This window comes from Mycobacterium sp. E183, from assembly GCF_001667735.1.
GTDB lineage: Bacteria > Actinomycetota > Actinomycetes > Mycobacteriales > Mycobacteriaceae > Mycobacterium.
This window is the reverse complement of record NZ_LZJN01000142.1, coordinates 57,672-114,522: the sequence shown is the minus strand read 5'-3', so window position 1 is coordinate 114,522 and position 56,851 is coordinate 57,672. Positions and strand designations below refer to the sequence as shown.

Here is a 56,851-nt window from a genome sequence, read left to right as displayed (position 1 = left end):
AGGTCGTGCGCATCTGGCAACAGGTCGGCCTGGCCGACCGGCTCAACGCCGACATGCAGCCCGGCAACGGCGCCAACTTCGTCGACGCCGACGGCGTCCCGTTCGTGCGGCTCCTGCCGGTGTCGCGGGGCAACGGCCACCCGCCGCAACAGTTCATCTACCAGCCGGCACTGGAGAAGGTGCTGCGCGAAGGGGTGGACCGCTTCCCCAACGTCACGGTCCTCCTCGAGCACGAGTGCCTGCGGGTGGTCCAGCGTGACGATCACGTCGAACTCATGCTGGCCGATCTTCGCGCCGACGAGTTCCGCCGGATTTGGGCGTCGTACGTGATCGCCGCGGACGGTGGGTCGAGCTTCATCCGCGGCCAGCTGGGCATCGGTTTCAGCGGGCGCACCTACGGGGAGCGCTGGATCGTCATCGACACCAAGGTGCTCAAGGAATGGCCGGGCCACGACCGGCTGCGCTTTCACTGCAACCCGGAGCGGCCGACCGTCGACTGCCCCACCCCGCTGGGTCACCACCGGTGGGAGTTCCCGGTGCGAGACGAGGAGGACGAGAAGGACCTCCTCTCCGAGGAGGCGATCTGGAAGGTGCTGCGGGGGCAGGGGATCTCGCCCGACAACGTGAAGATCCTCGGGTTCGCCTGCTACAGCCACCACGTCCGCTTCGCCGACCGGTGGCGCGTCGGCCGCGTCTTCCTGGCCGGGGACGCCGCGCACGCGATGCCACCGTGGATCGGCCAGGGCATGTGCGCCGGTGTTCGCGACGTGGCGAACCTGTGCTGGAAGCTGGCCGCGGTGCTGAACGGGTCGCTGCCCGAGTCGGTGCTGGACACCTACCAGGCTGAGCGGATGCCACACGTGAAGGAGGTCACCAACCGCGCGGTCAAGACGGGCAAGCTGATCATCCAACGCGACCCGCGGCGCGCCGCCGTGCGAAACCACTTCTTCCGCACCGCGAGCAAGGTGCCCGGGTTCACGTCCTGGCTCCGCCAGCACCGCTGGCTGCCCGACGCGCGTTACCAGAAGGGTTTGTTGGCGCACAACGGAAACGGTGCCGTCGGCTGGCTCATCCAGCAGCCGTGGGTGGTCGAGGAGAAGGGTGACGCCGTCCGCCTGGACGACGTCATCGGCGGCCGCTGGACCGTGCTGCACCTCGGGCCGGCCCCCGATCTGCGGGAGTGGCGTGAGGCGGGCGTCCCCGTCCTGAAAATCCTTGTGCCCGGGGCGGTTCCGAGCGCTGACAGCGTCGTGGACGCCGACGGCATTCTCACGCGCTGGCTCGACAAGCGCGGCGCGTCGGTGGTGGTGGTGCGGCCCGACGGGTTCGTCTACGCCGCCGCAAAGGAAGACCAGCGGTTGCCGGGGCCCCCGGCCGGATTTATTGAGCGGCGACCCGCTGCGCCCGGCAACGCCGCACTTGCGATCGCCACGGTTTAAGGACGGATTCGATGACCAGCAACACCATGATCGAGCGCACCGTGCGCGTCAACGGGAAAGACATCTTCCTCGTCGAGGCTGGGGACGGCCCACCGGTGGTCCTCCTGCACGGCGGCGGCCCGGGCGCGTCGGGCGTGTCGAACTATTCGCAGAACATCGAGCCGCTGGCCGAGAACTTCCGCGTGATCGTCCCCGACATGCCCGGCTACGGCCGCTCGTCCAAGGGGGTCGATCGCGACGATCCGTTCGGCTACCTGGCCGAGCACATCCGCGGCATGTTCGACCAACTCGGCATCCAGCGCGCGCACCTGGTCGGCAACTCCCTCGGCGGTGCCTGCGCGTTGCGCCTCGCCCTGGACAGCCCGCATCGGGTCGACAAACTCGTGCTGATGGGGCCGGGCGGTGTCGGGACGAGCCGTGGGCTGCCGACCGCGGGGCTGAAAAGCCTGCTGTCGTACTACGGCGGCGACGGGCCCAGCCCCGAAAAGCTGCGCACCTTCATCCGCTCGTATCTGGTGTACGACGGCGAATCCGTCCCGGAGGCCCTGATCGAGGCGCGCTACCAGTCGTCGATCGAGCCCGAGGTCGTCGCCAATCCGCCCCTGCAACGGCCGACGGGCCCAAGGGTGTTGTGGCGAATGGACTTCACCCGCGACCGCCGGCTCAAGCACCTGAACACCCCGACGCTCGTCATCTGGGGACGTGACGACAAGGTCAACAAGCCCAGCGGCGCGGCAATGCTGGGCGAGCGGATGCCCAACGCCGACGTGCTCATCACGGCGAACACGGGCCACTGGGTCCAGTGGGAACGCGCCGACTTCTTCAACGCCGTCACCACCGCGTTCCTGACGGCCTGACCATCTGTAAGGAGAATCTCATGACCACTGACGTCTTCGGCAACGTCCACCTGGGCTATGTCGTGATCGAAACCAACAAGTTCGCCGACTGGAAGCGCTTCGGCCGCGACGCGATCGGCATGCACCTCGACGAGATGCTGCCCGACACGATGCGGTTTCGCTTGGACGCCAACGAATGTCGCTTCCTGCTGCGGCAGGGGCCGGCGGAGGACGTCGTCGCCTTCGGTTGGCATCTCGACGACCACGCCACCTTCGACGAAATCTGCCGGCGGGTCACCGACCACGGCGTGCCGGCCGTGGAGGGCTCCGACGACGACGCCAAACTCCGCGGCGTGGAGCGCTTCCTGCGGTTCCCCGGACCCAACGGGCTGACCCAGGAGGTGTACACCACCGCCCGCACGGCGCCGCTGGCGCTGGATATACCGGGCAGCGGGTTCGTCACCGGCGCGGGCGGATTGGGCCACGTGGCGATCTTCACGAAGAAGCCGCACGAGATGCGGGGCTACTACGACCACGTGTTCAACGCGCGCCTGTCGGACTACATCGACGAGACGATCAACGGCCTGAAGCTGAAGGTCCGCTTCCTGCGCGTCAACGAACGTCACCACTCCGTGGCGATCGCGTCCGTGAACATGTTGCCCGTCAACCCGATTCGCACGCGGGTGCAACACGTGAACGTCCAAGCCGCCACGCTCGACGACATGGTGGCGTCGTATCAGCGCGTCAAGGCACTGGGTTTCGAGATGACGATGTCGGTCGGGCAGCACACCAACGACAAGGAACTGTCGTACTACGCGATGACCCCGTCGGGATTCGAGTGGGAGGTCGGCTGGAACCCGATCGTCGTCGACGAGCCCGTCTGGAAGCCGACGACCCACCAGGGCATCAGCATCTGGGGGCACAAGCTGGAGGGGCAGACCGTGGTCGACAAGCTCGAGATGTTCGCCGTGGCCGCGCGGTCGGTGCTGCATCGCGAGGACACCGTCCCCGCGCTCAGTTCCCCGGCGATCGCCGACGACTGAGGTAAGCGAGCCGGATCATGCCGTCATGAGCGCCACCGCCGCCGGCGCGGTGACGTCTCACGGTCCCGGCTATGCCACCGTGGTCATATCGCGGCGAGTAAGCGACAACGAAAACCGGCGGTTTCGACGCTGGCTGCGCCGCCTGCGCCGGGCAATCGAGCGGTCTTCCGGTTACATCGGCATGAGCGTGCAGCCACCCGACGAGAACCACCCGTGCGAGTGGGTGGTGATCTATCAGTTTCGGTCAGAGCGAGACCTTGATGCGTGGCTGTGCTCTGCACAGCGCGCGGCCTTGATCGCTGAATGCGACGCATATCTTAAGGATCGGCCTATAGAGCAACGCATCGTTCAACCCCGAACCGATAGCGTCACCCTGATCAGTGCTGTCCGTTTACGCCAGGGAGCCGAAAAGGCCCACCGCGAGCTCCACGAGAATGCCGTGGCGGCCGCCGGCGCGCTGGGTGGTCTTATTCGCCACCAACTCATCCCGGCCGTCGCGGGCGCTCAACCGGACACGGTGGCGCTGCTGACGTTTCACACCCGCGACGATCTCGACCGCTGGATGAGGTCTGCGCAACGCCGGAACATTCTGCGCGCCATGTCGGCGCTGACCGAAAGCGAGCGAACCGTCAACGTCGTCGGTGGCTACGCCGGCTGGTTTAGCCCGCCGGGGGCGGGACCCAAACAATGGAAACAAGCGATCGCAGTGATCGCCGGATTGATACCGGTATCACTTCTGGTCACCGCTGTCCGCCAGTCGACCGCCCCCGACCTTCCACTGTGGGCCGTGGTGCCGCTGACCGCGGTGGCAAACGTGGCGATCCTGACATGGCTCGTGATGCCGCTAATCACCCGTGCGCTACGAGGGTGGCTGACCTAACTCATCGGCCGAAATGTCGAGCCGCATGGGACGGTCCGGGCCACGCGCCGGTGGGGCGGACCCCATCATGCTTCATCCAGCGTCGGAAAGAGGAGTTCCGAAACCAGAAGCTGGACTGCCGCGGCGACGGGTATCGCGACCAACGCCCCTACTACCCCGAGCAGCGCCGCGCCGATGAGAACGGCGAACACGGTCACTCCTCCGGGCACTCTCACCGCACGCCCGATGATCTTGGGCGTCAACAGGTAGTCCTCGGCCAACCGGAAGGCGACGTAGAAAGCCACAGTGGCGATACTGACCGGGATGGACACCGTCAGCGCCACCAGCGCGACCACAAACCCGCCGACCGTTGACCCATAGGGGAATAGATCGATGATCGCGACGAACAGCCCGAGCAGCACCGCATATGGAACATGCAGGACGAAGCACCATGCGAACGTTGCCGCCCCGGCGATGACAGAGGTCAGCACATTGCCGAAAACGTAGTCACCGAACTTCGCCATCACCTCGTCGCCGATGAGGATCGCGCGCGGTCGCCGCGACTTCGGGACCAACCGATACATGGTCGATCGGATCCGCGGCAGTTCGGCCAGAAAGTAGACGGTGAGCACGGCCACAATCCCGACGTGTGACAGTGCTCCGAAGATGGTCTCCCCGGCCTTGAGGAGGCCCCCAACGGCTGGCGAGCCCGAATTGTGGAGCATGTCGCCGATCCGCTGTTGAACATGGAAGCGCTCGTTTAGTCCCCCGATCACGGTGGAGCGGCTCTGTGCCTGCTGAAGAAAATGTGGGACCTGCTCGACGAATTGACGGGCTTCCTGCACCAGCGGGGGGACCGCCGCCGCCACGGCACCGGCGAGGACCCCAAACACGGTCACGACCACGAGGCTTACCGCGGCCCAGCGCGGCAGTTTGCGGTTCACTAGCCCAGACACCGCAGGCTCAAGCCCGAGGGCAAAAAATATCGCCGCCCCGATCAAGACCAGAACCGAGGACGCTGCCCCGAGCATCCGCACCGCCCCATAGGTGACTGCCACACCGGCCGAGGCCGTCAGCCCCAGATAGAACGGCGAACGCCGATCGAATCGTTGACCCCGGGTACCGAACGGGTGGCTGTCCGATCGTAGTCGCGCCGCGGCGTTTTCGGCGGCCGCGATCGCCCCTTCCTCGTCGCGGTGCGGGCGACCCACGCGGCGGTGATGGCCCCGATCGGCGAGGTCCTTACCGCCGGCCGGGCCCTTGTTGTTGTTCTCCACTGTCCCAACTCCGTTCGTCAGCAGGGAATGAACCCACGATGTCCGCGGCGTCGTCTTTAACAGTGACGCTGAGCTATCCGACCCGGGCCAAAATCACAGATCCCACTCGAACGAAGTCCGTGGCCGCCGTCGACCCCGGTGGTGTCCCTTCGGGCGATTTTCCAGTCGAGACTCGTATTCCGGTCCCCTTGCTGAGCCGGCCGGGGGGGTGAGGAATGGCGAGGGCCGCAGGCTGGGTAGCGCGCGGAATGGTGGCTGCGGTCGTCGTGGGCGCTGCCCGGCAGCTGCGAGGCGGCGGCCGCCTCGATCCGCCCACGCGCTTGGACCGCGGTCAGCCCCGCACCAACACTTTTCAGCACCCGATGCTTCGAGATGGCGACGACGATGAGCCGTAGCTCAATCGCCATCGGCGAGTGCGTCATCGAGCAGCGTGGCCACGCGATGCCGTTCCCACACGAACAGAAGGTTCGACAGCATCTGCAGCGGTGCCCGCACGCTCTCGTCGTCGCGGATCAGGGGATGCGTGCGGCTGTTCGGAATGGCCTCGAAGCGTTTCCGGATCATTCCCGGCACACCAAGGAGCCAGGCAACGCCCATGGTCGCCGCGTAGAGCAAGGTGTTCCGGCGCAACCGAACCGGATCGAGTTCCGGCCCACCGCAACGACGGAACTCGGTCGCGAACAGCCGTAGCAGTTCGTCGAGATGGGCTGCCCACAAATCGGTTTCGGCGCCCGACATGGCTCCCCAGATCGCCATGCCCAGGTTCATCTGCCCGACGCACCCCCAATCCATCAGGCCGCAGCGCAGAACGCCGCCCGTGTCGCGCCAGAACCACGCGTTGTCGATGTTGGCGTTCCAATGGCACAGCGCGACATAGTCGGAGTCGCCGGCCAGAAGGCGGGTGATCTCGTGCTCGTGGTCCGCGAACCGCGGCACGTCGTCACGCAGGCGGGCCGTCAATTCCGCCGAACCGGCCGGCAGCAATCCGCTATGGGCCCGCGCAAATTCGGCCAGCTCTTCCAGTCGGCGTTCCAGCTTGTCCGCCGACAGCGGCGCACGCTCCCCCACCGTCGCCGCGGCCACGTCCAGCGGAAAGTGTTCGGTCAATGCCGCCGGCAACCGCCCGGACCGGTGGGTCCCGGCGAGCCGGGCCAGCGCGGTGAGCAATGCCCGGTAATGCTCCAAGGGCCGGGGCATCTCGTAGTCGAGGCACTTGTGGTAATGGGGCTCGATTCCGTTCTCGCCGAATCGAATCCGCCTGCTGATCAGGATCCCGGTGCCGGTATGGCGGTGATAGTCGGCGAATTGCGGCTCGGGCACCGCGATCGGAAAACCCGGCGCCCTCGACAGTGCGGCGAACCGCACCTCCGGCTCCATCTGTGTCTTGCCGCGATCGCGCGCCGGCTCGTCGAAGTCACGCGAGAACTTGACGAACAAATCCGTGCGCAGGTTCGGTGCGGGCTGGGCGTATTCGACCGAGAGCGCGACTTTCCGGCCGGTGCTGCCCCCGGTCACCTCGCGGAAACCGGTGACGCGACTGACACTGTTGTCCCGCATCGCTCCCGATGCCAGAAACGCCTCGGTGAGAAAGCGCGCACCGCCGGTGTGCAGCGCCGCCGCGTCGGCCGGAAACGCCAACCCGTAGTGGTCGCCCACAGCCCAATGCGAATTCAACCGACTACCAGGTTTGTTCGGCCGCACGCACCAGCATGTGGTTGACCGCCACCCGGCGATCACGAGTCACCATGAACAGCACCGCGTCGGCGATGTCTTCGGGCCGCAACTTGACCATGCCCGCGGTCTGGCGCTCGAACGCTTCCCGGGACGATTCGGCCAGGTGACCGAAGATCTCGGTGTCGACCGTTCCGGGGCCGACGACGCCGACACGCACCCGCTGGCCGAGCACCTCTTGCCGAATGCCCTCGCTGAAAGCATTCACACCGAACTTCGTCAACGAGTAGACGGCCGTGTTGGGCCGGGCGACCCAACCGGCCGTCGAGCTGATGGTGACCAGATCGGCGACACCGCGCGGTGAGTCGGCCGCGGCGTTGATCAGGTGCGGGAGCGCCGCTCGACTGACGTACAGGACCCCTTGCACGTTCACCGTCAACATGGCGTCCCAATCGCGCAGCGACGCCTCGGCCGCGGGGCCGGACTGCATCAACCCGGCGTTGTTCACCACCGTGTCCAGCCGGCCGAACTCCGTCACCGCGCGCTGGACGGCCGCCGACACCTGTTCGGCATCGGTGACGTCGGCGGTCACCGCAAGCGCTGTGCCCCCGGTGGATTCGATGTCGGCTTTCAGTTCCGCGAGCCGGTCCGCGCGGCGCGCGAGCAGGGCCACCGCCGCGCCCTCGGCGGCCAGCGCCTTCGCCGTCGCGGCGCCGATCCCGCTGCTGGCGCCGGTGACCAGGGCCGCGGTACGTGCAAGTGTCGCCGTCATGCGCCCAGTATCCCGTGCAGCACATACTCGGTGTGCTCGCCCAGGTCCGGCGCGCCGCGGGCGATGCGCGCCTGGCTGCGGGCCATCCGCCAGGACGGCCCGACGATCGGGCGCTGGCCCTCACGATGATCGCTGACGAATCGATACAGCTCGCGGTCCCACAGCCGTTGATCACTGATCACGTCGAGCGAGGTGGCGCTCTTGCCGGCCGGAACCCCGGCCGCGCGCAGGCGCTGCGCCAGGCGCTCGGCGTCATGGCGTCGGGTGAGTTGGGTAAGACATGCATCGAGCGTCTCGGCGTGGTGCCGCCGCTGGTCCATGCGCGCGTAACGGCCCTCGCTTGCGAGCGACTCGGCGCCGAGCACCTCGCACAACGCCCGCCATTGCGCGTCGTCGGTGACCGCCACGGCAATCCAGGCACCGTCCGCGCACGTGTAGCAGCCGTGCGGGCACATGTCCGGATGATCGTTGCCGCTGGGCTCGAGGCGACGGCCGGTCAGCGCTTGCTCGAGGAGCCGGTCGCCGATCATGGACGACAGGGTCTCCACCGCTGATATGTCGACGAATTGGCCTGCGCCGGTCAGTTCACGATGAAGCAGCGCGACCACGGCGGCGTACGCGGCCGCCGCTCCGACGGTCGAATCGCCGTAACGCATGCTGGTTCCAAGCGGCGGGCCGCCGCGGTAGCCGACCAGCGAGGCCAGCCCCGCCAGGGCGGCGAAGCAGGGCGCGTAACCGGTTTGGTGGCCCAGTGGCCCGTCGTTGCCCCACATCTTGATCGACACCGAGATGATGTCCGGTTTGATCTCCCTCAGTTGCGCGTACCCCAGGCCCTGGCGTTCCATCGCGCCCGGGCGAAGGTTGTTGAGCACGACGTCGCTGCGGCCGATCAGCTCCCGCAGCCGCGACATGCCCTCGGCGGACTTGATGTCCAGGTCCACGCTGAGGATTTCGGGGTTGATGCTCAGAAAGTACGGCGCGTGGTTGATGTCGGTGCCGCCGTAAGCGCGCATCTCCTCGGGGCTGCCCGCGGTTTCGATCTTGACGACCTCGGCGCCCAGCATCGCGAGCAGCTTGCCGGCATACGGGCCGGCCCACACCTTGGTGAGCTCGACGACCCGCACCCCCTCCAGCGGCCCGCCCCGCGGAATCATCGGGGGCTTCAACTGCGGCGACGCGACCTGCGGCCGCGGCCGCACCGAATCGATGCGGTCCAGCACCCGCCGCGTGTGCTGACCGAGCGTCGGTGCGGGATCGGTGATTCGAGCCGGTGACGCGCTGAGCGCGTACGGCACCGTCGGGTATGCCGCGTCGCCCAGCACCGGGTGGCGCACCCACTGGAAGAAGCCGCGATGCCGGTATTGCGGCGAGTCATGAAGGTTCGCGGCGTCGTTCACCGGCACCAGCGGCACCCCCAGTCGCTGGGCCCGGTCGGAGGCGTCGTCCTTGGCAAGGTCCCGAATCCATGCCGCGAAGCCGCGATGGAATGCGGCAACCTTCTCGGCGGTCACGAAGAACTCCAGCCAGTCATCCTCGAAAGCAGCCAGCCAGCCGGGTTGACCCATCAGTTCTTTCAGGCCGAGCCAGTGGGCGCGGCTGGTCATGTAGAGGTAGACGAAGCCATCGGCGCACCCGAAAAACGCTGCGGGGCCTGCTTGGTCGAAGTCGCCGCGGTGACCCGCGGCGGTCACCTCCCCGGTGATGAATCGCCCCAGAATGCAGTCGGCGCGGGAGGCCAGCACCGCGTGCCCGGAGATGTCGATGGACTCGCCTCGACCGCTGTGCAGTCGCCCGAATAGGGACGCGGTCACGCAGAGCGCGGCATCCAGCCCCGCTTCGTAGTCGGCGAGGAACCGGCCGGGCCCCTGCAGTGGCGGCTTGCTGAGATCCGGGTGACTGGGCGTGTGGTAGCCCCAACCGCTGGCATGGAACACGTTGATGCTCTTGGCATTGGCGGATTCGGGTGGCGCGCCCCGTCCGAACGGCGCGATCGAGCAGAACACCACATCCGGATACTGGGCGGACCAGTCGGTAGCACCATCTCCGATGACCGCGTCGGCGGTGCCGATGAGCTTGTGCAGGGACTCGGCGCCGCAAGCGGTACCGCGATCGAGCACGACAGACCTTTTGTTGGTGTTCAGGTACGCGAACAGCCCGCTGCCGTCGCACCCGTCGGCCAGGATGGGGGCCATCGCCCGCGTCGGGCTGCCGCCCTCCGGAGCCTCGACCTTGATGATCTCGACGCCGAAGTCGGCCAACAGTTTTCCGCAGTACTCGACCGCTACGGATCCGGCCAGCTCAATCACCCGGAAACCCGTCAGCGCCGACATGCGAGCTCCCCGAAGGTCAGGGCTTCGCGCGACCCGAGCGGCTCAGGCGCCACTCCGGCGGGAAGTTCAGGTCGTTGTCCTTGACGACGTTGTTGAGGCCCTTCTCGAAGGTTCCGGCGGTCAGGTCGACTTCCTCGGCGTCGTTGGCGATCATCGGCAGCATGCCTTCGACCATGCCGGTGAGCAGGCTGCCGAAGTATTCGCCCTTATGCTGCTTGTAGAGCTCCAGGAACGTCTTCTGCACGGCGACCGTGTCGGTCGGGCGAGAGCGGGAGCACGCCATCGCGTATTTCAGCGTCTCTGCTTCCAGCTTCTCCCGCGGCACCACGCTGTTGACGAAGCCGCACTCGTACATCTCTTTGGCGCTGAATGGTCTTCCGGTGAAGAGCATCTCGGAGAACTTGCGCAGGCCCATTGTCTCGGCCCACCACCACAGGCGCGGGCCCCAACCCACGTAACGGAAGGCCGGGTGCCCGAAGAGGGCGTCGTCCGAGGCGATCACCAGGTCGGCATCGCCGGCCTGGTAGAAGTGCCAGCCGTAGCAGTAGCCCTTGGCCTCGATGATGCTGATCTTGCGCAGTTCCTGAAGCGGCCGGTTGCCCGCACGGGCCTTCGCGTAGAAGTCGGTGACGGTGGACAGGTACCGATACGATCCGCCGGGCGGGTACTTCACGTCGTCGTCGTTGATCGCCAGTTCGTGCAGCAGCGGCATGCCGGGATTTTCCAGCATGCCCCGCTGCTCGGGCAGGTCGCCGCCGCTGCCGAAATCCTCTCCCTCGCCGCGGATCACGACGACCTTGACGTCGTCGTCCACGTTGCACTTGTGGATCAGGTCGGCGTAGTTCTGACGCATTCCCAAGGTCGTGGAGTTGAGCTCCTCGGGGCGGTTGAACGTGATATAGGCGATCCGGCTCTTCTTGTCCTTCTCGAACTTGATGTACGGCTCGGCTTCCTTCTTCATCTCTTCGTAGTCGTATTCGGGCATCGGCTTCTCCAACTTCTCTTGTATTGGCGCTACTTGAGCAAGCTGCCCGCGTCGACGGGAAGCGAAACGCCAGTGACATAACGCGATTCGTCAGAGGCGAGGAACAGGACCGCGTTGCTGATGTCCGCGGCTTCCACCCAGGGCACCGGCAGCGTGTGCATCATCTGCGAGATGGGGGCGAAGTCCTCCGGCCCCGGATTCTCCAGGTCGGGGCGGAAGAGCCGGAACGTGTTGTCATTCATCACCATCGTGGTGCTGACCTGGGTGGGTAGCACCGAATTGACGCGGATCATGTGCTGGCCGAGCTCGACGGCGAAGGCGCGCATCAGGCCGATGACGCCGTGTTTGGCCGCGATGTAGTGGCCGGTATTCGGGTACGCCTTGCGCCCGCCGACCGAGCTGGTGAGCACGATCGACCCGCCGCGGCCGCCCGAAAGAATCTGCGGGACGCCCGCTTTGACCGTGTGCCAGACGCCGGTCAGGTTGATGTCGATTATGTCCTGCCAGACGTTCTCGCGGATCTTGTGCAGCTTCCTGCCGTCGGTGCCCACGCCCGCGTTCGCGACGATGATGTCGAGCCGCCCGAGCTGTTCCACACCGTCGTCCAGCGCGGACCGCAGGCCCTCGTAGTCGCGGACGTCCACCTGCGCGGTGACGATGCGACGGTCGTGGGCTTTCACCAAGTCGGCCGTCTCGGCCAGGTCTTCCGGCACCGAGTGCGGGTAGGCCAGGTTCTCGATCGGCCCGCAGACGTCGACCGCGATGATGTCGGCGCCCTCCTGCGCCAAGCGCACCGCATGGCTGCGGCCCTGGCCGCGGGCGGCGCCGCTGACGAACGCGACCTTGCCCTCGACCCGGCCGGTCATCAGGGCACCACGGTGGGCAGAGTTTCCCAGCCCCGGACCGACGACGTCGGGCTGAGTGTTGCGTTGGCCAGATCGGGCTCCCACTGCGGGAAGCGCTTGAGGATTTCCTCGAGGGCGACGCGGCCTTCCAGCCGCGCCAGCGCCGAACCCAGGCAGAAGTGGGCGCCCACGCTGAACGTGAGGTGCGGACGGGCGGGACGATGAATGTTGAATTCGCCTGCGTCGGGGCCGAACTGCCGCTCGTCGCGGCACGCAGCACCGATCAGCATCAGCATTACGCTGCCCTCCGGCACCGTCTGGTCGTAGAGGCTCACGTCGCGCGTGACATAACGCGCCATGTGCGGCGCGGGCGGCTCGAAGCGCAGCAACTCCTCGATGGCCTGCGGGATCAGTGCGGGGTTTTCGACGAGTTCACGGCGCTGCTCCGGGTGCTCGGCGAGAACCTTTCCGGCCCAACCGATCAGGCGCGTGGTCGTTTCATTGCCGGCCCCCGCCACCACGTTGAGGTACACCAGGATTTCTTCGCGCCTCAGCCGCCGCGTGGTCCCGGTCTCGTCGACGAATTCGACGTTGAGCAGCTCGGTCATGATGTCGTCCGACGGGTTGTCGGCGCGCCAGTCGATGTAGGCCTCGAACTGCTCGCCCACCGAGAGGCCGTGCTCGGCGGCGCTCATCGGCTTACCGGGCTCGGTGCGCAACTGAGCATTGCCGCGATCGCGGATGTATTCCTGATCTTCTTCGGGGATGCCGAGCAACGCGCTGATCACCTTCATCGGCATGATCGCGCCCAGGTCGGTGACGAAGTCGAACCGCCCCGACCCCACCAGCGGATCGAGCGCTTGTGCGCAGAACTCTCGGATCATCGGCTCGAGCGCGGCGATCTTTCGGGGGGTGAACATGCGCGACAGCAGCTTGCGGTGCACGTCGTGGATCGGCGGGTCTTCGAAGATCAGCATCCCCGACGGGATCTCGAGGTTGGCCTTGATCAGTTCCATGATCACGCCCCTTGCGGAGCTGTAAGTGCCGTGGTCGATGATTGCCTTGTTTACATCCGCGAATCGGCTCAGCGCGTAGAAATCGTATTCGGCGTTGTAATACAGCGGCGCCTCGTCACGCAGGCGCTTGAACATGGGGTACGGATCGGCGATCAGCTCGACGTCGTACGGGTCGAATCGCACATGGCTATCGGTGCTCGTCGTCACGAAATCCCTCCTACCGCTGACGCTTCCCGGGTGTTGGTACGGCTTGCGCAGCGCCCGCGCTGCCAGGAGTGCAGCGCTGGATCCGGGTCGGGCAATTTGTACACTCCGCTTAACTGCTTTGCTCAGACATGGGAACGGGCTGGGCTGAAATCGGCCCGTCAACGTGGCCTAACTCTATTCTCGTAGAGAACCATATGGGCAATGGTCTGGCAAGACCCCATGCCGCACAACCCGCCGCCGAGGTGTGCGTGCACGGGCCGCTCATCCGAGCGCCGTGGCCCGGTGCGCCCCGGCTTGGCCCCGCCCATCCGCACTGGTCAGCCGGCCCTGGTGCGGGCTGTGCAGAATGCCGGCCGCGATGGCCGACAAGATCCCGTCCAGCCGCTCGGGGGTGTCGACGATCCGGTCACCGTGGGCGAACCGCACGAGCAGCCCGTTGATGAACGTCAGCGTCACGTTGCTCAGGTCCTCGACGACGGCGGGTTCCAGGTCCGCGCCGTGCGGCATGAGCTGAACCAGGATTTCACGGTGCAGCTTGGTGAATTCGTCCGTGGCCCGCTGCAGGATCGCGGCCAGTGACGGATCACGCGCGGCCTGCATCGTCAGCTCGTAGCGCGCCTTGGTCCGGAACAACTGCGGCTCGTCGCCGGATCGGATGACCACCTGGGACAGCCGGGAGGGCGACGGGTTCTCACCCCTGCCGTCCGAGTCGTCGGCGACGGACTGCAGGTCGGCGAGGTCCAGCTCGGCCAGCCGCTCGGCCACCGCGCTCAGCAGCGCGGAGCGGGTGCGGAAGTAAAACGACGTGGTGCCGTCGGGGACGCCGGCCTTGCGGTCGACCTTGAGATGGCTCAAGCCCTTCGCGCCGTCGTCGGCCAACAGCTGAATGGCCGCATCGCATAAGTCGCGGCGGCGCTCCCCCGGATTGGGCTTTCGGCGTTTGTCCATCGTCTTGGAGCGACACGCTACTCTATATTCGTAGTGTCAGTAAAGGGCCGGGTGCGCTTCATGACCCCCGAGCGCGGGCGAAACCGGTGCCGTAGGACGACTGCGCACGCATCGCCGCGGTCTTTTTTTCGGCTGGAACAATGGGCCGAATGATCCGACGGCGAGGCGAGGCGAAGGTTCGCGCGGTGGTGGCCGGCCTGACGTGCGCCGGCCTGCTCTTCTCAGTGGTGTGCGGCTGCCACTCGACGCGACACCAGGCCGCGCCCACCACGTCGACCACCAGCGCCACAACCACCAAAACACCCACCACAAGCGCAACAGCCGCACCGAGCGTGCAGATCGCGCCGCTGCCCGTCCGCCCCGTTAACAAGTCTCAGCCGGCCGGCCCGCAGAAATGCCCGACCACCGACCCGAACCATCCCGTGGCGCCCACCGACGCGTTCACCGCGTGCGATATCGGCCGGACCACCTTGTACACGCTGGGCCCGGAGACGATGCGGCTCGGGCTCATACATGTGGATCCGCCGAAGTCGCTGACGGCGGGTTTCTACGACGTGACCCTGATCCTCGACCCCCCATCGGCGTCGGCGTGGGCGTCGTATACCGCTGGCCATTTGAAGGATCATGTGGCGTTTGTCCGCGACGACCTCGTTTTGGAGGCGCCGATCATCGAAGACCCGGTCACTTCGGGGCGCATCGCCATGACCACCCAGACGGCCGAGGGGGCCGCGCAATTGGCCCAACTCGCCGGTCGTCCCGGGTGACATGACCGCGACGGGCACGGATCGGCTCGGCATCGGGATGCTGAGTGTATTTGGCCTTCCCCCGGCCGAATTGGTGAACCTGGCCGCGGATCTCGGCTGCCATTTCGTCTCCGCCGCGCTGCAGGGAATGCCGCTGGTGCCGCTCGGTTATCCCCGCTTCTCTCTCACCGACGACGCCGGCCTGCGTCGGACGGTGCTCGCCGCGATGAATGACCGCGGCGTGACGATCTCGCTCGGTGACGGCTTCCTGGTGCTGCCCGGCGCCGACATGAGCGCGTTCCGGCCGGATCTCGACGTGCTCGCAGAGCTGAACGTCCCCCGAATCAATGTGGTCAGTCTCGATGCCGACGTTCCCCGCAGCTTCGACCAATTCGCCGCGCTGACGGAGCTGGCTGCCCAGCGCGGGATCCGGACACTCCTCGAACCGGTACCGGGACTGACCGTCGGCGACCTGCCGACGGCGCTCGCCGCGCTCGAACACGTGGGGCGGCCCGACTTCCGCTTGCTGATCGACACCATGCATCTGGTCCGCTCGGGTTCGGGCGCCGCCGATCTCGCCGCGATCGACCCGGCTTGCATCGGGTACGCCCAACTCAACGACACCACGCTGCGCCCGCGCAGCGAAAACTACATGGAAGAAGCCATGTTTGAGCGCATGGTGCCCGGCGAGGGCGAGTTGCCCCTGCGTGACATCCTTTCCGCGCTCCCGTCCGACATCGTGATCGAGATCGAGGTACCGCGACGGTCGTTGGCGTTGTCCGGGGTCAGCCCGATCGACCGGCTGCGACCATGCGTAGAAGCGGCGCGGCGGTTGCTGTCCGAGATGCCGTGACACTGCGCCATGACCATGATGGTGGCTACAGGGCGACCGGTGGGGTGCCCGTATTCACCGCCTTCACGCAAAGCGGCGCAACAGAATTCGCCGTTCGCCAAGGTCGGTGATGGTCCCTGTCAGTCCAGCGGTCAGATCCCTGAGTTAGTCCAGGGTGCAGGGCAGTGCCTTGACACCGTGGACGAACATCGAGCGCAGCGGATCGGGCGGAGCCGTCGCACGCAGTGTCGGGAACGCAGCTAGCAGTGTGCCCAGCACGACGCGTATCTCCATCCGCGCCAACCCCGCTCCGAGGCAAAAGTGTGGTCCACCGGCTCCAAAAGCTTGATGATCGCGGGCGTTGGAGCGCAGGATGTCGAAGCGCGACGGGTCGGGGAACACGCTCGGATCGTGATTGGCGGCCAGATACCACACCACGACCTTGTCTCCGGCAGCGATCTGGACGTCGCCGAGGACTGTGTCCGTCGTCGCAGTCCGCCGCATGTGCAGCACGGGCGATGACCAACGGAGCACCTCCTCGATGGCGTTGCCGTGAAGTCCGTCGAAATCGCCCGCCAGGGCGACGCGTTCGTCGGCATGCTCGCTCAGCAGGTGCATCGCCCACGCCAGTGCAGTCCGCGTGGTGTCGTTTCCTGCCGCGGCGAGCAGGATCACGAAAGACCCGAATTCCGCTGCGGTGAGCCGTTTCCCGTTGACCTCGGCCTGCATCAAAGCGGAGGTGATGTCATCGCCAGGATACCGGCGTCGCTGCCTTCCAAGGTCGATGGTGTACTCGAAGAACTCGCTGACCGCCTGCAAACTGGTATCGATGTCGCTGACGTGGCCGTCGTTGACGCCCAGGATCAGGTCAATGAGTTCACGCAAGCGCGTGCGGTCGCCGACCGGGATTCCCAGCAGGTCCGCGATGACTTGGAACGGAAGGCTTGCCGCCACAGTCTCGACGAAGTCAAACGTACGACGCTCCCGGATCTCTTCGACGATGGCGTCGGCCAGCCTGCCGACGTAATCGGTCATGCGGCGAATTGATCGGGGTGAGAACGCCACCTGTGCGAGGCGCCGATACTGCTGATGCTTGGGATCGTCCATCACGATGATCGAGCCAAGGATCTCGAGCAGATCCGGAGGCATGTCGTCCAAGGAGAAACCAAGGGTGCTCGTGAACCTCTTGGGGTCCCGGGTCACCGTACGCACCCCGGCATAGGACGTCACCGACCAAAAGCCACGCCCATCCTGCTGCGGAATGAACTCGACACCCCCACTGCGGGCACGCAACGTATCGAAGTGCTTGAGGCGAGTTTCAAGGTCAGTCTCCCAGAACGGGCTCAGCAGCGATGGGTTCACCGCAGTTTCCATACCAAAAAGTATGGCACCTCTCCCGGGTATATCAACTCAGCCTCGCGGACTGGATCCGCAGCAACCCGCAAGTCGCCTGACTAACCAACGCAAGAATTCCGTGCCCAGCGCACCAGATGGGCTTGAGTCCATACTGGACACCCAAGAACGACGCCTGGTTCTACGCAGGCTTTAGGACGCACTCGAAGCTGAGGAATTCAGCGAAAAAAGCAGCTCTCGAACCAGTGGTTCGAGAGCTGCTGCGGTGGCCGGGTCGAATTACGTGCAGGGAACCCCGTGCGGCCCGCCAATCCACTGCCCGGGTGGCGACTGCCACGGGCAAATCTGCTTGACCTGCCCCGGCGGCAGCGGGTTCCAATGACCGTTGTCCACGACGTGCGGACCCGGCGGAACGGGCGGGGGCCACGGTCCCGGGTGCGCCTGCGCCATACCCGTACCAAGTCCCAGCGCCGCCGCGCTCAACGCGCCGACGACCGCGGCCTTACCTGCGAATTTCTTGACGTTCACTTCTCTGGCCTCCTCTCGGTCCCGTGGTGTTCCCGTAGGAAACGTCCGCGGTGTGCGGGGATGGACCGATCTCACGACCCCCAAATTGTCCCTACCAGTTTACCCGCGCCCGCGACGTAGCAAACGCCCCCGCGTCCACACGGGCCCGGACCTGCGTCGACTCAGCCGTTCCCGCGACGGGCGAACGCCGGGGCGTGCTCGGGCAAGACACCCACACCGACGAAGTAGGCCGGCACGATCGACAGCCACGGCAGCCGTTGCATAAGGCCGAGGAATGCCGCCGGCGGGGTCGGGTCGGCCCCGCGCAGCAACGGCCCGAGCAACGCTCGGTGCAGCACCTGCTGCACGAGTTGCGTCACCACCGTGGGGAAGACGCGCCGGCGGTGCACCGCGGCGAGTTCGCGGTCGCCGACGCGGTGCCGTCGAAGCGGTTCCGCGAGAATGGTCGCGGCTGCGACGGCGTCCTGGATCGCCAGGTTGATGCCGACGCCGCCCAACGGCGACATCGCGTGCGCCGCATCGCCGATGCACAGCAGCCCCTTGGTGTGCCAGCGACGCAGCCGGTTCACGTGCACGTCGAGATGTTTCACGTCGTCCATCGATTGCAGCGCCGCCACCGACTCGGGCATGTCGGGCAGCAGCTCTTCGACGTCGCGACGAAACGCGTCTATGCCGCGCGCCCGCAATTGGGCGTCGGTGCCCTTGGGCCCGAGGTAGGCGATCTGGAAGTAGCGCTCCCGCGGAATCACGGCAAGGCCCTTGCCCGGACCCAGTCGAGGGAGGAAGGAGTACTCCACGTCTTCCTTATGAGGCAAGCGGAACCACCAGACGTCGAACTTCACCGGGAACTCGCGCGCCTTCAGTCCGGCCTGCTCCCGGGCGATCGACCAGCGGCCGTCACACGCCACCGTCAGCTCGGCCCGCAGTTCGCCCGGGCCGTCGGGGCCGCGGTAGCGCACTCCGGCGACCCGGCCGGCGTCCCATAGCAGCCCGGTGACTTCGGTGTTCATCCGCAGCGAGAAGCCGGGCTCCGCCTGAGCCGCGTCGGCCAGCAGGTTGAGCAGGTCCCACTGTGGCACCATCGCGACGAAGGGATGGGGCTGGCGCAGCCGCTCGAAGTCGACGTAGGTCACCGAGCGCCCGTTGGATTCGAGTTTCGCGGTGCGGACCTCGGTGAAAGGCAAGGCCGCGAAGGGTTCCCACAAACCCAGCTCGTCGAGCAGCCGCATAGTGGTCGGGTGGACCGTGTCGCCGCGAAAGTCGCGCAGGAAGTCGCCGTGCTTCTCCATCAGGGTGACCTGCACGCCCGCCCGCGCCAGTAGCAGTCCCAGGACCATGCCGGCCGGGCCGCCACCGATGATTGCGCAGGTCGTCGTCTCAGCCATCAGCGCCCTTAGAACTCGAGGTCGAACACCGAGACGGGGTCGAGGATTACCCCGGTTTCCTCGACGTAGCGATCCCACAGCGCCAGCAGCTCGGCCAGCTTGTGGGGGTGCGAGCCGGCCAGGTCGTGAATTTCGCCGGGGTCCGCCGCGAGGTCATAGAGCTGCCAGCCGCCCGGGCCATACGGTGCCGGCAGATGCAACGCCTTCCAGTCTCCCTGGCGGATCGCCCTGCGGCCGAACAGTTCCCAGCCCGTGCCCGTCTCGGCGTCATGAACGGCCTCCGCACCCCCGGAGAGGTACCCCACCAGGGAGCGGCCGCGCATCGGCGCCACCTCGCGCCCGCGGTAGGACGTGCCGGGGTGCGCCGCGCCCGCCAGTTCGAGCACGGTCGGGGCGATGTCCATGACGGTGCTGAACGCCGTACCGATCTCGCGCTGCCGTTCAAACCCCGGCCAGGTCACGAAACCCACCACGCGGATCCCGCCTTCGGTGGTGAACGCCTTGTGCAACCGCGACGGCGCGGTGGCGGCCTGCGCCCAGCGCGGCCCGTACCAGATGAACGAGGAGGGCCGGCCCAGGTTGTCCAGGCTATTGTCGCAATGCTTTTCGATCTGTGCGACGATTCGGGCCCCGACCAACGGCATCGCCTCGACGATCGCTCCCTCGGCGCCGTTGTCGGACAGGAAGATAACGACGGTGTCGTCCAGTTCGCCGCGCTCCGCAAGGTAATCGAGCACCCGGCCGATATTCCAGTCCATCCGGTCGACCATCGCGGCGTAGACCTCCATGCTGCGAGCCGACACCGCGCGCTGTTCATCGGTCATGTCGGCCCACTCGGGAGCGCCGTCGGCAACGACCGGGTGCGCCTCGATGTCCGGCGGACACAGGCCCAGCCGCTTGAGTGCGGCCAGTCGCTCTTCGCGCAGCGCGTCGGGTCCGGCGTCGTAGCGGCCGCGGTACTTCGCGATGGATTCGTCCGGGGCCTGCAGCGGCCAATGCGGCGCCTGGAAGGGCAGGTACGCGAAGAACGGCCGGTCGTCGCCGGGGGCGCGTTCGCCGAAATACTGCAGCAGCTTGTCGGTGTAGAAGTCCGACGAGTAGAAGTCATCCCCCACGGTGACGAACTGGTCGTCCTCGGTGTAAAGCGTTGGCACCGGCGAGAAGCTGCGGGCGCCGCCGCCGCCGAAATGGCTGGCCCCGGCCGGCAGCAGCGCGAACGAGCGCTCGAAACCGCGCGCCCAGGGCGACCTGTCGATCGTGGCGCCCAGGTGCCACTTGCCCGACATCAGCGTCAGGTATCCCGCGTCGCGCAGTAGTTCCGGCAACGCCACCACCCGGTCGTTCAGGTAGCCCTCGTAGCCGGGCGCCCCGCGAAACCCGGGGCCGGCGACCTCCAGCATGGTGCCGATGCCGGCGATGTGGTGGTCCGTGCCCGTCAGCAGCATCGCCCGGGTGGGTGAGCACGCCGGCGCCGAGTGGAAGTCGGTGAGCCGGATCCCCGCGTGGGCCAACCGATCGAGGTTCGGCGTCTCGATTTCGCCGCCGAACGCGCCGATATCGGAAAACCCGAGGTCGTCCGCCACGATCACGAGGAAGTTGGGCCTCTTCACGGTGAAGCATCCTGCCAGGTCATCTGCCCGGGTGGAATGCCGCCGCGACGGGGCGTCGTTATTGTCAGGGCTGCGCTGTCCGCGTTCGGCGCACGGTTACACCGAAAGGGCTCCGACATGCTGGCAGGTTTCGAAATGTCCATCCCGCTGGTCGCCGCCCCGATGGCTGGCGGCCCGACCACCCCCGCAATGGTCTCGGCCGCGACCCGCGCGGGCGGCCTGGGCATGCTCGCGGCCGGGTACAAGACCGTGGAAGCCGTGGAGGCCGAGGTCAAGCAGGTTCGCGCCGAGGGAATCTCGTTCGGTATCAACCTGTTTGCACCCAATCCGCTGCCGGTTGACCCCGCGCGCTACCGCGCCTACGCCGCGATCGTCCAGCGCGACGCGGATCACTTCGGGTTGACGCTGCCCCCGGAGCCGATCGAGGACAGCGACAAGTTCGACGAAAAGGTCGCGCTGCTGCTCGACGACCCGGTTCCCATGGTGTCGTTCACCTTCGGCATCCCGCCGCGGGCGGTGATCGCGGCGCTGCGCAAGGCGGGCAGCGTCGTGGTGCAGACGGTGACCACACCCGACGAGGCGGTGCAGGCACGCGACGCCGGGGTCGACATGCTCGCCGTGCAGGGGGCGGCCGCGGGCGGTCACTCGGGCACACTCTCGCCGCGGGAGCCGCTGCGGCCGGTGCCGATCGCCGAACTGGTCGAGCGCATCGTCGCGGCCGTGCCGCTGCCGGTAATGGCCGCCGGCGGGCTCGCCAGCCCCGCCGCGGTGGCCGAGGTGATCCGTGCGGGCGCCGCGGCGGCCGCCGTCGGGACGGTTCTGCTGCGCGCGGACGAAAGCGGCGCATCGGCCACGCATCAGGCGGCCCTGACCGATCCCGCGTACGCCGAGACGGTGCTCACGCGCGCCTTCACCGGCCGCCCCGCCCGCGGGCTGCGCAACGCGTTCATCGATGCCCACGAGGCGCAGGCGCCGCTGGGCTACCCGGCCATCCACTACCTGACCAGCCCGCTCCGCAAGGCCGCGGCCGCGGCGGGCAAGCCCGGCTACGTGCACCTGTGGGCGGGCACCGGGTACCGGAATGCCACCGCCGAACCCACCGCCGAGATTCTTCGGCGGCTGGCTTCCGACCTATGAGTATTCGAAGCGGTTCAGCACGTCATACCGGCCGCCGGGAGTCGCACAGGTGAGTTTGTACACGAACCGAACCGGCGCCGATTCGATCTGTTGGTAACCTGCCAGCGCCGGGACCTGTTCGAGCAGGCGCAGCCGAGGATTCCAGTTCTCCAGCTCCCGCGCATCGCGGATGCCCCACTTGATGATCCCGCGGGTGAACAGCTTCGACAGCAACGGCGCCAGCGCCGAGAGCGTGTCGAAATGCATTTCGCCGCTTTGGAATCGGCCGGTCAGACGCTGCAATAAGTCGCGGACCTGCTGTTCGGTCAGGTACATCAGCAGGCCCTCGGCGATGACCAGCGTGGGGCGATCGATCGGAACCTGGTCCAGCCACCCCGGATCGGTCACCGACGAGCCGATCATCCGGTACCGCTCGGTGTCCTGATAGAGCCGTCGCCGCAGCTCGATGACACCGGGCTGGTCGACGTCGAACCACGAGGCCGACGGCGGCACGGTGAGCCGGAAAGCGCGGCCGTCGAGCCCGCAACCCAGGTGCAGCACCACCGCGTCCGGGTGGCGCCGCAGGAATTCCGCGCACCAGTCGTCGAGCCGCTTGGCGCGCAGGGCGACCAGGTACTGGTTCGACGCCGGCAGCGAGCTCCGATGGATTCGCTTGAAGTCGTAGTCGATCCGCTCCACCGCTGCCGCCGCCGCTTTGTCGCCCAAAATGGGCCGGTTCGAACGGCTTTCGTGAGCCCGCAGATAGAGCGTGACGAGGTTCGTCCATTCCACCGAACCCCACGGTACGGATGTGAAGTCGACCTTGTCGGTCGGGGTCATGGCTTTCTCCTTGCCGCCCGATATTCGGTCCACATCTGCATGAGCTGATCGCGGTAGGCGTTGGTGCAGAACTCGCAGAAGTCGCGGAAATCCTCGACACGCTGCCGCTGTTCGGCGCGGTCCTCGTGCAGCACGGAAAGGGCGAACTCGGCGGGCTCGATGCCCAGCCGCATGAGCGAGAGCTGGGTTTTAAGAACGCTGGTGAACCCGCCCGGCGTGACCCGATACAGGTGTTGGCGGTCCGGGCTGGGCAACCGCTCCACCATGCCACCCTCCAGGAGCTGGCGGGCGACGGTGCTGATGGAGGCCTTGCTCACCGATAACGCGTCGGCCAGCTGAGTCAGTGACTGTTGCGGCGGATGACAGATCAGCAGCCATCCATACAGCCGGCCCATGGTCCGGGTGGCGCCGAGCAGTTCGAAGAACAGCCCGAGGCGGTCGACGAACTCGGCCTCTTCCGGCGACATGACCCTCCCGCTACGTTTAGTACATACTGAACGTAGCGTACGGAGCAGAAGCCGATTATGGAAGGGCCGTTACGGCGAGAGCGGCGCCCGCTAGAACGCGTCGGGATTCCGCTGCACGTCTTCCGGCACCGGGTGGCGATAAAGGCGAGAGGCGTTCTCCCAGCTGAACTTCCGGATCACGTCCGTGGGCAGGTCGCCGATTTGCTCGTGGATCGTCTCTTGGGTGTGGGGCCAGGTGGAGTCGCAATGCGGGTAGTCGGCCTCCAGCATGATGTTGTCCACGCCGATCCGGTCGCGCTGGACGAACGAGGACTTGTCCTCCACGGCGCAGAACCAGAAGTTGCGAGTGAACACCTCTGCGGGCGTGAGGCTTTCGCCCAGCGCCGCCCAGGTGCCGTACATCGCGTGATAGCTGAGCATGTGGTCGAGGCGATCCAGCAGGCCCGCCACCCACCCGATGCCGCCTTCCGACAAACAGATCTTCAGGTTGGGGAATCTGCTGGGCAGCCCGGAATACAGCCAGTCGACCGCCGCGGAGATGGCATAGGCGAAGAACAACACGCCCTGCACGTCCGGAGGCGCGTCGTCGGTCGTGGAGGGTGAGGAGCCCGACGAGCCGATGTGCAGGTTCACCACGGTGCCCGTTTCGGCGCACGCCGCCATGATCGGGTCCCAGTGTTTGGAATGGATGCTGGGCAGCCCCAGCATCGCCGGGTTTTCGCTGAACGTGACGGCGTGGAACCCACGCTCGGCGTTCTCGTAGATCATCCGCGCGCCGAGTTCGGGGTCGAGCAGCCACGGCAATTGGCAGGGAATGATGCGCTCGGGATACGAGCCCGCCCACACCTCGAGGTGCCAGTCGTTCCACGCGCGCACCGAGGCCAGCGCCAGGTCGCGGTCACTGGTCACCTGCTGCAGGCGCTGGCCGGCGAATCCGGGCAGGAAAGACGGGAAGTTGAGCGAGGCGTAGATGCCGTTGAGGTCCATGTCCTTGACACGCTCGTGGATATCCCAGGCGCCCCTGCGCATTTCGTCGAACCGCACCGGCTCGAAGCCATACTCGGCCACCGGACGGCCGACGACGGCGTTGAATCCGACGTTGGGCAGCTCCCGACCGTCGTAGACCCAGGTCTGTCCGCCGCTGTCGGTCTCGACGACTTTGGGCGCCCGGTCGGCGAATTTGCGCGGCAGCCGCCCGGCGAAGGTATCCGGCGGCTCGACGATGTGATCGTCGACGGAGATCACGGTGTAGCGCCGCGGCGCGCGGGGCGGATCGGGCAAGAAGGTGACCGAGCGTTGCTCGCCGGTCTTCGCCGTCGTGAAGTTGAGGTTGCCGGCCAGCTCGTCGATCGATTTCACTGGTCAATCTCCTTGCGTGGAGGCGTAATCGAGCGTGTGTCGCCGGCCTTCGGTGTGCGACGCGGGCGACGCCTGTCGACGTGTCGCCGCCGTGGACGCACGCGCGACGACGGGGTTCACGTGAGCACGTCGGGGTCGGCCTTGATGGTCATCCGCGCCGCGCCCGCCCAGTACACGTCGGCGGCGCGCTCGACGAGAGACCGCTGCATGCCTGCCATGTCGGACCACTTCATGGCCACCGGCTCCTTGCCCGTGAGCAGCACGTCGTAGGCCAGCTTGCAGACCCGTTCGATGGACGCCGCGCGGTAGACGGCTTCGGGCAGGTTGCGCCCGGTCGCGATGACGCCGTGGTTGGCCAGGATGGTCAGGTTTGCGGCCCCGATCCGTGCGGCGAGCTCGGCCGCGCGGGCGGGGCTGTCGACCTCGCCGTCATAGGTTTCGACGAGGCAGAGGTCATCGAGGAAGAGCGAACCGGTCTGGTGCACCAATTCGGGCAACCGGCCCAACGCGGCGAGCACGCAGACGTAGTAAGGGTGGTTATGGATGACCACCCGGGCGTCGTCGCGGACGCGGTGCAGCTCGGTGTGGATGTAAATCGCCGGGGTGACGTCCCACCGGCCGCGCAGCACCCGGGCGTCGGCGTCGACCACGCAGATGTCGGACGCCGTGATCTCCTGCCACCACAGCCCCCACGGATTGACCAGCATCTCCGTCCGGCCGTCGGGTTGCCAGGTAATGTGTCCGGCCATGTTCTCGGCGAACCCGATGCCGGCCAGGTGGCGGAAGGCGACCGCGAGCGCCTGCTCGTCGGACAAGTCGACCCCGATCGGGGGGACCACCGACGGCGCCCATACCTCCAGGCCGCCCCGGCGCGCGTCAGGAGCATTCATGTTCGGCCTCCGTTCTGGCTCGAATATCCTCGCGCAGCCGGCCTTTGGCAACCTTGCCGCCCGACGAGCGCGGAAGCTCGTCGACCACGATGAGCCGTTCGGGCAACAACTCCTTGGACACCCCCAGCGCCAGCAGGTGTTCGACCAGCTCGGCCAGTTCGATCGTGGCCGAGCCGACGAGTTCGGCGTAGAGGCATACCTTTTCGCCGAACACCGGGTCGGGCATCGCGACCGCGGCCGCCACCGCGATGGCAGGGTGGGTGGTGGCGGCATCCTCGACCTGCGTTGCGCTGATGTTCTTTCCGCCGCGCAGGATGAAGTCGGAAGTTCGCCCGGTGACGGTCAGGTATCCGTCCGCGTCGATCTCGCAGATGTCCCCCATGCGCATCCAGCCGTCTCGGGTGAACAGCTTGTCGTGATCGGTTCCGCCGAGGTAGCCGAGGCTGGTCGCCGGGCCGCGGCAGGCCGGCTGGCCCTTGCCGGTCGCGGTCACGTCGCGGTCCCCGTCGAAGAGCCGGACCGCCATTTCCGGCACGATCCGCCCGCCCGTGCGCAGCCGGCGTTCGCGTGTGTCGTTGACCGTGGTGGCGCTCAGCATCCCGGTTTCGTTGGAGCCGTAGAACTGCAGGATCGTCGCGCCGGTGAGTTCCTCGAACTCGGCCGCCGGCCGGTAGGGCAGCGCCTCACCGCCGGTGAACACGACCCGCAGCGAGCTCAGGTCGTGGTCGCGGGTCGCGGGATCCGCCATCAGCATGGTCAATTGCGTACTGACACAGCACAATACGGTGGCCCGGTGTTGGGCTATCGCCTCGCAGGTCGCCCGCGTGCTGAACCGGTCCAGGATGACGGCGGTGGCGCCGAGATAGATCGGCGTGGTGTGGCTGGTCCATAACCCGAATCCGAACGGTGTCGGGATGACCGGCAGGAAAGCGTCCTCCGACGTCAGCAGCCCGTTGGCGACGGCCTTCTGGTGGAAGTAGTGCCAGCGATTCTGTGTGTGCACCACGCACTTGGGCAGCCCGGTGGTGCCGGATGTCGAGTTGATGAGGAATACATCGTCGGGCCCGAGTCGGGATTCGGGGGCAAGCGCCTTCCGCGCCGCCCGAACGTCGAGTCGCGGCGAGCCGGCGGGCGAGTCCAGCGTCAGGGTGGGGAGCGCAAGCTCCCCGGCGACGTGCGCCGCGGTCGCCCCACGCAGTTGGTCGCTGATCAGGATTTTCGGCTGGGCGCTGCGCAGTATCGCCGTGACTTCACGGGCTCCGGCGCGCGCGCCGACGCCGACGACGACCGCCCCGCACCGCTCGATCGCGACGAACAGCGCGTGCAGGGCCGCGGAGTCGCCGTGCCACACCGCCGCGCGGTCGCCGGGCTCGATCCCCGCGCCGGCCAGTCTCTCGGCCAGAGCGCTTGCGGCATCGTCGAATTGGCGCCAGCTCAGCGCTGTCCCGGCATGGTCGACATAGGCAAGGCGGTCCGGCGACCGTTCGGCGTTGCGGCGTACCGCGTCCGACAACGTCGTGTCCGACCAGAAGCCGCAAGCATGAAACCGGGCCGAGTCCTCGGCACTGAACGCCGGCGAGGACTCGATCTCCATCAGCCGATGATAGGAAAGCGGCCGGCGGCCTCGCCGGGTACTGCCCGCTAGGGGTTCTCCGGGGCCGGTGCGGGCGCGTCGTGTTGCGGGTCGCTGACGGGGCCCGGAGGACGGGGCCGCGGCTTGTGGCAGTTGCGCGTGCAACCGCAGTTGAGGCCGATGATGCAGCCACCCCCGCCGGCGGGTTGCACCGGCAGGGCGCCGCCCGGGGCGGGCGGGGGCGCCGGCGTCACGTTGGACGAAGACGTGGGGTTCGCGGCCCGGGTGACCGTGTCGGCGTCCGACCAACCGAACGCCAGGACGAGCGCTGCGAAGACACCGCCAACCGCGGCCACGGGCTGGGCTTGTCGAATCTTCACGATCTCTCCAGTGTGCTTTCAGGCGGTCGGACTAGGGATTTGGCGGCGTGGAGGCGGGCGGGCGTGCTGTGGATCGCCGGCCACGGCCGGCGGGCGTGGGCGTGGCGGCGATTGGCAGTGCTGAACACATCCGCAGTTGAGGCCGATAAAGCAGGGCGAGCTGGGCGGTCCGAGGGCACTGTGGTCGATCGACGAGGATGGAGACGGCGCAACGGTTTTTGTGATGGCCGCCATCGGGGTGGCGTCGAATGGCAGCAAGACAAGTGCGGCCAGGCAGGCGCATAACGCCTTCGCCGTCCCGGTCCGCCCGTTTCCCATGCTCACCAGAGTAGTTAGTCGCCGCCGCACGCGCAGAACACGCGCGGGTTTCAAAGAACACTCCAAGAAGTCACCAAGAATCCTTCCAGCGCCGCCGTGGACGGTGAATGCGCTTAGCGCCCTTGGGATCGGTAGCGGCCCCGCCGGGTTGCACTTGCCGCACCACCGCTGCGCCCCGCAGCGATCGACACGGAGGTTCATGGCGGATGAAAAGCAAGGTCGTCGTGCTGCTGGCCGGCGGGATGCTCGCGCTGGTCCTGCTGACGCGCTATTTCGCGCTGAGCCGGGCCGGCGTGCCGTTGGGGTGGATGATCTACCTCGGCCTGCCGATCACCGGCGCGGGCGTGCTGTTCGCGCTGCGGCTGATCGATCTCGGCGCGGGTTGGACCACCAAGGGCGGCTCGATGCCGCACACCGGGGGCGTCCACGCTGCTCACCCGGCCGCGGTCGCGCGGCCCGAGCCACCGCTGTACGACCGCCTCAAACAACTCGAGGACCTGCACGCCAGGGGCGCCATCACCGACACCGAATACAGCGCCCAGCGCCTACAAATTATCGCCAACATGTAGGTCGGGTGCCGCCTCGGCGCCTCGATGCGCCGTCGCCGTGCGGACCGCGTAGATCGCGGCGCTGACGCCGAACATCGCCGAGGTCAGCAGCAGCCAGCGGCCAAGAAAGGGATCCTGCGTCTGGCCGGTCGCGGCCGAATACGTGGCGGCGCCCTGCTTGATGATGCCGGGCAGGAACACCAGCAGCGTCAGCCCCGCACCGAGCGCGGGCACCCGGATGTGATTGATCACGGGCACCGGCCGCGGCGGCAGCCGGACGACGGAGCGCGACAGCAGCCGGTCGAGCAATGCGTAGATCGGGAACAACACCAGGTCGTGGGCGACGATGGCCGCGGCGAACCACACGATGATCGACTGCCACCACACGTGCGTGTTCCACAGCGTGACCGGTTTGCTGGTGGCCACCACGTAGCCCAAGAGGGCGAACCCGGCGATCAGGATCAACAGATGCCATGGGCCGGACCCGTAGAGCCTCATGAAAGCCGCTCGGGCGCTATGCATTTGGGCCGGCCCTGAAGGCAATGGATTCCACCCATTTGGTGTTGTGTACGCCGGGCAACGCGGGCACGATGATGCGCGCCGGGAACCCATGGTCCGGGGACAGGTCGGTGCCGTTGACGCGCAGGGCCAGCAACGCATCGGGGTGCAGCACCTGGCTACCCTGCAGCGTCGCGCGGCCGAATGCGCCCCCGCGCTCCAACGACGAGACGTACGCCGAGTCGGGAGCCGGTACGCCGGCGAGCCGGGCCAGGTCCGCCAGGCGCACACCGGTCCACGTTTGGGTGGTGGACCAGCCTTCCACGCAGGCGATCGGCAGCGTGGCGGTGCGCTGCGGCATGGCCAGGAGGGCGGAGCGGTCCAGGACGACGGCGTGCGGGCCGCCGCTCAAGGTGAGCCGCCAGCGCTCGCCCGTGTCTTCGGCGGAAATGCCGGCCACCACCGCGGTCCGGTTGACCTCGAAGTCGCCGGGACCATCCCCGCGGGTGCGGCCGCGCGGAAGCAGCAGGGCCGCGGGCCGCGTGAACCCACCCAACGTCTGCCCCGCGGTGATGACCGCCATGAACGCCGCACCGCCGCCCACGAGCGCCAGGGCGCCGCGGCGGCTCATCGTCGCGGGCGCCGGATCCGCGGCGGCCAGCCCGTCCGGCTCCCATGGTTCGGCGCGGGTCTCGGCGCGGCCGGCGCGCAGCACGTCGCGCGCTGAGATCGAGCGCAGGCCGGACCACATGGCCGGGATCTTGATCGCGATGTGCACGACGAATCCTGCGATGAACACCCAGGCGCCGAAGTAATGCGCGGTGTAGAAGCTGAAACCGAAGATGTAGTCGTACTGGATGTTCAGCACGCCCGTGACGATCTCGAACAGGATGCCGCCGACCAGCATCAGCAGCGAAACCCGTTCCAGCAGTTGGGCTATGGACCGGGCGGGCGGCCACGTGAACAGTCGCGGGATCACCGACCACAGCTTGGCCAGCACCACCGGGATCAGGATCAGCCCGAGCCCGACGTGCAACCCCTGGGTCAGCCGATACAGCCACGACGGGTTGGTGGGCCAATCGAACGTCGGCAGCTTCAGCCATCCGACGTCGCCGGGGATGGCCTGGCCGAACCGCGGCCCGTAGGCGATGTACGACAGCAGCCCCGTGATGATGACGATCGGCAGCGTGACCAGCAGCACCGACCCGAATACGGATGTCAGCCATGGTCCCCGCAGCGGGCTGCGCCAGCGCTGCGCCCGCCCGACACCGGGCGGTGGGTGCTCATCCAGGAGGCGCCACAGCCGCGCGGGAAACCCGTAGCCACCGGAATCGGTCGGCTCGGTCTCTTCGGTGCTGGAACTGTGGACGCGGCGCATCATCGATGATCATCCACGAGCGCGCGCTGGAAATGGTTCACTTCGGTGTCTGTTCTCCGGAGTGGCAACCCCGCCGACTGCTGCTAGCCCTGGACCGTTGGCCGGATGGTGATGTCGCCGATCTCGACCTCGTGCGGTTGCTCGATGGCGAACGCGATGGCCCGGGCCACCGCCGCCGGCGGCAAGCCGAATTCGGTCATGTTGCGACGGATCTGAGCGCGCATCGCCGCGTCGTCGATGGAATCGTCCAATCGGGTGTCGACGAATCCGGGTGAGATCGATGTGGTCCGCACGACGCCGTCGGTGGATTCCTGGCGCAAGCCCTCCATCAGGGTGCGAACGGCGTTCTTCGAGGCGGCGTACACCGCCATGGTGGGCACGATCTTGAGCCCCGCGGTCGACACCGTCGTCACGAAATGTCCGCGCCCTTGATTTCGGAAAACCGGTAGGGCCGCGGCGATCCCGTGCAGCACTCCCCGCAGGTTGACGTCGATCATCGCCGTCCATCCGTCGACGTCGAGGCCGGACACCGGCCCGATCTTGCTGATGCCGGCGTTGCTGATCAGGACATCGAGCCGGCCGAATTCGCCGGTGGCCGTCGCGACGAGCCGCCGAAGGTCTTCGGGTCGCGAGACGTCGGTGCGGCAGGTGACGGCGGATCCGCCCCGGTCGCGTATTTCCCGTGCGATCTCATCGAGTCGCTCGGCGCGGCGCGCGCCGATGGTCACCCGGGCACCGCGCTCGGCCAGCAGCAGGGCGGTCGCCTCGCCGATCCCGCTGCTCGCCCCGGTGATGGCCACGACCTGCCCGTCGATCCCCGTCATCGCGCAAAGGCTACCCAGCGGCCCGGCGACGGCAACTCGATGAGCGCGGCGCCGAGCGTCAGTCCTTGCCCCGCGGCGGCGGCTCCACCTCGACGCCGGTGGAATCGTGTTCGGGACCCGCGGCCGGGTGTTCGGCCGGCACCCGATCGCGGGACCGGGTGCCCTCGCTCGGCCGCTCGGGGTCGGGGCGGTGCACATTGCTGTGGTACGGGCCGGGCTTGGGGCGCGGCTTCCCGCCCGGGAACGCCAAGCGGAAGATGCTGCGGTGCACCATGAACCACTGCTTGCCGAACGGACCGGAGTTGTAGGGCAGCTCGTAGCGGTCGCAGATTTCCTTGACCTGCGGCGCGATCTCGGAATACCGGCTGCTGGGCATGTCCGGGTACAGGTGATGCTCCACCTGGTAGCCGAGGTTGCCGCTGATGATGTGGAACAGCGGGCTGCCCTCGATGTTCGCGGCGCCGAGCAATTGGCGCACGTACCAGCCACCGCGGGTCTCGTTCTCGGTTTCTTCCTGCGTGAATGTGTAGGTCTGGTCCGGGAAGTGGCCGCAGAAGATGATGGCGTGGGCCCAGATGTTGCGGATGACGTTGGCCACCGCGTCGGCGCCCAGGGTGCGCAGGTACGTGCTTTCCACGCCCGGCGCCACCTTGTCGAGGAACGACGCTGCTGCGGCGACGCGGCCCTTGTTCGACACCCGGCGCAGCCGGTTGCCCAGCCGGGACCGTGCCGGCTGTTCGAGCCGGCCGCGCAGCGCGAGCTGCGTGAGCGCGAACGCACCGGCGCTGATGGCCGGCCAGCCGAGGTAGTCCTTATAGATCTGCGCGCGCGCCTTGACCCCGATGCCCCGCAGGTCCTTGCGCACCTCCGACCACGGCTTCTCGCGCTTGCGGATCGCGTCGATATCCATGTCGTGGACGGCCACTCCCCACTCGAACAGGAGCGTGAGCAGCAGGTTGTAGATCGGTTGACCCAGGTAGCGCGGTGCCCATTTCTGGTTGGGGTCGATCCGCATGATCTCGTAGCCGAGATCCTTGTCCTTGCCGAGGATGTTGGTGAAGGTGTGGTGGATGTAGTTGTGGGAGTGCTTCCAGGATTCCGCGGTGGACGCGGTGTCCCAGTCCCACACCGACGAATGGATGTCGGGGTCGTTCATCCAATCCCACTGGCCGTGCATCACGTTGTGGCCGATCTCCATGTTCTCCAAGATCTTGGCCATGGACAGGCAGGCGGTACCCAGCAGCCACGCGGTCTTCGAGCGCGATGCCAGCAGCAGGACTCGCCCTGCCACCACGATCTGCCGTTGCGCCGAGATGACGTTCTTGATGTAGCGCCGGTCGCGGTCCCCGAGGTCGGCAAACACGTCATCGTGGATGGCGTCGAATTCCTTCGCGAGCTTTTCCAATTCTTGCTCGCTCAGCCTGGAGAGTGGATTCGCTCCGGCGTTCTTTACGGCCGTTGTCACGAGCCGCTCCTTTCGATCAGAGTTCGAGTTCGACGTCGCCCTCGGCGGTGTTGATGCAGATTCGGACGTCCTGCTCGGTCGGTTCGATCACGTCACCCGAGCGCAGGTCGCGCAGCTTGCCCGACTTCAGCGTCCCGACGCAGGTATGGCAGATTCCAATGCGACAGCCGAAGGCGAGGTTGAGACCGGCCTTCTCGCCGGCCTCGAGAATCGATGTGCCACCGTCACATTCGACTTCCTTGTCGCTGTCCAGGAAGCAGACGGTGCCGCCCTCGCCGGCGTTGGCGTCGCCGCCGATCTTCGGTTGGAACCGCTCGAAATGCAGCCGGTCGCAGTCCGCGTTCTCCTTCCAGTGCTCGATCAAGGCGTCGAGCATTTCCCCCGGGCCCGAGCAGAACGCCTCGCGCTCGCGCCAGTCCGGGCACACGTCGTCCAGGTCGCCGGGTGTGAGCCGCCCCTGTTCGGAGGTGAAGCGCAGATCGAGCCGCATGCCATCGTGCCGTTTCTCGAGCTCTTCGAGCGCGGGCATAAACATCGCCTGCTCGCGGGTGCGGGCGGAGTGAATGACCACGGCGTCGCGCATCTCGTCGCGGTGGTCGAGGTCGCGCAGCATGCTGATGATCGGGGTGATGCCGCTGCCGGCGCTGATGAATAGCATCTTGTCCGGCACGGGCTCCGGCAGGGTGAACACGCCTTCGATCTCGCCGAGCCGCACCAGGTCCCCGGGCTGAATCTTGTGCACGAGATACGGCGAAACCACGCCGCCGTCGACCCGCTTCGGCGTGACGCTGATCAGCCCGTCGTCGGGCGTCGGGTCCGATGTCAGCGAATACGCACGCCAGTGGTACACGCCGTCGATGACCACGCCGAGGCGCACGTACTGACCGGGCTTGTGCCCAGGCCACTCGTAGCCGGGCCGGATCAAGACGCTGGCGGCCTCCGAGCCCTGCTGCTCGATGGCCTCGACCTTCCCGCGCAGCTCCTTGGTGGTCCACAGCGGGTTGATCATCTCGAGGTAGTCGTCCGGCTGCAGCGGGCTGAACAACCGGCGCACCGCGCGCAGGAAGAGCCGGCGCCCGCGTGGGACCTGGGGTTCAGCGCCGCGTTCCGCCATGCCGCTAGAGTACACAGTTGTATACCGAGTTTAAACGTCTGGTTTGAATTCGCTTGTCATACATTGTTTGACAGCCGCACAACGACACCACTAAAAGCACACAACTGTTCACTAGTCGTGAGTGGGATTCGGTCAGGCGCAGCGACACACGTTACTGTGACGTGCCCCACCCGTGCCGCGCCCAAACATTTGTTCAGAGGATTCACAGCCAACCGGCTCAGCGCGCCGGCCATCGCCGGCGCCTATTGTTCGTTGTGTGCTGATCGGCTTCCTCCTCGCGCTGGGCTGCTCGGTCTGCTACGGCACGGCGTCGGTGCTGCAGGCGGCGGCGACCCGGTCGGTGGAAGCCGGCAGCGGCTCGGGTGTCGACACCGTGCTCCTGATGCGCGCCGCCCGGCAATGGCGGTACATCGTCGGCGTCGGCCTCGACGGCGTCGGCTTCCTCCTCCAAGTGGCGGCGTTGCGCCTGGTGCCGATTTATGTGGTCGCCGCGGCGTTGGCGGCCTCGATCGCGGTCACCGGCATCGCGTCCGCGTGGCTGTTGTCGGCGCGGCTGTCGCGCGCCGAGTGGACGGCGGTGGCCGTGGTGTGCGTGAGCCTCGTCGTGCTCGCCCTTGCGGCCGGGCCAGGGCACTTCCGGCGCGCCCCGGCGGGGCTCGGCTGGGCATTGCTGGGCGTGGTCGCCGCGATATTCCTCGCCGGCGCGGTGGCGGGCCGGCTACCGGACCGGCCGCGCGCGCTCGCGCTCGGCCTGGCGGCCGGAACCGGCTTCGGGGTCATCGAGGTGGGCGTGCGGCTGATCGAGGTGATCAACCCGACCCACCGCGCCTTCTACACCAATCCGGCGCTGTACGCGGCGGCCGCGGGCGGGGCGGCCGGTTTCTTGCTGCTGACCTCTGCGCTGCACCGCGGATCGGTGACCACGGCCGTCGCCGGGATGGTCGTCGGTGAGACCATCGCACCCGCGTTCGTCGGCGTGGTGTGGCTGGGCGACAGCGCCCGCGACGGCCTGGGCTGGCTGGTCGTCGCGGGCTTCGTGGTGGCCGTGTCCGCCACGCTCGTGCTGGCGCGCTTCGGCGAAGCGCCGCAACCGCAGGCTGAATCGGTCACCTGACTCAGGGCGTCGCGGCGGTGGTCGCCTCGTGGCCGATGGGATTCCCCGCCGCGGGACTGTAGGCCGTGCCGCGCGCCGGGCGCGTCCACAGCACGCAGCCCTCCGCGCTGATGCCCGCGGCCATCAGCGCGCGCTTGACGATCTTATTGGTCGCCGTCGTCGGCAGGCCGGCGTTGATGCGCACGTAGCGCGGCCAGGCCTTGGGCGACAGGTCCGGTTGCGCGGCAAGGAAAGCCGCGAACTCGCCGGGCCCCAGCTGCGCCCCGTCGCGCAGGACCAGGGCGGCCATTACCTGGTCACCGACCCGGTCGTCGGGCACCGCGTACACCGCGACCTGGCTGACCCCGGGCAGCCGCTCCAGGATCCGCTCGATCGGGCCGGCCGCCAGGTTCTCACCATCCACCCGCATCCAGTCCGCCGTCCGGCCGGCCAGGTAGATCCAGCCGTCGGCGTCCCGGTAGGCCAGATCGCCGGACCAGTACATCCCGTGCCGCATGCGCTCGGCCGTCGCGGCCGGGTCGTTGTAGTAGCCCACGAACGGGCCCGCCCCGGTGGTGTTGACGAGCTCACCGACCGCGGCGTCGAAGTTGGTCAGCGCCCCGTGTTCGTCGAATTCCGCGACGGCGCACTCCTGCAGCGTTGCCGGGTTGTAGACGGCGACCCCGGGATACGGTCTGCCGATCGACCCCGGCGGGGTTCCGTCCTCGCGGACGACGATCACCGCGAACTCGCTCGACCCGAAGCTGTCGACCACGCGGCAGTCGAAACGCCTTGCGAATTCGGCGATGTCGCGGTCGGTGGCCTCGTTGCCGAACGCCACCCGCAGCGGGTTCTCCGCGTCGTCGGGACGTTCGGGGGTGGACAGGATCAAGGCGAGGGGCTTGCCCACGTAGTTGACGTAGGTGACGCGATAGCGGCGCACGTCGTCCAGGAAACCCGATGGCGAGAACCGGGCCGGGACCATGGTGGCGCCGGCACCGATGGCGACCGCCCATCCGGCTGCGACACCGTTCGAGTGGAACAGCGGCATCGACAGGTAACAGACATCGTCGGCGGTGACGTCGTACTGGAAGACCAGGCTGGCGCCGCACATGATCGTCATCGCATGCGCGAGGCGCACGACCTTCGGGTCGCCACTCGTCCCGGAGGTGAAGATCATCATCAACGTGTCGCCGCCGGTGACCTCGCGGTGCGGAACCAGGGGCCCCGCGGCGGCCACCAGTTCGGCGTAGCGCCCGCCGGTGACGTCGAGCACCTGGATCCCGTTGAGGTCCAAGCCGTCCAGCAGGCCCCGGTGTTCGGGGTCGACGAGCAGCAGCTGGCAGTCGGATCGCCGGATGTCGGCCAGCAGTCCGGCCCCGCGCCGCGTCGTGTTGATCCCGCACAGCACGTAGCCGCCCAGCGCGGCCGCGGCCATGGCGCGCAGCATCGCCGGGGAGTTGGGCAGCAGGGCCCCGACGTGGAGTGGGCGGGTCGGCTCGGCCAGGGCGATCAGCGCGGCGGCCTCCGCTTCGGCCTCCGCGAGGTGTTCGCCCCAGGTCCAGACCCGCTCGCCGCAGGCAACGGCCGGGCCGTCGTCGTCGCGACGCTGCCGCAGCAGCTGCTGAACCGTCTCGATCATCGGGTGGTCAGCACCAGCCCCGCGTAGCGCCGGCGTGCCACTTCGTCGCAGTGGCGCCGATAGGCGCCGAACCCGCCGGCGTAGGGCATGAAAACCCGTTTCTTGCCCTCGATGTTGGCGCCCAGGTACCACGACGAGGTCGCCTTCGGGAAGAGCGTCTGCTCGGCCGCCTTCGCGACGTGGTCCGTCCAGGCCTCGGCGGCGTCGCGGCGCGGCTCCACGTCCGTCACCCCGAGGCGGCGGGCGGCGAGCACGAGTTCGATGACCCAGTCGACCTGAACCTCGGCGTGCAGGACCATATTGGCCAGCACCGACGGGCTGCCCGGCCCGCTGATGGTGAACATGTTCGGCAGCCCGGGCACCATCAGGCCGAGGAACGTCAGCGGCCCGTCGGCCCACACGTCGCTCAGCCGCACTCCGCCCGGGCCCTCGGGGTCGATGCGGGTCAGCGCGCCGGTCAGCGCGTCGAAGCCGGTCGCGAAGATCAACACGTCGCACGGGTAGGTGGCCGCGCTGGTGCGCACCCCGCCGGTGGTGATCGTGTCGATGGGCTCGCGGCGCAGGTTCACCAGCCGGACGTTGTCGCGGTTGAACGTCTCGTAGTAGCCGCCGTCGGTGCAGATGCGCTTCGTCCCGATCGGATGGTCGACCGGGATCAGATCGGCGGCCACGGTGGGGTCGGCGACGATCTCACGGATGCGCTGTTCGGCGAACTCACGGGCGATGTCGTTGGCCGCGAGGTCGGAGTTCTGGTCGGGGAAGGTCTTCGCGAACAGCACGCCGCCCTCGCGCCAGCGCCGCCACAGCGCCTCGGTGCGTTCCCGCGGTTCGGTGTCCACCGCCTTCTTGTGGTACGTGCCGTGGGGCGTGCCCGCGGCCGCGTACGCCGAGGCGCGGCGGCGCTCGGGATATTCCTCGCGGATCCGGCGCTGCTCCTCCGGCGTCCAGGGGCGGTTGGGCATCGGGATGCTGTAGTTTGCCGATCGCTGGAACACCACCAGGCGGTCGGCCTGTGCCGCAACGATCGGAACCGCTTGAATGCCTGAGGATCCCGTGCCGATCAGACCGACCCGCTTGCCGCGCAGGTCCGGGTCGTCGCGCGGCCACGCGGCGGTGAAGTACACCTCGCCCGCGAAGTCGTCGATGCCGGGGATGTCGGGGCGGTTGACAGCCGAAAGGCAACCCGTCGCGCAGATCAGGAATTGCGCGGCGTGGGTCCGGCCGTCTCTGGTGCGGACCCGCCATCGCCCTTGCTCGAACGCGGCGCCGACGACATCGACCTCGAATCGGTAGTGGCGGCGCAAGCCGAACCGGTCCGCGACGTGGCGCAGGTAGCCGAGGATCTCCGGTTGGGCGGCGAAGCGTTCGCTCCACGTCCAGCTCCGCTGCAACTCCTCATCGAAAGAGTAGGAGTAGTCGACACTTTCGACGTCACAGCGGGCGCCCGGGTACCGGTTCCAGTACCAGGTGCCGCCGACGTCCGGGGCGGCCTCGAGGCCGAGCACCGAGAGCCCCGCCGACGCGGCCCGGTGCACGGCGTACAGCCCGGCGAAGCCCGCGCCGATCACGATCACGTCGGCTTCGGTCATGCCGACTCACAAAGGGTGGGCTGCAGGAGGGCCCGCAGGTCGCCATAGACCAGGTCGCGGGCCGACGCCGCGGGCGGGAAGGACGGAATGGTCAGGAAACCATGGAACAGGTCCGGGAAATCGCGGTGCACCACGCGCACCCCCGCGCCGCGCAATCGACGCGCGTAGTCGCAGCCCTCGCTGTGCAGGGGATCGAGACCGGCGGTGACGATCACCGCGGGCGGCAGACCGGCGTGGGAGCCCGCACGCGCCGGGGCTACCAGGTCGGGCGGATCCAAAAGCGTTTCGCCGCAGAGATATTGGCTCCAATACCACCGCATGGCGGCGGAGGTCAGGAAGTAGCCGGTGGCGCAGCGCAGGTAGCTCTCGGTGTCGAAAGACGGGTCGATGACCGGATATAGCAGGGCTTGCGCGGCCGGCCCCGCGATCCCCCTGTCCCGGCACAGGACCGCGGTGACGGCCGCGAGGTTGCCGCCCGCGCTGTCACCGGCGACCGCGGTCCGCGCCGGGTCGATGCCGAGATCGGGCGCGTGGTCGACGACCCAGCGGAACGCCGCGAAGGCGTCCAGCGCGGCCGCGGGGGCCGGGTGCTCGGGCGCGAGGCGGTAGCCCACCGAGACGACGACGGCCTGGGTGCCGCGGGCCAGGGCGCGGCAGAAACCGTCGTGGGATTCGATGTCGCACAGGACGAATCCGCCGCCGTGGTAGAACACGATCGCGGCCCGGTTGTCCCGGGCGTCGCCGTGCGGGTGATAGATCCGCACGGGGATGTCGCCGGCGGGCCCCGGGATCGACCGGTCCTCGGTGCAGCGGACGTCGTCGATGTTGTTGACGGGCTGGCGCCGCTGGGCGACGGAGATGCGGGCCTGCTCGGCGGTCAGCGTCTCGACGGGCGGGAATCCGGCGTTCAACTCGCGCAGCATCGCCGGGACGACATCAAAAGGGTCGTCCATGTGACGCCTCCGCGCGCATCGGTGGGCCGCTCATGCCGGCCGGTACTTCAACAGGGTGATTCCGTCTTCGGGCAGATCGTAGAACACCGGCTCGACCCGCATGCCGATATGGACGTCACCGGGTTCGACGTCGACCAACTCGGTGCTGAACTTCGGTCCGGCGTCCCACTGCACGACCGCGGGCAGCTGCGGAACCGCGTCCGCCCAGGGCGGCCCGGTCGGCCGCCGGGCGATCGTGAACGTGTACAGCGTTCCGGCGCCGTCGATTTCGCGCCATTCCAGGTCGTCGGCCAACGTTCCCGGGGTGAGCGTGCGCGGATAGAACACGTAGCGCCCGAGCGAGGGCGAATACTGCACCAAGATGCGATGCCGGGTCAGTCCGTCCCAGAAGGGCCGCGACACCGGTGTCGGCTCGGGTACGGGGATGTCCACGGTCAGTCCCCCCGCATCAGCAGCGCGACCTGCTCGCTCATGATGCCGCCGTTGCCGGTGACGAAGGCGGTATGGCAATCGGGCACCTGCGCCTCACCGGCCCGGCCCATGATCTGCCGCGCGCCGTCGACGACATGGTGCATGCCGCCGGCCATCCCGGCCTGCCCGAAGGACAGTTGCCCCCCGGCGGTGTTGAGCGGAAAGTCACCGCGGTAGGTCAGGTCGTGGCCGGCGATCCAGGACATTCCGCGGCCCTTGTCACAGAAGCCGGCGTCCTCGAGGCTCATCAGCACGGTGATGGTGTAGCAGTCGTAGATCGACGCCATGTCCACCTCGGAGCGGGTCAGGCCGGCCATCGCGAACGCCCGGTCGGCGGCGCGGGCGATCGGGGTGTGCAGCAGATCCTCGGCGTAGGTGGGGGTCTTGAAGGCGATGTGTTCGCCGAATCCCTTGATCCACACCGGGCGGTGGCGGCCGCGCCGGGCGAGGTCGGCGTTGGCGATCAGGACACCCGCTCCCCCGTGCACCCGCATCACGGTCTCCAGCATGTGGATGGGGTCGGCGATCATCGGGCTGGCGAGGACGTCGTCCGCCGTGATCGGGGTGCCGTGGAAGACCGCGCCGGGGTGGGCGCACGCGTTGGCGCGTTGATCGACGGCGATTTTGGCGACCGCCGCGGGGTCGTAGCCGAACTCGGCCGCGTAGCGCTGGGCGATCTGCGCGTAGGGCGCGTTCTGGCCGACGTTGCCGTACGGGATCTCGAATTCCGCCTGCGGCGACCCGTAGTTGTTCGAGGACGCCCCATACCAACTCGGTGTCGGGGGCGGGCGTTTCTCGGACTGCGGCTGCGACGCCGAACCGGGAACCACGGCCAGCACCGCGTCGCAGATGCCGAGTTCCACGGCGACCGCGGCCCGCCAGATCATGCCCGCGGCGGTGGCCCCGCCGAGGTCGACGCGCTCGCCGAAATCCAATGCCAGGCCCAGGTATTCGCACAGTGTGGCGGGTGCGAACATCGTCGACTCGGCGACGCCGTGGGTCAGCAGGCCGTTGACGCAGGCGGCGTCGATGCCCGCGTCCTCGATCACCAGCTTGGCCAGCAGCGCGTACTGGTCGAGGGTGAACATCGGCGGGCGGGTTGGTTTCCGTTCCGCCGGCAGCTCGGCGATGCCGACGATCGCCGCCTCGCCGCGCAGGCCGGTCACGACGGCGTTCCGCGTCGGGGCAGCTCGACCGTCGCCGATCCGGGCATCAGCACGGTCTCGCCGCGGCGGCCGGCGATGTCGAGGTCAACCAGCCCGGCGCCCGCCCCGGAGAGGCGTTTGCCGGTGACGGTGCCGCCGAAGCTCAGGGGCTGGCCGGGATGGGCGACCGCCCGGTTCTGGACGGAGAAGGACATCAGGCGCCCGCGGCCGCCGATCCAGTCCCCGATGGCCCGGCCGAGCAGCGCGGCCTGCAGCGGACCATGGACCAGCACGTCGTCGTAGCCTTCGACCGTGCGCGCCCAGTCCTTGTCGTAGTGGATGCGGTGGCCGTTGTAGGTGGCGGCACTGAAGAAGAACAGCTGCGTTTCGTCGACGGTCACGGTGAGGTCGGGCATCCGGTCGCCCACCTGGACGTCCTCGTAAAACACTTGGTCGGTCACGACGCTCCTAGGGACGGGCGATCATCGATGTGGACGCCTCGGCGAGCAGGTCTTGATGCTGGTTGCGGTACACCGTGTTCCAGGTGACCAGAACGAATCTGCCGGAGCGGCCCTGCTTTTCGACGATCGACGAGATGGTGCGTACCATTTCGACATTGTCGCGGTGATAGGCCGGCAGGTGGAAAGTGAAGCTTTCGCCGCCCGCCATCCGCTTGGGCGCGCGGGGAAACGCGAGGCTGCCGGAGACAGCGCCGGACGAACCGTCGGGCCGCAGGGCCTCGAGGTGGGTGACTCCCAGCACGGCGTACTGCAGGAAGAGCGGGGGGCAGACGACGTCGCGAAAGCCGTGCGCCCTCGCGTAATCCGCGTCGAACCACAACGGGTTATGGTCGCCGACCGCCGCCGCCCAGCGTTGCCAGTCGCGCCGGTTCACCTCGCCCGTCGCGGACGCGGCGACGGTGCCCACGCGCGCGGCCGATTCGGCGTCGATCAAGCTGTCCTCGCTCACCGGCCCTCCTCCGAGTCCAACGTCTCCTCCAGCCACGATGCGGCGACGTCCGGCCCGCCACCCCACGTGGAGCCCACACGGGCCCGCTCGGTCCACAGGTGCAGATCGGTCTCGGTGACATAGCCCATGCCGCCGTGCAATTGGTGGGCGTCCAACGTGATCAGCCTCGCCGCGGTCGCGGCGTGCAGGCGCGCGATCGCGGTCTCGCGGGTCGCCACTCGGCCGCGCCCGATCCAGAACACCGCCGCGTGCGCGGCCAACCGGGCCGCCGCCAGCGCGATGTGCATGTCGGCAACCAGGTGCTGAGCAGCCTGGAAAGACGCTATGGGCCGGCCGAATTGGTGGCGCAGCTTGGTGTAGTCGACGGTGCGGTCGATGACGGCCTGCCCGACGCCCACCAGGTCGAGCGATCCCAACGCCACCGCCGTGTTCGCCACGCGGCGCAGTGCCGGCTCGGTGACGTCACCGATCAGCGCGTCGCAGGTGAGCGCGACGTCGTCGAAGCGCAGGGTGAACGCCCGATGCCCGCCCGCCACCGCAAGCGGTTCCACGGTCACACCGGGCGTCGCGGCGCGCACGACGAAGGCCAGCGTGCGACCTTGCGCCGCAGCCGAAGTCACGACGACGTCGGCGACGTCGGCGTCGGCGACGTAGTCCGCGGTGCCGTTCAGCCGCCATTGTCCCGACACTTGGTCGGCGCGGATCGCCGCCGGCACCACGGCGGCGTCGCGGGAGCTCCACAGGGCCGTCGTGCCGCGGGTCGTGCCGCGTGCCAGTGCGGGCAGCCAGGCGGCCTTGGCGTCCGGCGAGCCGAGCTGGTCGATCGCGAGCGCGGATTGGATGCTGCTGTGGATCGTCGTCGGGCACAGGGCGCGCCCGGCCTCGACGTAGAAAACCGCGAGATCGTCCAATGAGCCGCCGGAGCCGCCGTACTCCTCCGCGATGGCCAGCCCGAGAACACCGGCGCCCGTCAACGCCTGCCACAGCCCCGGGGTGCGGCGGTCCGCGTCCGGTTCGGTCAGCGCGCGCACCAACGGGATCGGGCTCTCGGCGGCCAGCAGGGCGCGCAGCGACGCGGCGAACTCGCGTTGCTCGGCGGTGGGTATCGCTCTCATCCGTCAGCGCCCGTAGCTGGGCATCTTGTGCCCGCGCTGGGCGATGATGTCGCGGAGCACCTCGTTGGTGCCGCCGCCGAAACGCATCAGCGGCGCGGCCCGGTACAGCCGCTCGAACTTGCCGGCCAGCGGCGCCCGCTCGCTGCGGTGCGCCAGTAGACCGTCCGGGCCGAGCACGTCGAGCGCGAGCACCGCGATGCGCTGGCGCAGTTCGCTGGTGAAAACCTTCTCGACGCTGACCTCCACCGACGGGATCACGCCGCTGTCGAGGATGGACGCGGCCTCGTAGCCCATCAGGGTGGCCACCGCGACGTCGGCCTCCGCTTGTGCCAGGCGGCGCCGCAGCGCCGGGCTGTCGCAGGGCACCGAGCCGTCCCGGCGTGGTGCCCGCGCGAGCTCACGCAGCTCCTCGACGGCGCGACGCAGGTCGCCCGCGTTGGTCAGCGCGCCGCGTTCGAGGTCGAGCGCCCCCGTGATGTATGTCCAGCCGCGGTTGACCTCGCCCACCAGGTTGGTGACCGGCACGCGCACGTCGCGGAAGTGGACCTCGTTGGTGCGATAACCCGACCACGCGTACAGCGGGCGGATCGCCACGCCGGGACTGTCGATCGGCACGATGACGACCGAGATGCCGCGGTGGCGAACACCGTTGGGATCGGTGCGGACGCAGAGCCACTCGTGGGTCGCGCGCTGTGCGCCGCTGTTCCAGATCTTCGTGCCGTTGATCACCCAATCGTCGCCGTCGCGGACCGCACTGGTGCGCAGGCTGGCCAGGTCGGTGCCGGCGTCGGGCTCGGAATACCCCACGGCGCAGATCATTTCGCCCTTGGCGATCAGCGGCAGCCATTCGGACTTGTTCTGTTCGGTACCGTGCCGCATGATCATCGGCGCCACGGATGTGACCGTCAGGTCGGGCCCCGGCACGCCCCAGTACTCGAATTCGCTCATCAGCAGATGCAGGTGGATGGCGCCGAGGCCGAGACCGCCGTATTCACGCGGCCAGTTCACTCCGAACCAGCCCTTGGCTCCGATCTTGCGACGGAACCCGGCGACCTCTCCGTCGGGGAACTCCAGGTCGTGCTCGGCGAGCTCGGCGCGCAGCTCGGCGGTGACGTTGTCGTGAAGGAATTCGCGGACCTCGGCCAGCCATGCGCGCTGCCCGGCGTCGAGTTCGAAATCCATTCGGGCCCCTTTGCCGCCGATGTGCAGTCGGAGTCTATAAGCGTGATCGGCGCGCCGGACGCGTTACCCAGACCGCAAATTCGCGGCGAGGTCGAGCAGCCGCGCGACGGCAGGATCCGGGTGCGGGCGGCACACGGCGACGATGCTGGTGATGAGCACGGGAAGGTGGTCGGACAGCGGCACGTAAACCACGCCGGGATGGCGCATGGCCGCGACTTGTTCGGGGACGACGGCGGCTGCCAGTCCCGCGATGGGATAGGACATCATCGCCGAGAGCTCGTCCGTCTCGGCGACGATTCTCGGCTCGACGCCGGCATCCCGAAGTGCTGCGTGAATCCGGGCCGAGATTGCGGGAAGCGACCGTTGGGAAGGAACCACGAGGGGTTCATCGCGGAGGTCGGCGAGCCTGACCGACGGTTCGTGAGCCAGCCGATGGTGTCTCGGCAACACCACCAGCGCCTGCTCGCGCTCCACCTCGGTGACGAGCAGCCCGTCAGCATGTTGAATGGGCCCGCGAGCGAAGCCCAGGTCGAGGCCACCGGAGCGAACGGCGTCGAGCAGACCCATGGTGCGCATCTGAGCGAGGTGCAGTGTCAGGTCGGGCAGCGCGCCGGCGCCGGCACGCATCAAGTTCGGCAGGAATCGGAACGCGAGGCTGACAACGAAACCGAGATCAACGTCGCCGTGGAGGCCGGCCGCGACTCGCTGGGCTCGCCGCACGGCAGCGCGCTGTGCGGCGCTGAGGCGCTCCGCGTCCGCACGAAAAGACCGCCCCGCGGCGGTCAATTCGACCCCTCGAGCGGTGCGGTCGAACAACCTGACTCCCACGGCCCGCTCCAGGCGCTGAATCGCCTGTGTCAATGGGGGTTGAGTCATCGAAAGACGTTGGGCGGCACGCCCGATGTGCCCCTCGTCCGCGACGGCGAGGAACTGCTCCAGCAGCCGGTGGGTAAGTTCCATATGACACATCATATGAACCAGGCCACCGGAAAGTATTGGACGAAATCACGTCGCCGCCGTTGACTGGTCGCAGACGCACGTGTCAGCGACCAGTCAAACCCGTGGAGGAATGCGGTGTCTGATTTCGGCACCTTCGGCCGGTTCAATGAAACTCCGGTGACCGCCATGCCCGCCGATATGCGGAAAGCCTTCGAATTCACCCGCTCTCTGCGCGGGATGGTGCCCGGTCCCCACAAGATCTGGCTTGCCAACCCGACGCTATCCAGGACGATCGTGCCGACCGGCGCGTATTTCCAAAATGACTCGACCTTGACCAAAGCGGAGATCGAGATCGCGACCAATGTCGCCAACGGCCACTGGGGTAGCCCCTACGCGAACCACGAACACGAAATCATCGGCGAGCGCGTCGGCCATCTGCACCCACTTCGTGTTCAGGCGCTGATCGCCGGGCTGCCGACGTCGTTCGACGACCCGCGCCAACAAGTGGTGTACGAACTTGCCTGCGCTCTGACGGCCCGGCGCACCATTCCCTTCGGGCTCTACCGCCGGGCCGAGGCGCTTCTCGGCGACGAGGGGATCGTGGACGTCACCGTGCTGCTGGGCTGGTTCACGATGGTGTGTATGACGTTGATTGCCTTCGATGTTCCCGCCGACGCCGTCGGATTGGAGCAATGAATATGGCGCTGGCCCCCCTGCCCGCCGTCGTGCTGACGCCCGTCGCGTTCTTTCCCGAATGGCATTTCCCCGAAAACCTTGCGGTCCGCGCCGACAACTCGCTGCTGGTGACCGACGTCTTGCACAAGCAACTGTGGTGGGTGCCGCCGGCGAATTGCGATGCGGCGGTCCCGCCCGTACTGGCGCACACCTTCGATCACCACATCACCGGCATCGTCGAGGTTGCGCCCGACGTCTTCGTAGTCAACCTCACCGAGGGCTACACCACTCACGAGTCATATTTGGCCCGAGTCGATTTCACGTCCTGGAAGCCGGGGACGCCGCTGACACCGGAGGTGATATACGCCTTCGACGACCGTGTCCGGGCCCTCAACGGCAGCTGCCTCCTGGGACCAAACGTTCTGGCGATCGCCGACTGTTTCGCGGGGCTGATCTGGCGGATCGACCTGGCCGGGAATGCGCGAAGCGCCGCGGCCCGGGTCTGGCTCGCGGATGACACGATGGCCGATGATCCAGACAGCGGCGTCCCTCCCCCACCCCAGCCCGGGGTCAACGGCGTGCGCTACGGGCCGCAGACCGGTTACCTGTACTACACCTCGACTGCGCAGAAGGTGTTCATGCGGGTTCCCGTCGATCGAGCGTCTCTCGACCCGGCCGGCCCGGCGCAGTTCGTCGCCGCCATCGACAATGCCGACGACTTCTGCATCGACGAGGACGCCGGATTCGCCTATGTGACAAGGCATCGGGCCAACACCCTCGACCGTGTGCCGCTCTTGCCGCGGCACGGCAGCGAGGTGCGCCATATCGCCGGCGAACCGTTTGACGAGACTTTGGTCGGCCCGTCCAGCGCGGTCTGGGGGCGCCGGCCCGGGGATCGCGGCCGCGTCGCTTACGTGACGACGGACGGCGGCACCACCGCCAGCCCGGACGGCATCATCAGGCCTCCCGCGGTCCTGCGGGTGGAGCTGGGCCATGCGAAAGATTGACCGCACCGGCGCGCCGACTGTAAATACGCTGTCAAACTCCCGTTAATTCGCATCGGCGCTCTCGCAGTTCGGCGGCACGGCTGCGAAAATTTTGCAATCGGCTGGTCGACGAGGACCAGGACCCTTGCCCGGCCGCAGCCCGAGGGAGATGTCATGCCCACTGTCGAGACACGCCTTCGCGAAGACATGCGCAACTATGCCGTCGAATTGCGGCAACTGGCCTACACGCTTCCGCTCGGTGTGGGCGAGCATGCGCTCCTGCAATTGTCCGACCGGATGCGCGCCGCCGCCGACCAGGTGATCCGCAGGGGCGCCTGACCCGCGGCGGCCTCAGCCGCCCTTGAGCCGGATCTTCCAGCGGACGAAGCTCAGGTAGAAGATGCTGATCACCACCAGCATGGCGATGTCGAACCACCACGCTGCCGGCGTGTGACGCCAGTGCGAGTCCTTGGGGCTGAGCGGACCGGGAACCAGTTTGGGTAGGTCGGCGGTGGAGGCCGAGGCCGCGAAGCCCCAGCGCGCCGGCGTCGCCCAGGACATCTGGTCCAGCCCGACCCGTCCGGTCACGGGGATCATGCCGCCGGAGAACACCAGCTGCGACATGACCGCCACCACCAGCAGCGGCATGATCTGTTCGTTCGACTTGGCGATGGCCGACAGCGCGAGGCCGAGCATGGCGGAGGCCACGCACGTCAGCGCGACGTCGACGAACAGTTCGAGGCCCGGCCGGCCCAGGGCCACCGCGCCCTGGGTGGGACCGCCCTTGCCGAGCAGCACGATGATGGTCACGATCGCCGACTGGATGACCGCGAAAACCGTGTAGACGCAGACCTTGGCCAGCAGGTAGGCGCTGGTGGACAGGCCGACCGCCTGTTCGCGCAGGAAGATCGGGCGTTCCCCGATGAGGTCGCGGATGGTCAGCGCCGTGCCCATGAACACGGCGCCGACGTTGAGCAACACCAGGATTTGCCCGGGCTCGTTGGGCGCGGCGCCCATGGGATTGGGGATTCCGAAGCCGACGTTGCCGGGCACCGACATGGACAGCGATCCCATGATGAACGGCAGCACCGCCAGGAAGACGAAGTAGCCGCGGTCGGAGAAGATCAGCCGGACCTGCCGCCTGGCGATCGTGGAGAACTGCCGGAACAGGCTCGTGTGCGAGGGATCGCCCAGGTCGGCGGGCTGCTGGGCGGGCGGCGGCGGAGGCTGCGGGCCCGTGCGCGCCAGGTAGCGCGCCTTGGACCCGTCCGGATCGCCCGCGACCGTGCTGAAGATGTCCGCCCAGTTCGTCGTCCCCATGGCCGGGCCGATCTGGCTGGGCGGTCCGCAGAAGGCGGTCTTGCCGCCGGGCGCCAGCAGCAGGACCTGGTCGCAGACGTCCAGGTAGGTCAGCGAGTGGGTGACCACGAGCACCACGCGGCCGGCGTCGGCGAGCTGGCGCAGCATCGTCATCACCTGGCGGTCCAGCGCCGGGTCCAGGCCCGAGGTCGGCTCGTCCAGGATCAGCAGCGACGGCCCGGTGAGCAGCTCCAGGGCGACCGATGCGCGCTTACGCTGGCCGCCCGAGAGCTTGTCGACCCGGGTGTGCAGGTGCTGCGTCATCTCGAGTTCCTCGAGCACCCGGGCGACCACCTGGGCCCGGTCGTCCTTGGTGGTGTCCGGCGGCAGCCGCAGTTCGGCGGCGTACATCAACGCCTGCTGCACGGTCAGCTGCCCGTGCACCACGTCGTCCTGCGGCACCATGCCGATCCTGCTGCGCAGCGAGGCGTACTCGGCGTGCACGTTGTGGCCCTCGAACGCCACCGTGCCCCTGGTCGGGTGCGTGTACCCGGCCACCAGGCGGGCGAACGTCGACTTGCCCGCGCCCGAGGGTCCGATCACGGCCGTCAGCGTGCCCGGCTGCGCGCCCAGCGAGATGTCGTCCAGCAGTGTCTTGTTGTTCTCGATCGTCCAGGTCACGCCGCGCACGTCCAGGCCGCCGGTGCGGGTCGCGGTCGCGCTCTCGTCGCGGCGGGCCAGCGTGCCCCCGGCGAAGACGAGGTCGATGTTGCCGATGGTGACGACGTCGCCGTCGTGCAGCACGGCCGAATCGACCCGCGCCCCGTTGACGAAGGTGCCGTTGATGCTGCGGTTGTCATGGATCTCGGTGCCGTGCGGCGTCGGGATCAGGGTGGCGTGGTGGCGCGAGGCCAGCACCTCGGGGATGACGATGTCGTTGTCGTTGGCCCGGCCGATCTTGATCGCGCCCGGCGTCGACTCCAGCGCGGCCTTGCCCGGCCGCAGGATCTTCATCATCGACGTCGCCAGGTTCGAGGCGTCACCGGCGACGCGGCTCGTCTCCGGGCCGCCAGCTTGCGGGGGCGGCATATTCGGCGGTGTGCGGTAGATCTGGGGGGCGTGTTGCGGGCCGCTGGGCGGGGCCGCCGGTTGGCCACCGGTCGGGTGTCGCGGCTGCGGGCCCGACGGGTAACTCGGCATCGACCCGCTGGGCGGATGCATCGGCGTGGGACCGCTCGGGGGGACGGGCTGTGGTCCGCTGGGCAGATGCGTGGGCTGGCGGAAGGAGGCCGACGGCGACTGCTGGGGCTGGCCGGGCCATGATGCGCCGGTGGGCTGGCCGTGCGGGGCCGGCGGGCTCGCCGCGGTGGCCGGGTTGACGATCGGTATCGACGTCGTCAGCGGCGGCCGGCCGGCCGTCCCCTGGTGGCGGCCCACCTCGAAGGTCAGGGCCGGGCCGTCCGGATTGCCGATGTTGACGCGTAGGCCGTCCTGGATGTCGACCGTGGGCACACGCTGATGGTTGACGAATAACCCGTTGAGGCTGCCGTTGTCGACGGCGACCCATCGGCCCTGGTCGAACCGGACGATCAGATGGGTGCGGGAGATCAGCGGATGCGCGACGCGCACGTCGGCGCGAAGGTCACGCCCGATCGCTACGTCGTTGCCCGCGGCGAACGTGCGCTCGGCTCCCTCGTACCGCACCGTCAACACGGGTGGGGTTGGTCGGCTCATCACGACCAACTGTATCGGCAGCCGCGCGGATCGGGACCCCGAATCTCTACCGGACCCGCGCCACCCGGCGCAGCGCCGATTTTCGACGGGTGGCTGGCGGGCGACCCGCCGTTCACGCCGGAGAGCGGCGATGGCTTCCCCGACGACGTTTCGATCGCCGACGGCGTGGCACCGCGGCTCGCCACCACAGACGCTCCGCCGGGCGGCGATCCGGAGAGTGGCCCACCGCGACAGCAGGCCCGGCCCGACGGGCCGTGACAGCGTGAACCGACTGTGATCGATCCCGGCGACGGTGAACAGGTGGCCCGGCGGTCCATCATTTGAATTGCGGCGCAGCCGCTTTCAGCAGCGTGTCAGCCAGCGACCGCGTGCAGGTCGCGGCGCCAGGACTGGGGCGCTGCGGTGACTTCCTTGATGAAATTTCCGATGTGTCCAATGGCCCGCCTGCCCTCGGGCAGGATGTCGGCCGCCAGCGGGAAGTCGTGAATCTGCCCGTCCCACAGATGCAGGTCGCACGGAATCCCACTGGCTTCCAAGCGCTTTGCCATGAGTTCGGCGTCGGGCAGCAGCAATTCGTCTGAGCTGGCGTGGATGGTGACCGGCGGCAAGTCGGACAGGTCGGCGTCCACCGGTGAGGCCACGGTGGACTCCTCGCGCCCGTCCACCAGCTGCGCCTGGCTGAGGTATTGCGCGAACATCGACAGCGCGCCGCGGGTGAACATCGAGCACCGGCGCGCGTTGCGGTGCCTCAGCTTTCGGCCCGGATCAGCGTCGGTGAACGGCGAGATCGTGGCGATGCCGGCGGGCCGCATCAGCTCGCTGCTGATGGCCAGCAGCGTGGTCATGAACGCCAGGTACCCCCCGGCGGAGTCGCCTGCCACGACCACCCGGTCGCCGTCGAAGCCGCGATCTTGCAGCCAGCGAAGGCCGCTCATGCCGTCCTCGATCGCGTCGGTGATCTGATGGTTGGGCAACTTTCGATACCCGACCGTGAGGACTGCGGCGTCCGCGGCCTTGGAAAGGCGCGTGACGACCGACCGGTGGGTGTTGAGACCGCAAGTGAGGAAGGCGCCGCCGTGCAGATACAGAATCGCGCGATCAGTCGAGGCACCCGGCGCGCAAACCCACTCGGCCGCGCAGTTTTCCAGCCGCACCGGTTCGATCTTCGCCGAGATGCCGAACCGCGGCAGCAATCCCGCCAAGCCATCGACGTATTCGAACGGCCAGTGCAAGTTGGGGGTAAAAGCCCACGCGCGCACCGTGGTTTTCACGATCAGCCTGCTGGCCAACGCGACCGCGAACGACTGCGGGCTATGGCGATGGTGGACTCGCCGCTTCATTGCGCCACTTGGCAATAAGCGATGCGGATCGGTGCTCACCATTGCGCTCCCTCCTAAGTGCGCACCGAATACCCGCCCTGGGGCGCGAATAACTTCAGGTGAAGGCGACACGAATGTTGGCTACATCACGGTTTACCACCCGTGTCCGGTGGGTATATAGCGACATTCTGCGATTCCCGGCCCGGGCATCGACCAGCTTCGCCCGGTGGCCCAAGATATGAGCAATGAAGGACGAAACGCGCGCTGACGCGCTGCTCGGCGACCGCGTCGCGGTGGTCACAGGCGGTGGCGGCGGCATCGGTGCGGCGACCGCGCGGCTGTTCGCCCACCAGGGCGCACACGTGGTCATCGTCGACATCGACGGCGGGCTTGCGGCACGGACCGTCGACGAGATCGCCGCCGCGGGTGGGTCGGCGGTGGCGGTGGTCACGGACGTCCGCGACGCTGCGGCGGTCGACGACATGGCGCGATCGGTGCTGGATCGCTACGGCCGGGTGGACGCGCTGGTGAACAACGTCGGTCACTGGCTGCGCCATCCGGGGAACTTCGCCGACACCGATCCCCAGCTCTGGGACGAGCTGTACCGCATCAACCTGCACCACGTCTTCCTCGTCACCCACGCGTTCCTGCCCGCGATGGTCGCCCGCCGGGCCGGCGCGATCGTCAACGTGTCCTCCGTCGAGGGGCTGCGCGGTTACCCCGAGGATCCGGTCTATGCCGCGTTCAAGGCCGCGGTCATTCAGTTCACCCGAAGCCTCGCGGTTCAGGTGGGCGGGCATGGGGTGCGGGTCAACGCGATTGCGCCCGACGTCACCGAATCCCTGCAGGTGCCCTACTCGCAGTGGCTGTCTCACGACGAACAGGCCCAGTGGCCCCAGTGGGTTCCGGTCGGCCGGATGGGCGAGCCCGAGGACCAGGCCCGCGTGATCTTGTTCCTGGCCTCGGATTTGTCCGCATTCGTCACCGGCCACACCATTCCGACCGACGGCGGTACCGGCGCGGCGGGCGGGTGGTTCCGCTCGTCGCGCCGGCCCGACCGGGAATGGACGAATCGGCCCATCGCGCCGTGATCGCCGAAGCAGTCCTCACACCAAGCCCAATGCGGCGTTCTCCGCACGGATCCGCACCCTGAGCACGATCGCGTTCGCGATGCTGAACGCGATCGCCGTGAGCCACGCCGAGTGAACGAGCGGCAGCGCCGCCACCTCCGCAGCGACCGCCGCGTAATTCGGGTGTCGTACCCAGCGATACAGCCCGTCGCGGACCAACGGCGCGCCCGGGATGACGATCAGCCTCGGGTTCCAATGCCTGCCGAGCACGGCCACGCAGCGCCAGCGCACCACCGTGCTGAGCACCACGACGGTGAGCATCGGCCACCCCAGCCACGGGATGAACGGCCGGGCGAGGGCCCAGGTCTCCACGACGCACGAGGCCAGCAGCAGGGTGTGCATACTGACCATCGCCGGGTAATGGTCACGGCCGAACTCCTTGCCGCCATGGGCCAGTGACCATTTGGTGTTTCGTTGCGACACTGCCAGCTCGACCAGACGTTCCGCGCCGACGGCCAGGATGAATAGGTAGTAGTACATGGTCTCGCCCCTCACCACTGCAGCAGGAGCAGCTCGAAGCTGAAACCCGGCCCCATCGCCAGCATGACGCCGTACGACCCTGCGGCCGGCGGTTCCGCGAGGGTCCGGCGCAACACATCGAGCACGGACACCGAGGAGACGTTCCCGTTGTCCCGCATCGACTCTCGGCTGTGAACCATGGCCTCCGGCGGTAGGTCCAGGGCCTCCTCGATCGAGTCGAGCACCTTGGGGCCGCCGGGATGACACACCCAGGTGGCGATGTCCGCGAGCGACAACCCGTGGTCGGCGAGGAAACCGTCGACCTCGCCCCTTAGGTAGGTTTCGGCCATCTTCGGGACGTCGCGCGACATCACGAGCTGGAATCCGCTGGAGCCGACGTTCCACCCCATGACGTCGACCGTCTCCGGAACCACGCGGCTGCGGGTGGCGAGCACCCGCGGACCGGCTTTGCCGTTCAACGGGTTTCGATCTGACCCCGCGGCGACGATCGCGGCGGCGCCGTCGCCGAACAGGGACACCCCGATCAGCGCGGGGATCGAGGTATCGTCCCGCTGCAGCGTGAGGGAACACAACTCGACCGACAGCAGCACCGCCACGTCGCGAGGGTAGCCATGCAGGTAGTCGTGGACGCGCGCCATCCCGGCCGCGCCGGCCACACAGCCGAGGCCGAACAGCGGGACGCGTTTGACGTTGGGCCGCAGCCCGATTCGGGTCATCAGCCGCGCGTCGATGGTGGGCACCGCGATGCCGGTGCTCGATACCACAACAATGGTGTCCACCTCGTGCGGTTCGACGCCAGCCTCTTCCAACGCCGAACGTATCGCGCGCTCGCCGAGGTCGACGGCGACCTCGAGGTAGGCGTCGTTCGCCTCGGTGAAGCCGCTCAGCCGCGGGTAGCGCGACAGCGGTAGCGCCAGGCTGCGCTGGTCGACCCCCGTTGTCTGCGCGAAACGCAGGAACCTCGGGTCGGTGAATTCGGTTAACTCCCTGGCGACTTCGTCCTGCTTGTAGCGGTGTGGGGTGAAGGCCACCGCGGCCCCGGCGATGTGCGGTGCGCCGCGTCCACGCTGAGCGGCCCCGCTGGGGGAAGTGAGATGTGTTGTTGCAGTCATGCCTATGCCGACGGGCGGCCCCACCGGACGGTTCAGATAAAGGCGGTCGGCGTGAGATGAACCACAGACCGGCGCCTGCCGTTAACCAAGCGATAGGGGGATGAGGGGTAGCACGAATTCAGTGTTTGTGTGCGGGACGGAATCGGGCCTGATCGTCGATGATCGTCACCGGTATGCCGTTGAGCGCGCCGTTGCCCGACGGCTCGTCGATAAACGTCGGCGGGGAAAGCACATTCGTGTTCGCTCCCGGCGATCCGTTGGCCACCGCCATGCGGGTGCCCGGCTTGCCATGCCCCCAGCCGTGCGGCATCGACACCACGCCCGGTTTGATCGCTTCGGTGACCTCGACGGGCACCTTGATCTCGCCGGCCGCCGATTTGACGGTGACGACGTCATTGTCCGTGACGCCGCACCTGGCCGCGTCGTCGGGATGAATCAGCAACGTGCACCGGTCCTTTCCCTTCATCAGCGCGGGCACGTTGTGTAGCCAGGTGTTGTTCGAGCGAAGGTGCCGGCGGCTCACCAGAACCAGCGGCTCGGCCGGTCGTTCCATTCTGGCGGCCAGCCGCGGTAGGTCATCGAGAAGGTACTGCGGCGCCAACCGGATCTTCTTGTCGGGTGTCCCCAGGATGTCCGGGAGTTGCGGCACCATCGGTCCGAAGTCGATGCCGTTGGGGTTGGCCTTGAGCAGATCCAGCGTCAACCCGCCGGGATTCTTGCCGTACTGGTCCCCGAACGGTCCGGTTCGCAGCGTCAGGTCCAGCATGCGCTCGGGGCCACCATGCTCGTACAGCTTGCGGATCTCCGCACCGTCGAGGCCTTGGGTGAATGCCAGGTAATCGAAGAACCCGTCGTCGATCGTGGCGACGTCGACATCTTCGGCCGGCGTGCCGGCGCACAGGCCGGTGAGGCGGATCAGGATCTCCCATTCGTGCGGGCGGTCGCCCGGATCGAACACGGGCGGCGAGTAATTCGCGATGCTGTGGATCGCGAAGAGCAGGATGAGATCGTCGTGGTGCGGTTGCTCGAGCGGCGACAGGCCGGGCAGGATCACGTCGGCGTGCCGCGTCGTCTCGTTGAGCCAAAGGTCAACGGAGATCATCGCTTCCAGCATCGGCAGCACCTCGTCGAGCTTGTCGCCGCCGGGCGTGGACAACACCGGGTTGCCCGCGACCGTGATCAGCGCCTTGAGTTGCCCGTCGCCCGGGGTGGCGATCTCCTCGGCCATGCAGGACACCGGGGCCTGGCCCAGCACCTCCTTCGCCCCGCGCACGCGGGTGTGCCAGCGGCCGAATTCCGGCAGACCGCCCTCGAGGCCGGGCAGCGGCTGAGTGGTGATCGACCAGGCCGCCGGCTTTGGGAACATCGCTCCCCCGGGTACGTCGAAATGCCCGGTCAGGATGTTGACGACGTCGACCAGCCAGCTGGCCAGGCTGCCGAACTCCTGATTGCACAACCCGATCCGGCCGTACACCACCGACCTTTCGGTCCTGGCGAGCTCGCGGGCCAGACGCCGGATCCGGTCCTCGGCGATGCCCGTGACCGCGCTGACGCGCTCCGGTGGCCAATCCGCGGCGACCCGCCGCATCGTGTCGACGCCGTCCACGTGCGGCCCGGGATGGATCAGATCTTCGTCGAACAGGGTGTGCGCCACCGCCAGCAGCAGCGCGGCGTCGGTACCCGGCACGATCGGAAGCCATTCGTCGGCCCGGGCCGCCGTCTGCGTGCGGACCGGGTCGATCACAATGACCTTGCCGCGCTTGCGGATCCCCTCGATCAGGCCCATCACGTCGGGCGCGGCCAGCAGCGACCCCTGCGACGCGGCGGGGTTGGCGCCCATGATGACCATCAGGTCGGTGCGTTCGATGTCGGGGACGGGGAAGTTCCACCAGAGGCCGTACATCAGATGCGACGACAAATTCTTCGGCCACTGGTCGACGGTGCCCGGCGAATACGTGACCGGCATCCCCGACATCCCCATCAGCACGCCCGCGTAGCGGGCGAGGGAAAACGAGTGCGCCAGCGGGTTGCCGGTGTAGGCGGTGACCGCCCCGATCCCGTACTTGGAGATCACGGGCGTCAGCAACTCGGTGCAGCGGCGAAACGCCGCGTCCCAGCTCACCTCGTGCCATTCGCCGTCGACCTTGATCATGGGCCGGCGGATGCGGTCGGGGTCGTCGTGCAGCGCGGCAAGTGAGACGCCCTTCGGGCAGATGTGCCCGCGGCTCCACACGTCGTCGCGGTTGCCCCGGATGCTGGTTACCTTGCCGCCGTCGACGTGAATCTCCAAGCCGCACATGGCTTCACAGAGGGGGCAGGTCCGCAGGTGCCTGCCGTCTTCGCCCGTCTTCACCCACCCACTGTATTCCGCTACCGACCGTCGCGGAAGTCCCAAAATTCGGGGTCAGGCCGCCCAGGGGCCGATTCCGCCGACCCTGTCGATGCGAATGCGGGTCAGGAACCCGGGCGGCGCGCCGTCCGGCGGGAACTGGGTACCCGGGTCGCCCAGAATCGGGTTGAGTTGGGCGAGAAGCTCGGGTGCGCCGCCCTCGACGATCCGTGCAGTCCCGGCGATCGAGAGGTAGGGCCGCATCCCGGTGTGCGCCCCGTCGAGCGACACGATGGTGACGGCCACCCGGGGGTCGTTGCGGACGTTGCGAACCTTCTTGTGCGCGGCCAGGTGCGCGGTGACGAGTTCGTCCCCGTCGGGGGTGGACTGCAAGGCGACCCACACCAGGCTGACTTGGGGGCTGCCGTCGGGGTTCAGGGTCACCAGGGTGGCGTCGGCGCCCCTGCCAATGAGGTCGCGGGCGGCGTCATTGAGTTCCATGCGTTGTTCTACGGCCCCGGGCCGGGATTCATTCCCGCATGCGGAATAAGCGGCGCCGAACGCCGCGTTCCCGATCCCATAGCCGATGTTTCATGCACATTTGAATTTGGCCAGTTGGCTGTACAAGTGCGAGGCGGCGGTCCTAGCGTCGACGCCAGAAACTCGTCGGGAAGGGAGCTGGCTCGTTGAGCACCGAACCGGGTCCCGCGCGCCATCGGTATGCGCGATGAGCGATCCTCAACACCCCTCGGGCATCGAGTATCTCCGCGCCGAAGTCCTTGATCGACTGGACGCGCAGCCGTTCGAGGACTGGTCCCCCGCGCTGCTGCGCGCCCTGATCGCGATCTTCGACCTGAACGGCGTGACACCTTCCAACCGCCTCGGTTTTCGGCCCCACATCGTGAAGTAGCGGTTGCGCTTTCGCGTATTAGGCTGCGCCCGAGGAGTCACGACGGTGGAGAACTGGGAATTGGTGGCGCGCGAGCGGATCCGCGACACCCTGGCGCGATACAACTGGGCGGGTGACGCCGGCGACGTGGCGGGCCTCGCCGAGACGTTCTGCGCCGACGGCGTCCTGGAGATTCGTGGCCTCGAGCCGTTGCGCGGCCGTTCGGCGATTGCGTCGTTCCTCGGCGGCGTCAACGTCAACCGGCCGTCAAACGTCCAGCCGATTGTGCGCCACAACCTCACCAACCTGCTGTTCACCGAATTGACCCGGGATTCCGCACAGGTGTCGTCG

54 protein-coding genes (2 of these 54 only partly in view) are annotated in these 56,851 nt (G+C 67.8%); 15 read left to right on the top strand and 39 right to left on the bottom strand.

From position 1 onward, the window contains the following. The 4 genes in view from A5691_RS16140 to A5691_RS16125 are tightly spaced (at most 25 nt apart) and all read left to right on the top strand, a layout consistent with a single transcriptional unit that may run on beyond the window. Window positions 1-1,439 carry the 3' portion of a bifunctional 3-(3-hydroxy-phenyl)propionate/3-hydroxycinnamic acid hydroxylase gene (locus tag A5691_RS16140; protein WP_068016558.1) on the top strand. 157 nt of this gene lie to the left of the window's left edge, so the window shows 1,439 of its 1,596 coding nt (coding positions 158-1,596); its start codon lies beyond the left edge, outside the window; its stop codon occupies window positions 1,437-1,439. Window positions 1,440-1,450: 11 nt separating this feature from the next. Next, a complete protein-coding gene (locus tag A5691_RS16135) occupies window positions 1,451-2,296 on the top strand; it encodes an alpha/beta fold hydrolase (RefSeq protein ID WP_067750202.1) in 846 nt (281 codons plus the stop codon). Between the two features lie 20 nt (window positions 2,297-2,316). Beyond that, complete coding sequence (locus A5691_RS16130; protein WP_067889817.1) at window positions 2,317-3,318, top strand: VOC family protein; 1,002 nt, start codon at window positions 2,317-2,319, stop codon at window positions 3,316-3,318. 25 nt (window positions 3,319-3,343) lie between these two features. Next, the gene (locus A5691_RS16125) at window positions 3,344-4,198 is read left to right on the top strand and encodes an antibiotic biosynthesis monooxygenase (RefSeq protein WP_067889821.1); all 855 of its coding nucleotides are present in this window, start codon (window positions 3,344-3,346) and stop codon (window positions 4,196-4,198) included. A 65-nt stretch (window positions 4,199-4,263) separates the two neighbouring features. Here A5691_RS16125 and A5691_RS16120 read toward each other — a convergent pair whose 3' ends face one another. The 8 genes from A5691_RS16120 to A5691_RS16085 all read right to left on the bottom strand — a co-directional run bounded on the left by A5691_RS16120 (window position 4,264) and on the right by A5691_RS16085 (window position 14,228). Then, a complete protein-coding gene (locus tag A5691_RS16120) occupies window positions 4,264-5,454 on the bottom strand; it encodes an AI-2E family transporter (RefSeq protein ID WP_231972779.1) in 1,191 nt (396 codons plus the stop codon). 396 nt (window positions 5,455-5,850) lie between these two features. After that, entirely contained in the window at window positions 5,851-7,128 is a 1,278-nt protein-coding gene (locus tag A5691_RS16115; RefSeq protein WP_068016555.1) for a hypothetical protein, read from the bottom strand. A 4-nt stretch (window positions 7,129-7,132) separates the two neighbouring features. Beyond that, window positions 7,133-7,897 carry an SDR family NAD(P)-dependent oxidoreductase gene (locus A5691_RS16110; protein ID WP_067783912.1) on the bottom strand — a complete coding sequence of 255 codons (765 nt, stop codon included), beginning with the start codon at window positions 7,895-7,897 and terminating at the stop codon, window positions 7,133-7,135. Continuing rightward, complete coding sequence (locus A5691_RS27425) at window positions 7,894-10,227, bottom strand: CoA transferase (protein ID WP_082950358.1); 2,334 nt, start codon at window positions 10,225-10,227, stop codon at window positions 7,894-7,896. The genes A5691_RS16110 and A5691_RS27425 overlap by 4 nt, the downstream gene beginning before the upstream one ends. Window positions 10,228-10,243: 16 nt before the next feature. Then, window positions 10,244-11,212: an enoyl-CoA hydratase/isomerase family protein gene (locus tag A5691_RS16100; RefSeq protein WP_068016552.1), complete on the bottom strand. Its 969-nt coding sequence runs from the start codon at window positions 11,210-11,212 to the stop codon at window positions 10,244-10,246. Window positions 11,213-11,241: 29 nt separating this feature from the next. Then, window positions 11,242-12,078 carry a mycofactocin-coupled SDR family oxidoreductase gene (locus A5691_RS16095; protein WP_067889827.1) on the bottom strand — a complete coding sequence of 279 codons (837 nt, stop codon included), beginning with the start codon at window positions 12,076-12,078 and terminating at the stop codon, window positions 11,242-11,244. After that, a complete protein-coding gene (locus tag A5691_RS16090; RefSeq protein ID WP_067783909.1) occupies window positions 12,078-13,280 on the bottom strand; it encodes a cytochrome P450 in 1,203 nt (400 codons plus the stop codon). The genes A5691_RS16095 and A5691_RS16090 overlap by 1 nt, the downstream gene beginning before the upstream one ends. Before the next feature lie 261 nt (window positions 13,281-13,541). Then, a complete protein-coding gene (locus A5691_RS16085) occupies window positions 13,542-14,228 on the bottom strand; it encodes a TetR/AcrR family transcriptional regulator (protein ID WP_067889829.1) in 687 nt (228 codons plus the stop codon). A gap of 149 nt (window positions 14,229-14,377) precedes the next feature. Between A5691_RS16085 and A5691_RS16080 the strand changes: the two genes are divergently transcribed. Further along, window positions 14,378-14,992, top strand: a complete 615-nt coding sequence (locus A5691_RS16080; RefSeq protein WP_067780953.1) for a preprotein translocase subunit SecD — start codon at window positions 14,378-14,380, stop codon at window positions 14,990-14,992. A gap of 1 nt (window position 14,993) precedes the next feature. Then, a complete protein-coding gene (locus A5691_RS16075; protein ID WP_067750182.1) occupies window positions 14,994-15,824 on the top strand; it encodes a sugar phosphate isomerase/epimerase in 831 nt (276 codons plus the stop codon). 144 nt (window positions 15,825-15,968) lie between these two features. Here the strand turns inward: A5691_RS16075 and A5691_RS16070 are convergent, their stop codons facing one another. From A5691_RS16070 to A5691_RS16060, 4 genes are all read right to left on the bottom strand, one after another. Further along, the gene (locus A5691_RS16070) at window positions 15,969-17,177 is read right to left on the bottom strand and encodes a cytochrome P450 (RefSeq protein ID WP_067889832.1); all 1,209 of its coding nucleotides are present in this window, start codon (window positions 17,175-17,177) and stop codon (window positions 15,969-15,971) included. Between the two features lie 258 nt (window positions 17,178-17,435). Next, entirely contained in the window at window positions 17,436-17,684 is a 249-nt protein-coding gene (locus tag A5691_RS27420) for a hypothetical protein (RefSeq protein ID WP_082950357.1), read from the bottom strand. A gap of 161 nt (window positions 17,685-17,845) precedes the next feature. Then, window positions 17,846-19,069, bottom strand: a complete 1,224-nt coding sequence (locus A5691_RS16065) for an FAD-dependent oxidoreductase (protein WP_067750178.1) — start codon at window positions 19,067-19,069, stop codon at window positions 17,846-17,848. An 8-nt stretch (window positions 19,070-19,077) separates the two neighbouring features. Continuing rightward, window positions 19,078-20,679 (bottom strand): arylsulfatase, encoded by a 1,602-nt coding sequence (locus A5691_RS16060; RefSeq protein ID WP_067784667.1) that lies wholly within the window; start codon window positions 20,677-20,679, stop codon window positions 19,078-19,080. Window positions 20,680-20,796: 117 nt separating this feature from the next. On the opposite strand from A5691_RS16060, the gene A5691_RS16055 reads away from it, so the two are divergent. Next, on the top strand, window positions 20,797-21,816 hold the full coding sequence (locus tag A5691_RS16055) for a nitronate monooxygenase family protein (protein WP_068016549.1): 1,020 nt from the start codon (window positions 20,797-20,799) through the stop codon (window positions 21,814-21,816). Here A5691_RS16055 and A5691_RS16050 read toward each other — a convergent pair. The 6 genes from A5691_RS16050 to A5691_RS16025 form a co-directional block, all read right to left on the bottom strand. Beyond that, window positions 21,811-22,635, bottom strand: a complete 825-nt coding sequence (locus A5691_RS16050) for a class I SAM-dependent methyltransferase (protein WP_067891204.1) — start codon at window positions 22,633-22,635, stop codon at window positions 21,811-21,813. The genes A5691_RS16055 and A5691_RS16050 overlap by 6 nt on opposite strands. After that, window positions 22,632-23,102: a GbsR/MarR family transcriptional regulator gene (locus A5691_RS16045; RefSeq protein WP_067750170.1), complete on the bottom strand. Its 471-nt coding sequence runs from the start codon at window positions 23,100-23,102 to the stop codon at window positions 22,632-22,634. Before A5691_RS16045 ends, A5691_RS16050 begins: the two co-directional genes overlap by 4 nt. Before the next feature lie 90 nt (window positions 23,103-23,192). Next, window positions 23,193-24,461: an amidohydrolase family protein gene (locus A5691_RS16040; protein WP_067891201.1), complete on the bottom strand. Its 1,269-nt coding sequence runs from the start codon at window positions 24,459-24,461 to the stop codon at window positions 23,193-23,195. Between the two features lie 116 nt (window positions 24,462-24,577). Then, on the bottom strand, window positions 24,578-25,351 hold the full coding sequence (locus tag A5691_RS16035) for a class II aldolase/adducin family protein (protein WP_067750166.1): 774 nt from the start codon (window positions 25,349-25,351) through the stop codon (window positions 24,578-24,580). After that, on the bottom strand, window positions 25,338-26,945 hold the full coding sequence (locus A5691_RS16030) for a class I adenylate-forming enzyme family protein (protein WP_068016546.1): 1,608 nt from the start codon (window positions 26,943-26,945) through the stop codon (window positions 25,338-25,340). Before A5691_RS16030 ends, A5691_RS16035 begins: the two co-directional genes overlap by 14 nt. A 47-nt stretch (window positions 26,946-26,992) precedes the next feature. After that, window positions 26,993-27,304 (bottom strand): hypothetical protein, encoded by a 312-nt coding sequence (locus A5691_RS16025; RefSeq protein WP_156669964.1) that lies wholly within the window; start codon window positions 27,302-27,304, stop codon window positions 26,993-26,995. Between the two features lie 524 nt (window positions 27,305-27,828). Here A5691_RS16025 and A5691_RS16020 point away from each other — a divergent pair. After that, on the top strand, window positions 27,829-28,191 hold the full coding sequence (locus A5691_RS16020; protein WP_067784647.1) for an SHOCT domain-containing protein: 363 nt from the start codon (window positions 27,829-27,831) through the stop codon (window positions 28,189-28,191). On the opposite strand, the gene A5691_RS16015 is transcribed toward A5691_RS16020, so the two are convergent. The 5 genes from A5691_RS16015 to A5691_RS15995 form a co-directional block, all read right to left on the bottom strand. Then, entirely contained in the window at window positions 28,168-28,692 is a 525-nt protein-coding gene (locus tag A5691_RS16015; protein WP_068016543.1) for a hypothetical protein, read from the bottom strand. The two genes, A5691_RS16020 and A5691_RS16015, sit on opposite strands and share 24 nt — an antisense overlap. Then, window positions 28,685-30,049 (bottom strand): molybdopterin-dependent oxidoreductase, encoded by a 1,365-nt coding sequence (locus A5691_RS16010; RefSeq protein WP_231980982.1) that lies wholly within the window; start codon window positions 30,047-30,049, stop codon window positions 28,685-28,687. Before A5691_RS16010 ends, A5691_RS16015 begins: the two co-directional genes overlap by 8 nt. An 80-nt stretch (window positions 30,050-30,129) precedes the next feature. Continuing rightward, complete coding sequence (locus tag A5691_RS16005) at window positions 30,130-30,870, bottom strand: SDR family oxidoreductase (protein ID WP_068016540.1); 741 nt, start codon at window positions 30,868-30,870, stop codon at window positions 30,130-30,132. A gap of 58 nt (window positions 30,871-30,928) precedes the next feature. Next, complete coding sequence (locus A5691_RS16000; RefSeq protein WP_067780873.1) at window positions 30,929-32,335, bottom strand: acyl-CoA desaturase; 1,407 nt, start codon at window positions 32,333-32,335, stop codon at window positions 30,929-30,931. A gap of 16 nt (window positions 32,336-32,351) precedes the next feature. Continuing rightward, window positions 32,352-33,449 carry a ferredoxin reductase gene (locus A5691_RS15995; protein WP_067780868.1) on the bottom strand — a complete coding sequence of 366 codons (1,098 nt, stop codon included), beginning with the start codon at window positions 33,447-33,449 and terminating at the stop codon, window positions 32,352-32,354. A gap of 256 nt (window positions 33,450-33,705) precedes the next feature. Here A5691_RS15995 and A5691_RS15990 point away from each other — a divergent pair, with 256 nt between their 5' ends. Continuing rightward, window positions 33,706-34,563, top strand: a complete 858-nt coding sequence (locus A5691_RS15990; protein ID WP_067750150.1) for a DMT family transporter — start codon at window positions 33,706-33,708, stop codon at window positions 34,561-34,563. 1 nt (window position 34,564) lies between these two features. Here A5691_RS15990 and fadD1 read toward each other — a convergent pair whose 3' ends face one another. The 10 genes from fadD1 to A5691_RS15940 all read right to left on the bottom strand — a co-directional run bounded on the left by fadD1 (window position 34,565) and on the right by A5691_RS15940 (window position 44,568). Continuing rightward, entirely contained in the window at window positions 34,565-36,184 is a 1,620-nt protein-coding gene (fadD1, locus tag A5691_RS15985) for a fatty-acid--CoA ligase FadD1 (protein ID WP_068016537.1), read from the bottom strand. Beyond that, window positions 36,181-37,773, bottom strand: a complete 1,593-nt coding sequence (locus A5691_RS15980; RefSeq protein WP_067780989.1) for an NAD(P)/FAD-dependent oxidoreductase — start codon at window positions 37,771-37,773, stop codon at window positions 36,181-36,183. Before A5691_RS15980 ends, fadD1 begins: the two co-directional genes overlap by 4 nt. Continuing rightward, on the bottom strand, window positions 37,770-38,726 hold the full coding sequence (locus A5691_RS15975) for an alpha/beta hydrolase (protein WP_067780992.1): 957 nt from the start codon (window positions 38,724-38,726) through the stop codon (window positions 37,770-37,772). Before A5691_RS15975 ends, A5691_RS15980 begins: the two co-directional genes overlap by 4 nt. 30 nt (window positions 38,727-38,756) lie before the next feature. Further along, the gene (locus A5691_RS15970; RefSeq protein ID WP_067750141.1) at window positions 38,757-39,158 is read right to left on the bottom strand and encodes a Zn-ribbon domain-containing OB-fold protein; all 402 of its coding nucleotides are present in this window, start codon (window positions 39,156-39,158) and stop codon (window positions 38,757-38,759) included. A 2-nt stretch (window positions 39,159-39,160) separates the two neighbouring features. Beyond that, window positions 39,161-40,363: a thiolase family protein gene (locus tag A5691_RS15965; protein WP_067780995.1), complete on the bottom strand. Its 1,203-nt coding sequence runs from the start codon at window positions 40,361-40,363 to the stop codon at window positions 39,161-39,163. Further along, window positions 40,360-40,758 (bottom strand): MaoC/PaaZ C-terminal domain-containing protein, encoded by a 399-nt coding sequence (locus A5691_RS15960; RefSeq protein ID WP_067781024.1) that lies wholly within the window; start codon window positions 40,756-40,758, stop codon window positions 40,360-40,362. The genes A5691_RS15965 and A5691_RS15960 overlap by 4 nt, the downstream gene beginning before the upstream one ends. Before the next feature lie 52 nt (window positions 40,759-40,810). Beyond that, a complete protein-coding gene (locus A5691_RS15955) occupies window positions 40,811-41,311 on the bottom strand; it encodes a MaoC family dehydratase N-terminal domain-containing protein (RefSeq protein WP_067780998.1) in 501 nt (166 codons plus the stop codon). Continuing rightward, a complete protein-coding gene (locus tag A5691_RS15950) occupies window positions 41,308-42,426 on the bottom strand; it encodes an acyl-CoA dehydrogenase family protein (protein WP_068016534.1) in 1,119 nt (372 codons plus the stop codon). Before A5691_RS15950 ends, A5691_RS15955 begins: the two co-directional genes overlap by 4 nt. Before the next feature lie 3 nt (window positions 42,427-42,429). Further along, entirely contained in the window at window positions 42,430-43,608 is a 1,179-nt protein-coding gene (locus tag A5691_RS15945; RefSeq protein WP_067750133.1) for an acyl-CoA dehydrogenase family protein, read from the bottom strand. 63 nt (window positions 43,609-43,671) lie between these two features. Then, window positions 43,672-44,568 carry a LysR family transcriptional regulator gene (locus A5691_RS15940; RefSeq protein ID WP_068016567.1) on the bottom strand — a complete coding sequence of 299 codons (897 nt, stop codon included), beginning with the start codon at window positions 44,566-44,568 and terminating at the stop codon, window positions 43,672-43,674. Between the two features lie 114 nt (window positions 44,569-44,682). On the opposite strand from A5691_RS15940, the gene A5691_RS15935 reads away from it, so the two are divergent. From A5691_RS15935 to A5691_RS28355, 3 genes are all read left to right on the top strand, one after another. Next, on the top strand, window positions 44,683-45,243 hold the full coding sequence (locus tag A5691_RS15935) for a carboxymuconolactone decarboxylase family protein (RefSeq protein WP_231969382.1): 561 nt from the start codon (window positions 44,683-44,685) through the stop codon (window positions 45,241-45,243). Window positions 45,244-45,245: 2 nt separating this feature from the next. Continuing rightward, a complete protein-coding gene (locus A5691_RS15930; RefSeq protein WP_068016565.1) occupies window positions 45,246-46,229 on the top strand; it encodes a hypothetical protein in 984 nt (327 codons plus the stop codon). 153 nt (window positions 46,230-46,382) lie between these two features. Then, on the top strand, window positions 46,383-46,547 hold the full coding sequence (locus A5691_RS28355; protein ID WP_197498995.1) for a hypothetical protein: 165 nt from the start codon (window positions 46,383-46,385) through the stop codon (window positions 46,545-46,547). 12 nt (window positions 46,548-46,559) lie between these two features. Here A5691_RS28355 and A5691_RS15925 read toward each other — a convergent pair whose 3' ends face one another. Together A5691_RS15925 and A5691_RS15920 are read right to left on the bottom strand one after the other, a co-directional pair. After that, window positions 46,560-49,241 (bottom strand): FHA domain-containing protein, encoded by a 2,682-nt coding sequence (locus tag A5691_RS15925; protein WP_197504930.1) that lies wholly within the window; start codon window positions 49,239-49,241, stop codon window positions 46,560-46,562. 353 nt (window positions 49,242-49,594) lie between these two features. Beyond that, a complete protein-coding gene (locus tag A5691_RS15920; protein ID WP_067750131.1) occupies window positions 49,595-50,623 on the bottom strand; it encodes an alpha/beta hydrolase in 1,029 nt (342 codons plus the stop codon). Between the two features lie 182 nt (window positions 50,624-50,805). Between A5691_RS15920 and A5691_RS15915 the strand changes: the two genes are divergently transcribed. Continuing rightward, window positions 50,806-51,651: an SDR family NAD(P)-dependent oxidoreductase gene (locus tag A5691_RS15915; protein WP_067750129.1), complete on the top strand. Its 846-nt coding sequence runs from the start codon at window positions 50,806-50,808 to the stop codon at window positions 51,649-51,651. A gap of 15 nt (window positions 51,652-51,666) precedes the next feature. Here the strand turns inward: A5691_RS15915 and A5691_RS15910 are convergent, their stop codons facing one another. The 4 genes from A5691_RS15910 to A5691_RS15895 form a co-directional block, all read right to left on the bottom strand. After that, window positions 51,667-52,170, bottom strand: coding sequence for an isoprenylcysteine carboxyl methyltransferase family protein (locus A5691_RS15910; RefSeq protein WP_067750300.1), 504 nt, complete (start codon window positions 52,168-52,170; stop codon window positions 51,667-51,669). Window positions 52,171-52,181: 11 nt separating this feature from the next. After that, window positions 52,182-53,282 carry a type III polyketide synthase gene (locus A5691_RS15905; protein ID WP_082950355.1) on the bottom strand — a complete coding sequence of 367 codons (1,101 nt, stop codon included), beginning with the start codon at window positions 53,280-53,282 and terminating at the stop codon, window positions 52,182-52,184. 118 nt (window positions 53,283-53,400) lie between these two features. Continuing rightward, complete coding sequence (locus tag A5691_RS15900) at window positions 53,401-55,635, bottom strand: molybdopterin-dependent oxidoreductase (protein ID WP_067781010.1); 2,235 nt, start codon at window positions 55,633-55,635, stop codon at window positions 53,401-53,403. Window positions 55,636-55,686: 51 nt separating this feature from the next. Next, window positions 55,687-56,112 (bottom strand): PPOX class F420-dependent oxidoreductase, encoded by a 426-nt coding sequence (locus tag A5691_RS15895; RefSeq protein ID WP_067750125.1) that lies wholly within the window; start codon window positions 56,110-56,112, stop codon window positions 55,687-55,689. Window positions 56,113-56,338: 226 nt separating this feature from the next. Between A5691_RS15895 and A5691_RS15890 the strand changes: the two genes are divergently transcribed. Next, a complete protein-coding gene (locus A5691_RS15890) occupies window positions 56,339-56,521 on the top strand; it encodes a hypothetical protein (protein WP_067750123.1) in 183 nt (60 codons plus the stop codon). 45 nt (window positions 56,522-56,566) lie between these two features. Then, window positions 56,567-56,851, top strand: partial view of a nuclear transport factor 2 family protein gene (locus A5691_RS15885; protein ID WP_067750121.1) — the 5' portion only. The gene runs 159 nt beyond the window's last position; only the first 285 of its 444 coding nucleotides appear in the window; its start codon is at window positions 56,567-56,569; the stop codon falls past the right edge of the window.

What these genes read in the sequence shown, in the direction of transcription:
- A5691_RS16135 (WP_067750202.1), top strand. Translation starts at nt 1,451, where the DNA reads ATGACCAGCAACACCATGATCGAGCGCACCGTGCGCGTCAACGGGAAA.
- A5691_RS16130 (WP_067889817.1), top strand. Translation starts at nt 2,317, where the DNA reads ATGACCACTGACGTCTTCGGCAACGTCCACCTGGGCTATGTCGTGATC.
- A5691_RS16125 (WP_067889821.1), top strand. Translation starts at nt 3,344, where the DNA reads ATGAGCGCCACCGCCGCCGGCGCGGTGACGTCTCACGGTCCCGGCTAT.
- A5691_RS16110 (WP_067783912.1), bottom strand. Translation starts at nt 7,897, where the DNA reads ATGACGGCGACACTTGCACGTACCGCGGCCCTGGTCACCGGCGCCAGC.
- A5691_RS27425 (WP_082950358.1), bottom strand. Translation starts at nt 10,227, where the DNA reads ATGTCGGCGCTGACGGGTTTCCGGGTGATTGAGCTGGCCGGATCCGTA.
- A5691_RS16100 (WP_068016552.1), bottom strand. Translation starts at nt 11,212, where the DNA reads ATGCCCGAATACGACTACGAAGAGATGAAGAAGGAAGCCGAGCCGTAC.
- A5691_RS16095 (WP_067889827.1), bottom strand. Translation starts at nt 12,078, where the DNA reads ATGACCGGCCGGGTCGAGGGCAAGGTCGCGTTCGTCAGCGGCGCCGCC.
- A5691_RS16085 (WP_067889829.1), bottom strand. Translation starts at nt 14,228, where the DNA reads ATGGACAAACGCCGAAAGCCCAATCCGGGGGAGCGCCGCCGCGACTTA.
- A5691_RS16080 (WP_067780953.1), top strand. Translation starts at nt 14,378, where the DNA reads ATGATCCGACGGCGAGGCGAGGCGAAGGTTCGCGCGGTGGTGGCCGGC.
- A5691_RS16075 (WP_067750182.1), top strand. Translation starts at nt 14,994, where the DNA reads ATGACCGCGACGGGCACGGATCGGCTCGGCATCGGGATGCTGAGTGTA.
- A5691_RS16070 (WP_067889832.1), bottom strand. Translation starts at nt 17,177, where the DNA reads ATGGAAACTGCGGTGAACCCATCGCTGCTGAGCCCGTTCTGGGAGACT.
- A5691_RS16065 (WP_067750178.1), bottom strand. Translation starts at nt 19,069, where the DNA reads ATGGCTGAGACGACGACCTGCGCAATCATCGGTGGCGGCCCGGCCGGC.
- A5691_RS16055 (WP_068016549.1), top strand. Translation starts at nt 20,797, where the DNA reads ATGCTGGCAGGTTTCGAAATGTCCATCCCGCTGGTCGCCGCCCCGATG.
- A5691_RS16050 (WP_067891204.1), bottom strand. Translation starts at nt 22,635, where the DNA reads ATGACCCCGACCGACAAGGTCGACTTCACATCCGTACCGTGGGGTTCG.
- A5691_RS16045 (WP_067750170.1), bottom strand. Translation starts at nt 23,102, where the DNA reads ATGTCGCCGGAAGAGGCCGAGTTCGTCGACCGCCTCGGGCTGTTCTTC.
- A5691_RS16035 (WP_067750166.1), bottom strand. Translation starts at nt 25,351, where the DNA reads ATGAATGCTCCTGACGCGCGCCGGGGCGGCCTGGAGGTATGGGCGCCG.
- A5691_RS16030 (WP_068016546.1), bottom strand. Translation starts at nt 26,945, where the DNA reads ATGGAGATCGAGTCCTCGCCGGCGTTCAGTGCCGAGGACTCGGCCCGG.
- A5691_RS16020 (WP_067784647.1), top strand. Translation starts at nt 27,829, where the DNA reads ATGAAAAGCAAGGTCGTCGTGCTGCTGGCCGGCGGGATGCTCGCGCTG.
- A5691_RS16015 (WP_068016543.1), bottom strand. Translation starts at nt 28,692, where the DNA reads ATGCATAGCGCCCGAGCGGCTTTCATGAGGCTCTACGGGTCCGGCCCA.
- A5691_RS16010 (WP_231980982.1), bottom strand. Translation starts at nt 30,049, where the DNA reads ATGATGCGCCGCGTCCACAGTTCCAGCACCGAAGAGACCGAGCCGACC.
- A5691_RS16005 (WP_068016540.1), bottom strand. Translation starts at nt 30,870, where the DNA reads ATGACGGGGATCGACGGGCAGGTCGTGGCCATCACCGGGGCGAGCAGC.
- A5691_RS15995 (WP_067780868.1), bottom strand. Translation starts at nt 33,449, where the DNA reads ATGGCGGAACGCGGCGCTGAACCCCAGGTCCCACGCGGGCGCCGGCTC.
- fadD1 (WP_068016537.1), bottom strand. Translation starts at nt 36,184, where the DNA reads ATGATCGAGACGGTTCAGCAGCTGCTGCGGCAGCGTCGCGACGACGAC.
- A5691_RS15980 (WP_067780989.1), bottom strand. Translation starts at nt 37,773, where the DNA reads ATGACCGAAGCCGACGTGATCGTGATCGGCGCGGGCTTCGCCGGGCTG.
- A5691_RS15975 (WP_067780992.1), bottom strand. Translation starts at nt 38,726, where the DNA reads ATGGACGACCCTTTTGATGTCGTCCCGGCGATGCTGCGCGAGTTGAAC.
- A5691_RS15960 (WP_067781024.1), bottom strand. Translation starts at nt 40,758, where the DNA reads ATGCCCGACCTCACCGTGACCGTCGACGAAACGCAGCTGTTCTTCTTC.
- A5691_RS15950 (WP_068016534.1), bottom strand. Translation starts at nt 42,426, where the DNA reads ATGAGAGCGATACCCACCGCCGAGCAACGCGAGTTCGCCGCGTCGCTG.
- A5691_RS15945 (WP_067750133.1), bottom strand. Translation starts at nt 43,608, where the DNA reads ATGGATTTCGAACTCGACGCCGGGCAGCGCGCATGGCTGGCCGAGGTC.
- A5691_RS15940 (WP_068016567.1), bottom strand. Translation starts at nt 44,568, where the DNA reads ATGGAACTTACCCACCGGCTGCTGGAGCAGTTCCTCGCCGTCGCGGAC.
- A5691_RS15930 (WP_068016565.1), top strand. Translation starts at nt 45,246, where the DNA reads ATGGCGCTGGCCCCCCTGCCCGCCGTCGTGCTGACGCCCGTCGCGTTC.
- A5691_RS28355 (WP_197498995.1), top strand. Translation starts at nt 46,383, where the DNA reads ATGCCCACTGTCGAGACACGCCTTCGCGAAGACATGCGCAACTATGCC.
- A5691_RS15925 (WP_197504930.1), bottom strand. Translation starts at nt 49,241, where the DNA reads ATGAGCCGACCAACCCCACCCGTGTTGACGGTGCGGTACGAGGGAGCC.
- A5691_RS15920 (WP_067750131.1), bottom strand. Translation starts at nt 50,623, where the DNA reads ATGGTGAGCACCGATCCGCATCGCTTATTGCCAAGTGGCGCAATGAAG.
- A5691_RS15915 (WP_067750129.1), top strand. Translation starts at nt 50,806, where the DNA reads ATGAAGGACGAAACGCGCGCTGACGCGCTGCTCGGCGACCGCGTCGCG.
- A5691_RS15910 (WP_067750300.1), bottom strand. Translation starts at nt 52,170, where the DNA reads ATGTACTACTACCTATTCATCCTGGCCGTCGGCGCGGAACGTCTGGTC.
- A5691_RS15905 (WP_082950355.1), bottom strand. Translation starts at nt 53,282, where the DNA reads ATGACTGCAACAACACATCTCACTTCCCCCAGCGGGGCCGCTCAGCGT.
- A5691_RS15895 (WP_067750125.1), bottom strand. Translation starts at nt 56,112, where the DNA reads ATGGAACTCAATGACGCCGCCCGCGACCTCATTGGCAGGGGCGCCGAC.
- A5691_RS15890 (WP_067750123.1), top strand. Translation starts at nt 56,339, where the DNA reads ATGAGCGATCCTCAACACCCCTCGGGCATCGAGTATCTCCGCGCCGAA.